Here is a 49,351-nt window from a genome sequence, read left to right on the forward strand (position 1 = left end):
CACGGTCAGCACCACGTGACCGCCCGGCGCCCGGGCGGCGACCACGCGGAGGACCGCGGCGAGGGCGTCGGGGACGGCGACGGCGTGCGGGCCGAGCAGGACGGTGCCGTCGTCGATGCGGCGCTTCGGGTTGGGTTCGAAGGCGGCGGGGTCGGCGCGGGCCAGGCGCTCCGCGTCGAGGCCCGCGACCAGGACACCGTCCGCACCGGCGTGGACCCCGGACGGCAGCTGCTCCCGGCCGTCGAACAGGACCGGCCGCACCCGGCCGTCGGCGCCGCACACCACCGCGACCGTGCTGGAGGTGCCGAGGTCGATGGCGAGCCGGTCCACGACCAGCAGCGTACGCCCGCCGCCCATCGACCGCCGCGCACGCAACGACCGCGGGACACCCACCGGCCATCGGCGCCGCCGCGCACCCGACCGACGCGGGCACCCGCCAGCCATCGGCCGCCGCCGGGAGTCCGGCGCGGGCGGCGCTACACGATGGCGGCCAGCTGGGCGGCGACCTCGTCGGGGTGCGGGCGGGCGGCGATGCTGGCCTTGAACCTGCCGGCGGTCACCCGCAGCCCGTAGTCGGACAGGAGGCGGTGCAGCTGGTCGGCGGTGATCGCGGACGCCGACATCGCCCAGCCGGCGCCGGAGCGCTCCACCACGCCCGCGTTGTGCCGGCGGTCGCCGGGGCCGGGGACGACCAGCTGCGGGACGCCGGCGGCGAGCGCGCCGAGGACGGTGCCGGCGCCGCCGTGGTGCACGACGGCGTCGAGGGTCGGCATGAGCGCGTCGAGCTGCACCCAGCCGGTGGTGTACACGTTGCCGGGCAGTGGATCGGGCAGCCCGCGCTCGGGCCGGACGAGGAGGATGTCGGCGTCGACGCCGGCCGCGACGGCGACGATCGCGCGCATGATGCCGCCGCTGCCCGGCCCGTCCACGGTGCTGCGGGTGACCGCGATCCGCGGGCGCGCCCCGGCGGGCGGCAGCGGCGTGACCGGCTCGCCGCCGGGGCCCGCCGAGCCGCCCGGACGCGCAGCGCCGCCCACGCCGGCGGGCGGGCCGCCCAGGTCAACGGCGGAACCGCGCAGGTCAGCGAACGGGCCGCGCGGATGGGCGAACGAGCCGGTCCGGTTCGGGGACGCCCCGACCGGCAGGCGCCGCATCGGCAGGCCGGGCCGCTCCCCCACGAGCTCGGCCGGCGCGATCTGCACCACGGCCGCCGGGTCGGGCAGGCCGTCGACGCGGTGCCGGCGCAGCGCCGGCCCGGCGGTCACGGCGGTGAGGACGGCGCCGTCGAAGAGGTTGTTCTCGTGCCGGACGGCGGGCACCCCGCGCCGCGCGGCCACGACCGCCCCGGCCACCGCGAGGGGCTCGTGCACCACCAGGTCGGGGCGGAACCGGTCGGCGGTCGCCGCGACACCGTCGACGAGCTGCTCGTTGACGGTGCCGAACAGCAGGCCGACGCCGCGGGTCCCGCCGGTGCCGGCCAGCTCGGCGCGCGCGATGAACGGGTGCCGCAGCATCGTCCGCCGGGCGATCCGGGCGAAGGAGAAGCCCGGCGCGACGTCGACGACCGGCAGCTTCGCGGTCCGTCCGGCGGTGAGCGCGTCGGCGGCGGTGGCGATCAGCACGTCGTGCCCGGCCCGGCGGAGCGCCTCCGCGAGCGGCACGAGCGGCAGTATGTGGCCAAGCAGCGGCGCGGACACGAACAGCACACGCATGAGGTGGACTCTAATCGATCTCCTCGGATCGCAGGTCCCGGATGGTGCGTTGGGCCGCTTCGAGCTGGTCCTCGAGGTCGATGATGCGGCACGCCGCCTCGAGCGGGGTGCCGCGGTCGCACAGCTCGCGGGCGCGGGCGGCGAGCCGCAGCTGGTGCCGGGAATACCTGCGGTGCCCGCCGTCGGAGCGCAGCGGGCTGATGAGCTTCAGCTCGCCGAGACGGCGGAGGAAGTCGTGCGAGACGCCGATGATCGCCGCTGCGCGGCCCATGGTGTAGGCGGGGAAGTCGTCGTCGTCTAAAGGATGGTCCGAGGGGGACACGTCACCTCCGCGTCGAGGGCCCCGGCGCTTTCGCGCCGGGGCCCAGGGTATTGGGTCGTTACACCATCTACCGACACGAATGCCGGATTGTCATGTCCACACCTGCCGCGATGCGCGGCGACGGTGCGGGGATCGCATCTGCCAGACCGGAGACCACCTCTCGTTCGATGGATACTGCGGTGCTCGCCGGACCGTGTGCACGGTCCACAGCGGGCGATCCAACGGTGTGAACCCTCCCCTTTCTCTCGTCGTTCCCTTCCAATCGTGCCGGACGAGTCGCAGCCAGTCGCGGCTCTGTCCCTTCACCCTCGGAGGGGTGGCATCGTCAGCGTCGTTTTCCGACTCTCTTGACCCCAGTAACGCTACCCCCGCCCACCACGAAAATCTAGCGTCGACGTACCAGGTTTTCTGACTTCACTCATGGGGGTTCACTGACGGCGAACCGCTGACACGAGCCGCCGGGCAGTGGTACAGCCCCACCGCGGCGAGGTGGCCGTCAGCCGGCCACGCGGTAGGCCTGCCCGGCAGGGGTCGCTGTGGTGCCGTCCTTGTACAGGCCGTAGGGCAGCGAGTCGCCGACCGCCGGCAGGGAGAACCAGGCGTAGCGCTCGATGTAGGACGTCGCCTGCATGCGGGTGGTCGTCGCGGTGATGAACGCGGTGATCTGCGCGGTGTTCGGGAACTTGGGCGTACCGGAGAAGTTCATCAGGCCGTACTCGGTGACCCAGATCGGCAGGCGGTACCGGTCGTACACGGCCTGCAGGTAGCCGGCGAACTGTCCGGCGGCGGCGTCGCTGAAGTCGGAGCCGTACCAGTGCAGGGTGATGAAGTCGACCCGCCGGTTCTGCTGCCGCGCACCGGTCATGAAGCGGTCCAGCCACCCGCCCGGGGTGTTGCCGCCGTACGCGACGGCGGGGCTGCCCAGCCGCATGCCGGTCGACTCGAGCCGCGGCCACAGCGAGAGGGCCTGCTCGACGGTCATGTTGGCCTGCCCGGCCAGGTCCGGCTCGTTGAAGCCGAGCAGCACCTTGCCCTCGCTCTTCGCCTTCGCCAGGGTCGCGTCGGTGACGTTGGCGGCGCCCCAGATCATCGGCACGAACTCCGCGGCGGCGGGCATGCTGTCGTTGCTCGGCGACCAGTTGTAGTACCAGCCGGCGCCGACGTTCGTGACGGCCTGCGACAGCCCCGGGAACTCCCAGGTGCTGACGCCCTTCTTCTTCGCCGTCACCGGCGGCTGGGACGAGCCGGGCGGGGTCGTCGGGGTCGTCGGGGTGGTCGGGGTGGTGGTGCCGCCGGGCAGCTTCCAGGCCTGGTTGGCGCCGCCGCTGCAGGCCCAGATCTGCAGGCGGGTGCCGTCGGCGGAGCTGTTGCCCGACGCGTCCAGGCACTTGCCGGAGTTCGGATTGACGAGGCGGCCGCTGCTCGCCGTCCACCGCTGCGCTCCGGTGCCGTTGCACGCCCACAACTGGACCTTGGTGCCGTCCGCGGTGCCGGACGCGGCCACGTCGAGGCACTTGCCGAGCGCGCGGACGCTGCCGTCGGACTCGACGGTCCACTGCTGCGCGCCGGTGCCGTTGCAGGTGTACAGCTGGACCGCGGTCCCGTTGGCGGAGTTGGCGCCGGCGACGTCGACGCACTTGCCGCCGATCCCGGTGATCGGGCCTGCGGTGGCGGCAGCGGCATTGGTGAGCCCGAAACCGAGCCCGACCACGCCGAGCGCGGCGACGGCGGCGGTCGAGACGATGAGCGCGAGGGTCCGTCGGCGGACGGTCCGATGGAGCTTCATGCGCTCAAGCTCGCCGATGCGTTCGGGCACGTCAAGCCGGAGAACCCGACTTCATCAAAGTCTAAGCCAAACTTGAGAGAGCGCTCTCCGACCGGTCTTTCCGGAGCGGGCCGCACTGTCCGGCGTCGCCGCCGCAACGCCGGACAGCGGTCCCGGGATCAGCGCCGCGGCAGCTGCCGCGGCGCCTGCGGGATGCGCGGCTGGACGAGCGGCGGCCCGGCCGCCACCAGGTCACCCTGCACCGTCCGCAGCGACTTCTTCGGGTTGTACGAGGCGTCCCACAGGCACCCGAGACCCTCCGGCGGGTTCTTGAACCAGCCCGGGATCCACGAGTACCTGTCGGTGAAGCCCCACACCGTGAACGACAGGCAGTGCCGGTTCATCAGGCACGCCTGCAGCAGCACGTGGTAGTTGTACGCGGCCGCCTGGTCCCGGGCGTTGACGTCGGCCCCGGGCGCCGGCAGCGTGGGGTCGGCGGCGTTCTGGGTGAGGCTGCGCGCGTCGACCTCGGTGAGCGCGACCGCGAGCCCCAGGTCGGTGAAGCGCCGCAGCGCGTCGGCCACCTGGAAGACGTCGTAGTTGCCGTACTGCGTGGCGAGGTGGCCCTGGCTGCCGACACCGTCGATCGGGACGCCGCCCGCCCGCAGGCGCTTGACCAGGTCGTAGACGAACTGGGTCTTGTCACCGGCCCCGCCGTCGCCGAACGCCTCGATGTTGTAGTCGTTGTAGAACAGCAGCGCCTTCGGGTCGGCGGCCCGCGCCGCCCGGAACGCCTCGGCCAGGTAGTCCGGGCCGAGCAGGTCGGCCCACTTCTGCTTGAACGACCCGGCGTTGCCGCCCAGGTGGATGGCGCTGGGCGTCTCCCACGGGTCGCTGACGGCCTCGTTGACGACGTCCCACTGCCAGATCCGGCCCTTGAAGTGGCTGACCACGGCGGTGATGTGCTGCTTCAGCAGCGCGCGAAGCTGCGGGCCGTCGATCGAGCCGTCGTTGATGCCGGCGCTCAACCAGCCCGGCACCTGGCTGTGCCAGACCAGCACGTGCCCGCGCACCAGCTGCCGGTTGCGCACGGCGTTGTCGATCAGCGCGTCGGCCGGCCCCCAGTTGTACGTGCCGCGGGTGGGCTCCAGGCTTTCCCACTTCATCGCGTTCTCGGCGGTGACGGTCGAGAACTGGGTGTCGACCATCGTCTTGTAGGTGGTGTCGGCCGCGTACGCGGCGGGGTCGACGGCGGTGCCGAAGTACAGCCCGTGCCGCGCGGCGAGCGAGCGCAGCGTCTGCTCCTGCGGCTTCGCCGGCGTGGCGTCGTGCGCCGACGCCGCGACGGTGCCCAGCGAGCCGACCGCCACGACGGCGAGGACGCCCGCGTGCACCAGTCTTCGCAATCGCATGCATGCTCCGTTTCAGGGTGAACCGTCGGGCGCGACCGCCCGGCCGGTGGCGGTGGAGATCATGCCGGCGCGCAGGCCGCGGGCGGTGAGGTCCGCGACGATCTGCGGCACGGCGTCGATCGTGGCCTGGTGGCCGTCATGCATGAGCAGCACGCCGCCCGGCTGGAGCGTCGAGGCGGCCCGCACGATCCGGTCCGTGCTCGCGCCGTTCCAGTCCTGCGTGTCGACGCTCCACAGGACCTCGGTCAGCCCGAGCCCGGATGCGACTGCCTGCAGGGCGGCGTTCGTCTCGCCGTACGGTGGCCGGAACAGCCTCGGCGTGGTGCCGGTCGCCCGGCGGACGGCCCGCTGGGTCCGCGCCAGCTCCGAGGTCATCCGCGCGGTGTCGAGCCGGGTCAGGTGTGCGTGCGTCCAGCTGTGGTTGGCGACCCACATGCCGGCCGCCCGCTGCGCCCGGGCGAGCGCCGGCTCGGCCTGCACGTGCCGGCCGACGTTGAAGCACGTGGCCCGCGCCCCGGCCGACCGCAGGGCGTCCAGCAGCGCGCCCGTCGTCGCCGGGTTCGGCCCGTCGTCGAACGTCAGGGCGACGTAGCCGTCGGCGGCGCGGCTGTCCACATGGGTCACGTGCCCTCCGGGTGGCGGGTTGGCGGCGGGGTGCTTCGTTGATATCCGCCGATTCCCGGCCCGGGAATGAATTTCGGAAGCTTTCGAAAGCCCTTGACAGCTACGGTGCGCTGACCGTGCTCTGCTCGATCAGTGCGATGAGGTCGGTCCAGTCCTCGAGCAGCTGCGCCTGGTCGATGCGGGCGAGGCGGCGCTGCGCGCCGCGGCCGGCGGTGGCGTCGGCGAGGTGCCGGCGCAGGATGTCGTCGACCTGGTCGACGGTGGAGTGCTCGCCGAGCAGGTCCTCCGCGTCGTCGAGGTCCAGGTACACGACGAGCTGGGCGCACAGGTCGCGGCAGCGGCAGACGAAGGACGGCAGCCAGCGCTGCGGCGGGCCGCCGAGGTGCTCGACGAGCAGCTCGAGGTCGAAGTGCAGCTCGTCGCCGCCGTCGGTGCGCACCTGCCACGGCGGCGTCGCGATGAGCCGGTCGGACGGGTCGGCGGCGGCGTGCCTGGCGAGCGCGGCCGTGTCGGGGAAGAGCAGCAGCCGGCCGTCGGGGTCGGCGGCGAACACGTGCTCGAACGCGTCACCGCAGTGCAGCTGCCCGCGCAGCGTGACGCCCTGCAGGCTCGGGGTGACGAGCTCGATCAGCTCGACGTTGACGAGCACGGTGCCGTCGGACCCCGGCGGCGCCGTCCAGACCGGCCCGTCCGGCCGCGGGACCTGCCATGACTGCTCCCCCTGCCACGCCGGAGGCTGCCCTTGTGGCGGCTGCGGCAGGTGTACGGGCGGCGCCGGCCACTGGTGCTGCGGCGGCACCCACTGCCGCTGCGACGGGACGGGCGCCTGCTGTGGCGGGACGGGCTGCTGGGACGGCCATCCCGCGGGCTGTGCGGGAGCGGGCGGATGCGGTGGCCACCCCGCGGGCTGCTGCGGGACGGGCGGCTGCTGCGGTGGGGCCTGGTGGTGCGGCCATCCCGTGTGCTGCTGCCATCCGGGCGGCTGCGGCTGTCCGGGCGGCACGGGCCCCGGATGGATCTGGCCCGGCATCGGCTGCGGCGGGCCGGACGTCGGCGCCGGGTGCTGCCACGCCGCCGGCGCCTGCGGGGACAGGGGCACCGCGCCCGAGGTGTCGCCGCCGGAGATCGGGACGGGACCCGTCCAGCCGATCGGGCGCTGACCCGCCGGTGGGCCGGCAGGCGGCAGGCCGGTCACCATCGGGTCGATGCTGCCGGCGGCGACCACCAGCTCGGGCTGGTCGATGATGGTCGGCGCGATGCCCAGCGCGCGGTGCAGCATCGTGGCGACGAGCGGCATCCGGCTCGCGCCGCCGACGAGGATGACCGCGCCGAGCGGGCGCAGCGGCACCGGGCACTCGGCGAGGGTGGCGATGACCGCGGCGACCGTCCGCTGGATCAGCGGCGCGGCGAGGCCGTCCAGCTCCTCGCGGGTGAGGATCTGGTCGGTGTCCAGCAGCGGCAGGTAGAGCAGCGCCGAGCTGGTCCGGGAAAGCATCTCCTTGGCGTTGCGGACGTCGTCCCACAGCTGCCGGCGGGCTGCGCGGTCGGCGACGGTCGCCGGGTTGTCCAGGCGGGCCCACAGCTCGGGCGCCCCGGACCGGCGGCGCAGCAGGTCGACGATCGCGGCGTCGACGTCCTGGCCGCCGGTCTCGTCGAGGCCCGCGCTGCACAGCACCTCCATCCCGCCGGTGCCCGGGCCGCCGCTCACCGGGCCGTGGCGGACGACGGCGACGTCGAAGGTGCCGGCGCCGAGGTCGTACACGAGGAGATCGGCGGGCGCGGGTCCGTGCCGCCGCAGGTGGAACGCGGCCGCGGCGACCGGCTCCGGGACGAGCCTGACGCGGGCGGGGTCGAGGCCGGCGGTGGCGGCGGCCCGCAGGAGCGTGGCGCGGCGGCCGGGGCCCCACGCGGCGGGGTGGCAGATGGTGGCGCCGGTGACGCCCGTGCCGCCGATGCGCCGCGCCTCGGTGACGACGCGGTGCAGCAGCGCGCCGAGCAACGCCTCGACCGTCACCTCGGCGCCGAGCAGCACGACGCCGTCGTCGATGCGGCGCTTCGGGTTGCCTTCGAAGCGTTCGGGCCGGGCGCGGGCCGCGTACACGGCGTCCCGGCCGACGAGGAAGTCCCCGGCGTCGCCGGCGAGGACCGCGGACGGCAGCAGCGGCGCGCCGTCGAAGAGGACCGGCTCGGGCGCCCCGCCGTCGCGGCGCAGGAAGGCCACGGTGCTGGACGTGCCGAGGTCGACGCCGAGCTCCACCGCTGACCCCGCTCCTCCCCTGTGCCGTCCGACCATCGAAGTCGCGGACCCCGGCGGGTGTCAAGCCACCGGGCAGGCGCAGGACCCCGCCGGAGCGGTCGGCCGGGACCGGGCGCGCCGGAGCGGTCAGGCGGGACCGGACACGCGCCGGAGCAGGTCGGCGGTGGTGATCGGGTCGACCCGGGTGCTGGGGACGGTGCACGCGTGCGCGCCGGCGACCGCGCCGTACCGCGCGCAGGTCGCGGCCGGGGCGCCGGCGAGGTGGCCGTACAGGAACCCGGACACGAACGCGTCGCCGGCGCCGTTGGAGTCCACCGCGGGCGCGGGCAGCTCGGCGACGGGCACGTGGACCACGTCCGGTGCGCCCCGCTCGAGCAGGTACGCCCCGTCCGCGCCGGCCGTCGCGACCGCGATCCGCGGGCGGCCCATCGCGAGGACCCGCCGCAGCGTGCCCGGCACGTCCGGCAGCGCCGCCGCCGACATGAAGACGATGTCCGCGCCGCGGGCGAACTGCTCGTGATACGCGTTGACCCCGTCCCAGTCGTGCAGGTCGGTGGAGACGGTCACGGGCAGCCCGGCGAGCACCTCGACGGCGTGCTGGCACGGGTGGGTGATCGACACGTGCACGTGCCGGGCGGATCCGGCGAGCGACAGCAGCAGCTCGGCGGGGAAGAGGGCGGCGGCGTCCTGGCGGCTGCCGTCGTAGAGCGACAGGCGCCGGCCGAGCGGGTCGACGAGGTTCACGGCGCGCTTCGTGCCGGCGGGCGTCGGCACCGCCACGAACCGCACGCCGCGCCGCTCGTGCAGGTCCCGCACCAGCCGGCCCTCGGGGTCGTCGCCGAGCACGTCGAGGTGGGTGGTGGGCAGCCCCAGCGCGTGCAGCCCGAGGGCGACGCCGTCGCCGGTCTGCCCGGCGCGGGTCTGGATCGCCGGCACCAGGTAGCTGTCGGCGAGCGGCAGCGGCAGGGCCGGCACCGACACCACCGTGTCGACCCCGGCCCCGCCCAGAACAAGGATCATGCACCGACCCTAATACCCGGCCTTCAGCGCGGGGCGGTCCAGTCGGTGGCGACGCGGCCCAGCCGGACCCGCTGCGGGTGGTCACCGACGGCGACCGAGGCGACCTTCTGGCCCGTGGCGAAGCTGATCGCGGTGACCTGGTCGGCGCCGGACTCGGAGATGACACAGTCGCGGCCGTCGGCGCTGACGGTCGCCCAGTACGGCTTGCTCGCCGACACGAGCGGGCCCGGCGTGAGCGTCGATCGGTCCACGACGGTGGCGTAGTCGTCCATCGTGCCGGCGACGCAGACCCTGCTGCCGTCGGGGCTCATCGAGAGGCCGTGGTGGCGGGAGTCGTTCACCCACGTGGTGCGGTCCTCGCTGGTGGCGGGGTTCTTCGGCAGCGTCGCGATCCGGGTGATGCGGTCGGCGGCGACGTCGTACTCGACGAACCCGTTGAAGAACGACACCTGGAAGTACAGGGTCGACTCGTCCGGCGTGAACACGGCCGGGCGCACCGCGTCGGACAGGTCCGTGCGGCCGTACGCGTCGAGCCGCTGCCGCATGTCGATCACCTTCGCGGTCTGGAAGGTCGCGGTGTCCACGACCGTGATGTGCCGGTCGCCCTTCGTCCAGTCCAGCCACGGGTCGTCCAGCGCGGTGTTGACCTCACCGATCGACATGTTCCACAGGAACCTGCCGCCGGCGGTGTAGACGTTCTCGTGGGGTTTGTCGCCGGTACCGAAGGACCCGACCTGCCGCCCGGTCACGATGTCCAGCACGTGCACGGTGTTGGAGGTGGAGGCCGACACGGCGACCCGGGTGCCGTCGGGCGAGACGGCCATGTGGTCGGAGCGGAACCCAGACACGGGGAAGCGCCACCGCAGCGCGCCGGTGCGCAGGTCGATCGAGACCACGTCGGCGAAGCTCGGCCGGGACACGACGAGCGCGGAGCCGTCGGGCGTGGTGTACATGTCGTCGACGAGCTGGTCGTGGCCCTCGCCCGGACCCTGCTGGACGCCGAGGTAGAAGGCGAGCTTGACGGGGTTGAGGTAGATCTCCCACAGGCGCTGGGTCTTGTCCGGCACGACGTTGATCCGGCCGAGTCTGGTGTACGCGCCACTGGGCCGGATCACGTCGACCGTGCCGTCCCAGTTGTTGCCGACGAACATCACCTGCTGCAGGGCGGCGGCAGCGGCGGTGGGTACTGCGGCGGTAACGGAGGCGGCGATCGGCACGAGGGTGGCGGCGGCGACGAGACCGGCGACGAGCGCGCGGCGGGCTCGCTGGAGTGTCACGGGGCTCTCCTGACGGCGGGGGGGCGTTGTTACCTTGCGGTAACAGAAAAGCCGCGGTACAAACGCATCGATAGTCGTCAGAGTGCAACGCCCGGCGGGTGGATTGTGCGCGGGCCACAACGGCGGGGGGCGGGACGATGTCGCTGGGGCCGCTGCTGCGGGACATGGCCGGGGACCCCGGCATCGTCGACGAGCTCGTCGCCGCGGCCCGGGCGTGCTCGGCGGAGGTGGCGCGGCTCCCCGAGGAGGAGAACCGGCGGCACATCGCGGTGCTGTTCATGGCCGGGCTCGCCGCGTTCGAGCGGCTCACCGATCCCAGCGCCGACGACTTCGCGGAGGCGACCCGGCTCGGCGCGGACCGGGCCGCGCAGGGCGTGCCGCTCAGCGCGCTGCTCAGCGCCGTGCAGGCCGGCCGCACCCGGGCGTTCGAGATCGCGGTGGTGCGCGGCCGGGCCGCCGGCATCCGCGACGAGGTCCTCCTCACCGCGGCGCTGGAGTTCGACCGGTACGCCGGCGCCCTCGAACGCCATGTCATCGCCGGCTACCGCACCGCCGAGCTCGAGCTGCGCCGCGACGGGCACGACGAGCGTGCCGCGCTGCTGCGCCGGCTCCTGGCCGGCGAGCCCGCCGACAGCGCGGACCTCGCCCGCTTCCGCCTGCACCCGGCCGGCCGCTACCACTGCCTCGTGGCGTCCTGCGCGATCGACCAGCGCGGCGGGCTCTTCGGGTCCGTCGACGGGCGGCCCTCCGGGCTGACGCCGCGGCGGCCCGCCGACGCCGAGGTCGGTCCGCGGACACTGGTCGTGGTGTCCCCCGCCGTGCCGCTCGCCGAGGCCGCCGCCGCGTACGCGCTGTGTCTCGACGCGCTGCCCACCGCCGTCCGGGACGGGCGGCGCGGGGTGCACGACGTCACCGGGCTCGCCGCCGGGACCGCGCTGGCCATGCAGCCCCGGCTGGCGGCGATGCTCAGCGACACCCTGCTCGGCGGGCTGCGGCAGGACGACGAGTTCCACCGGGAGCTGGCCTGCACCGCCCTGGCGTACCTCGATCACGGGCAGCGGCTGGACCAGGCGGCGTCGGCGCTGCACGTGCACCCCAACACCGTGCGGTACCGACTGCGCAGGCTCCAGGAGGTCACCGGACTGCCGCCCACGGAGGGGGTCCTCGACACCGTGCGCGTCTGGTGGGCACTGCGCACCTGGCTGGACGGCGCCTGACCGGGCTTGACCTTGCCGCAGCGTCAACGTTTCTACTTGAGGCATGCGGATCGGCGAGCTCGCCGCGCTGGTCGGGGTGTCCACCCGCACCGTGCGGCACTACCACCACCTGGGCCTGATGCCCGAGCCCGAGCGGCTCGTCAACGGCTACCGCGAGTACCGGCTGCGCGACGCCGTCGCCCTCGCCCGCGTGCGGCGCCTCGCCGAGCTCGGCCTGTCCCTCGACGAGATCCGCGACGTGCTCGCCGACGACCAGGGCCGCGAGCTGCGGGAGGTGCTGCGGGAGCTGGACGACGACCTGGCCCGGCAGCAGGCCGCCCTCGCCGCCCGCCGGGAGCGCCTCGCGGCCCTGCTGGCCTCCCCCGACCTCGGCCCCGACTCGACCGTGTCGCCGGAGATGGCCGCGGTGCTGCGGGACCTGCCGGCCGGCGCGTCGGCGTTCGGCGCCCTCGACCGCGAGCTGCTGGCGATGATCGACACGAACGCCGGCTCGGACCTCGCCGACCTCCTGCGCCCCCTGACCTCACCGGAGGCGCAGGCCCGGGGCGCGTCCCTCTACGCGAGGATGGACGAGCTCGCGGCCGCCGACGTCGCCGACCCGCGGGTCGGCGCGCTCGCCGAGGCGCTCGCGGACTACCTGCCGCCGCAGATGGCGGCCGCGATGACCGGCGCCGGGCCCGGCCACTGGATGGACACCATCACCGCGGAGATGTCCGCCGCGCAGGCCGAGGTGTTCCGCCGGCTGCTGGACCTGCTGCGGGAGCGTGGCTGATGCGCGCCGCGTACGAACGACTCGTGCCGCTGCGGCTGCGGCGGATCATCGGCTTCGACGCCAAGGGTGCGGTGAGCCTGGTGCTGTGGCTGACCGGCCGCCGGCACGGCGTGCCCGCCGGCGCCGTGCCCGTGCCGTACTTCGGCGCCCAGGCCCCCGCGCTGCTGGTCTTCCTCGGCGCGATGGTGGTCGAGCTCTTCGTCGTCGAGGTCGTCCTGCGCTCCCTCGGCGCGCCCTTCGCCGTCCGCGCGGCCCTGCTCGCGCTCGACGGGTACTCGATCATGCTGGCGCTGGCGGTCATCGCCGCCTACGTGACCCGGCCGCACGTCGTCTCCGCGACCGAGGTCCGCATCCGCTCCGGCGCGTTCTTCGACCTGAGCGTCCCCCGCGAGCAGATCGCTTCGGTGCGCCGGATCCGCGCGTACAACGAGAAAGGCAGCGTCCGCGTCGACGGCGCCATCCTCACCGTGGCGGTGTCGTCCCAGGCCAACCTCCAGCTGGAGCTGACCGGCCCGGTCACCGCCGTGCGCCCCCTGGGCGCGCGGTGCGAGGTCCGGACCGTCCGCCTGTTCGCCGACGACCCGGCGGTCTTTCTGGCCGCCTGCTCCCATGATCCGGAAGACCTTGTGCACCCCTGACTGCACAAGGTCTTCCGGATCATGAAGCATCAGGCGAAGGTCCACCGCTGGTTGGCACTGGCGGCGCAGTCCCAGATCTGCAGCGGGGTGCCGTTGGCCGAGGAGACGTCCTTGGCGTCGAGGCACTTGCCGAGGGCGCGGACCGTGCCGTCGGCGTTCGCGGTCCACTTCTGCGCGGCGGTGCCGTTGCAGTCCCACAGCTGGACCTTGGTGCCGTTGGCGGAGCTGGCCGCGTTGACGTCCAGGCACTTGCCGAGGGCACGGATCGTGCCGTCACCGGGGCGGGACCACTTCTGCGCGCCGGTGCCGTTGCAGTCCCAGAGCTGGACCTGCGTGCCGTTGGCGGTGTTGGCCGCGTTGACGTCGACGCACTTGCCGCCGATGCCCGTGATGCGGTTGCCGGTGGCGGGCGGCGGGGTCGTGGTGCCGCCGCCGGTGGTGTACGCGTAGACCCGCACGTAGTCGACCGTCATCGTCTGCGGGAAGGTGGTGCCGCCGTCGGGCGAGCCGGGCCAGTTGCCGCCGACGGCGACGTTGAGCAGCATGAAGAACGGGTGGTCGTAGACCCACTTGTTGCCGCGGGTGTCGGCCGGGGTCTGGCGGAAGTACTGGGCCCCGTCGAGGTACCAGGTGACCGAGTCGGGCGCCCAGTCGACGGAGAAGGTGTGGAAGTCGTCGGCGAGCGCGCGGCCGCCGGACAGCACGGTGGATCCGGTGAGCGGGTTGCCGCCGGAGTAGCCGGGGCCGTGCAGCGTGCCGTGGACGGTGCCGGGCTCCTTGCCGACGTTCTCCATGATGTCGATCTCGCCGCTGTTGGGCCACGGGTTGGTGCCGATGTCGTCGCCCAGCATCCAGAACGCCGGCCACAGGCCCTGGCCGCGCGGGATCTTGATGCGCGCCTCGAAGCGGCCGTACTTCTGCGTGAACTTGCCCGCGGTCAGCAGCCGGGAGGAGGTGTACGTGCAGCGCCCGTACCAGCAGTTGTAGTTGCCGGGGTTCTCCTTGCGGGCGGTGATGACGAGGTTGCCGGCGCCGTCGAGCGCCGAGTTGGCCGCGCCGTCGGTGTAGTACTGCAGCTCGCTGTTGCCGAAGCCGCCGCCACCGACGTCGTGCTTCCACTTCGACGCGTCCGGCGCGGCGCCCGACGGGCCGTTGAACTCGTCTGACCACGTGAGGTTGCCGATGCCGGCGGACGCCTCGGGTGTGTCGTGCAGGGTGGTGGCGACCAGACCGGCGACGGCGAGCGCGAGGGCGGTCGCGATCACCGTCAGCCGGCGCCGGGTGGAGGTGCGCACAGATGCTCCCGAAAGGTCTGGGGATTGATCACCTACCACGCTATGGAGAGAGCGCTCTCAGGGTCAATCTCCGCACCTCAAGGGCACCGTTCGGTTTCCTTATCATTCGCTTTGCTCACTGATCTGCACGGTGAACAGATCACCCGGCTGGCACGACAGGACCTCACAGAGTGCGGTCAGCGTGGTGAAGCGGATCGCCTTCGCGTGCCCGTTCTTCAGCACCGACAGGTTCGCGAGCGTGATGCCCACCTTCGTCGCGAGGTCGGTCAGCGTCATGCCCCGCTCGGCGAGCAGCCGGTCGATGTGCACCTCGACCCGGTGGTCGTCGGCCGGTGGCATCAGATGACCTCCGCCAGCTCGGCCTGCAGCGCCCGGCCCCGCTGGATGATCTCGGCGAGCGCGAGGAACCCGGCGCCGCACAGGCACCATACGAGCGGCACGTCGGCGCCGGTGCTGGGCGGCTCGGCCACCACCGTCGCCGACAGCTGGAACCCGGCGAGCAGCTCGATCTCGAACGCCGCAAGGCTGCCCAGCAGCACGACCCAGCCGACCGCCCTGAGCCGCCGGACGTTCGCGGCGGCGAACGGATCGCCGCGCCGGGCGGCGCGGACCACGAGCAGCAGCATCACGAGGGCGAACACGACGATCGCGAACCACGGCAGGGACTGCGCGGCGTGCCACCCCACCTGCGCCACGCTCGGGTGGTCGACCAGGACGTGGAGCTCGGTGTCCGGGTCGAGCCGTACCCCGGGCCGCAGGCCGGTCACCGCGTCCGGCGGGACCGCCACCCCGGCGCCGGCGACGACGCTGATCGGGTCGCGGGCCACCATCGCCCACACGTTGACCACCGCTACCACGGCGGCCGCCCCGAGCGCCACGAACAGCAGCGTCTGCAGCTCCCCGAGATAGTCCGGACGGCGGAGCCGCGCCAGCAACCGCTTCATCGGTACACCTCCTGCTTATCGTTTTTCGATATACCGATAATCGATAAGAGCGCGAACTGTGTCAAGCCCGCTACGATGCCGCCTTATTGACTGCCGTCTGGAGGCTCCCGCCGTGCACCCCGACCAGCCGCACCCCGACCCACGCCTCGACGTCGGCGCCGTGTCGCCCGCTCGCCGGTGGAACTACTGGCTCGGCGGCAAGGACCACTTCCAGGTCGACCGGGACTCCGGCGACCGGATCGCCGGCGCGTACCCCGCGATCCGCACCGCCGCGCAGGAGGGCCGCGCGTTCCACAACCGCACGATCCGCTTCCTCGCCCGCGAGGCCGGGATCCGGCAGTTCCTGGACATCGGCACCGGCCTGCCCGCGCCGCACAACACGCACGAGGTCGCGCAGGCGATCGCGCCGGAGACCCGGGTCGTCTACGTCGACAACGACCCGATGGTGCTCGCCCACGCCCGCGCCCTGCTGATCGGCTCCGAGGAGGGCGTCACCAACTACGTCGACGCAGATCTCAACGAACCGGCCGCGATCCTCGGCGCGCCCGAGGTGGCCGCGACGCTCGACCTCGGCGAGCCGGTGGGGATCCTGCTGTACGCGGTGCTGCACTTCATCCGCGACGACGAGCACGCGCGGAAGGTCGTGACGGAGCTGCTCGCGGCCGTCCCGGCGGGCAGCTACCTCGTCGCGACGAACTCCACAAAGGACTTCGTCGAGCCGCCCGTCGCCGCCATGTACGACCAGCTCCTCGCGCGGGGTCTGGTGGATGCCTGGCCGCGGGACCGGGACACGTTCGCGCGGTTCTTCGACGGGCTGCGGATGGTCGAGCCGGGCATCGTGCCGATCAGTGAGTGGCGCCCCGACGCCGCCGGGCACCCGACGCCCGCCGAGGTCTCCATGTACGGCGCGATGGCCGTCAAGTAGCCCCAGGCCAGTCCCCGGGCGGCTCGCCGTCGTCCGCTCGATCGGGCGGGCGCACCCGGGCATCGTGACCGCCACCGACCGGCGAGGTGGCGGTCCGCCCGTGGATGTCCGCCTCCCGGCCAATACTGACTGATGGGGTGAAACGGGCGCAGTTGGCATATCCGACACCCCGGCCCGGACGACGCTGGGGCCATGCACAGCGTCACCAAGATCCTGCCGTTCGTGTGCGTCGCCCTCGCGGGCGGGTGCACCAGCTCCGCCGGCGGCGCCGCGCCGGCCCCGTCGCCGCGGGTGTCGTCGGCGACCGGCACGTTCGCCCCCTACACACCGGGCGCGACCGCCATCACGTACGACCCGGCGCTCGTCCCGGACGGGGCGGTCGCCACCCTCAGCATCACCGAGACGTCGTCGGACAGCCGGGTCTGGTTCACCGTCGCCGGGCTGCTGCCGAACCGCACCTACGGCGTCCACCTGCACACGAACCCGTGCGGCGCGACACCCGACGCCGCCGGGCCGCACTTCCAGCACCGGCACCCGCCGGCCACGCAGCCCAACGCGCCGTCCCCGCCCGGGCCCGTGTCGCCGCCGCAGACGGCGTCGCCGGCGGTGACGCCGCCGGAGACCCCGGCCGCCCCGATGAAGGCCGACCCCTCGTACGCGAACCCGCAGAACGAGGTGTGGCTCGACGTGACGACCCGCGCCGACGGCCGGGGGTCGGCGGTCGCCACCCACCCGTGGACGTTCGACCCGGCGCCGAGGTCCCTGGTCATCCACGCGACGGCGACGAAGACCGCTGACGGGCAGGCCGGCGACGCCGGGCCCCGGGTCGCCTGCCTGACCCTGCCGGCGTGACCGCCGCCGAGCCCGACGCTGACGAGTCGCCTGATCAGGGGTCCGACGACGAGCCGGCCGGCGCGGAGTTGGTCGAGGCGGCCGAGGATGCGGTGCCGGACCTGATCACGGTGCCGCTGCCGCCGGGGGCGAAGGCACTCGTCTGCGGCGACCTGCACCTCGCGCCGCACCCGACCGACGCGTCCGCCCAGATCGAACGCGACCTCGCGGACCGTCTCGACGGATGGGGTGACGGCCCGGGCGCGGTCGTGCTCAACGGCGACGTGATCGAGCTGTGGGGCGAGCCCGGCGGCACCGTCGAGGCCGCCCTGGACGCGCACCCGCGGCTGACCGGGGCCCTGCGGGCGTTCGCGGCGGCGCCCGGCCGGCACGTGGTCGTGGTCGTCGGCAACCACGACGCGGCGATCGCCTGGGACGGCGTGTCCGCGAAGACGTTCGCCCGGCAGGCCGGCGCCCGCTGCGCCCTGGCCGTGGAGCTGGACGTCGAGACGCCCGCCGGGCGCAGGGTCGTGCGGGTAGAGCACGGCCACGCCTACGACCCCGCCAACGCGCTGCGCGACCCGCGCAACCCGCTCGACTCGCCCCTCGGGCAGCACATCGTGCAGGAGGTGCTGCCCGAGGTCCGGCACACCCCGCTGCTCGCGGACCTCACCGCGATCGCCGACCCCAACGCCATCGGGCAGTACGTCGCGTCGCGGCTCGTGTACCGCAGGCTCGGCCCGCGTGCCTGGTGGCTGCTGCTGCCGCTGCTCGCGGCGGTGCTGCTGCGCGTGCCGGAGCTGCTGACGCGCTCCAGCGTGCTGGGTCGGCTGCCCAGATGGACGGCGCTGGCCGGCGCGGGACTGATCGCGCAGGCGGCGCTGCTGGTGCTGCTCGCCGTCCTGACGTCCCGGGTCCTCTACACGGCCATGGCCGGCAGCCGGCTCGGTCCCCGCGGCATGCACCTCAACGGCACGCCGCGGGCGGTCGCGGCGTCGCTGTGCGCCGACGGGCTCGCCGGGCTCGTCACCGGCCACACCCACCAGCCGGAGCTGGCCGCGGTCCCCGGCGGGTTCTACGCCAACAGCGGCTGCGGCGTGCGGTGCGTCGAGGCCCGGCCGGCCCGGTGGTTCCTGCCGCCGGTCTTCGCCCCGGTCCTGCGCCGCTCCTGGGTCGAGGTGACCGCCGGGCGCGACATCCAGGTCGACCTGGTCGTCGGCGAGTCCGACGGCGGCGGGCAGGCCCGCCTCGAGCGGCTCGCCGCCCGCCGCCGGCCCGCCACCGGCGTGCCGCCGGGCACGCCGAGGGTGGTGGCGAGCCTGCCGGGCGCGGCGGGCTGGCCGCTGCACCACACCGGGCTCGACCGGCGGGTCAGGGACGAGCGGACCCGGCGCGTGGCCGCGTGGGCGGTCGCCGCCGTCGCGGCGCTGAGCCTGGTGTCGGCGCTGACGACACCCCTGCGGGGGCGGCTCGCGGCGCTCCTGGAGCGGCTGCCGGTGGAGGTACCGCAGGCGGCGGCGGCAACGGTCGTCTTCTCCGGCACCGCGCTGCTGCTGCTCGCCTGGGGCCTGCGGCGCGGGCGGCGGCTCGCCTGGACGGCCACCGTGCTGCTGCTCGCGGCGACCGCGGTCCTGCACGTGGTGAAGGGCATCGACGTCGAGGAGGCGGCCCTCGCCGCGGTGGTCGCCGGGTGGCTGGTGTGGCACCGGGGCGCGTTCCCGTCCCGGCCCGGGAGCCAGCAGGTCCGGCGGGCCACGGTGGCGCTGCTCGCCGGCGGGCTGCTCGTCGGGGCGGTGTCGGCCGCGCTGGTCCTCGCCGCCGGTGAGCGGGGCCGCGCCGGGCCCGGGCACGACGCCGGGCTGACCGCCCGCGCCGTCGCCGACCGGCTCGTCGGCGACCGGGTCGTGCCGCTGCCGGCGGCCGTGCCGTTGCTGGCGCCCGCCCTGTACGCGGCCGGGCTCAGCCTGCTGCTGATGGTGGGGTGGCTGCTCGTACAACCCCGGCTGCACCGGCCGCCGAGCGTCGCGGAGCACCGGGCGGACCTGGAGCGGGCCCGCCGGATCGTGGCCGAGGACGGCGGCGACACGCTCGCCTACTTCGCGCTGCGCGACGACAAGTCGTGGTTCTTCACCGGCGACTGCGTCGTCGCCTACGCGGTCCGCGACGGCGTGTGCCTCGTCTCCCCCGACCCGATCGGGCCGCCCGAGCAGTGGACGGCGGCGTGGGCGGAGTTCACGGCGTTCGCCGACGGGCACGGCTGGCCGGTGAGCGTCGTCGGCGCCGCGGAGGGCTGGCTGCCGGTCTACCGCTGCGCCGGCCTGCGCCCCGTCTACCTGGGCGACGAGGCGATCGTCGACTGCGGCGCGTTCACCCTCGACGGGCGGGCGATGAAGGGGCTGCGCAGCGCCTGCAACCGGGTCCGCCGGGCCGGCTTCACCGTCCGCTTCCACGACCCCGCCGCGCTCCCCGACGGCCTGCGCGAGCAGCTGCGGGCGCTGATGACGCAGAGCCGCCGCGGCGACGTCGAGCGCGGCTTCTCGATGACGCTGTCGCGGCTGTTCGACCCCCGGGACACCGGGCTGCTCCTCGCCGTCGCCTACGGCCCCGACGGCCGCGCGGCCGGCTTCTGCCACTGGATCCCGGCCGCCGACATCGCCGGCTGGTCCCTGGACGTGATGCGCCGCGGCACCGACCCCGACCTGCCCAACGGCCTCACCGACTTCATCATCGTCGAGACCATCGAGCGGCTCCGCTCGCTGGGCTCGTGGGGCCTCGGCCTCAACTTCGCCGTCATGCGCCAGGTGCTGGCCGGCGAGCGCGGCGAGGGGCACCTCAACGACCTGCAGCGCCGGCTGCTGCACCGTTTCTCCGGCAGCATGCAGATCGAGTCGCTGTGGCACTTCAACGACAAGTACCAGCCGCTGTGGCGCCCCCGGTACCTGCTGCTCAGCGGCACCGAGCTGGCCGCGCAGGGCGTCGCGGTCGCCGGCGCGGAAGGCGTCTCCGAGCTGCCCGTGATCGGCCGTCTGCTCAACCGCTCATGAGCCTGCTCCTGGCGCTCGCCGCGGCCTTCGGCTACGGCGTCGCGTCGGTGCTGCAGGCCTCCGGCGCCCGGCGCTCCCCGGGCATGCTGCAGACCCTGCGCGCCCCGGCCTACCTGACCGGCATCTGCCTGGACCTCGTCTCCTGGCTGCTGTCCCTCGCCGCGTTGCGGGTGCTGCCGGTGTACCAGGTGCAGGCGGTCCTCGCCGGTTCGCTCGCCGTCACGGTCGTCGCGGCCCGGGTCATGCTCAAGGCCCGCCTCCGTGGGCGGGACGTGGCGGCGGTCGCGGTCACCGTCGTGGCCCTCGCCGCCCTCGCGGCCGCGGCCGGCCCGCAGGCCCCGGCGGCGCCGCCCACCGCCATCCGGCTCGCCCTGGCCCTGGCCACGGTCCCCGTCGCCCTCGCCGGCTGGGCCGCCGCCCGGCACGGCGCCCCGAACCTCGCCGGCGCCGTCGCCGGGCTCGCCTTCGGCGGCGCCGCCCTCTGCGCCCGGGCCGTCGGCTTCTCCGGCGCGTTCCTGCTGGAGCCGCTCGTGTGGGCCCTGGCCGTCTTCGGGGTGACGGGCATGCTCCTGTACGCCCACGCCCTCGAGCACGGCCAGGTCGGGCCCGTCACCGCCCTGCTCTGGATCGTCGAGGTCATCGTCCCCTCCGCCGCCGGCGTCCTGCTCTTCGGCGACGACGTCCGCACCGGCTGGGCGCCGGTCGCCGTCACCGCCGTCACCGCCACCGTCGCGGCGGCCGCCGTCCTCGCGCACGCCCCGGCCACCGCCGCCGCCCAGTGACCGCCCTGGGACCGCCCTGGGACCGCTCAGCTCTCCAGGGCAGGCTTCAGGACCTCCTCGCACCATTGGCGGAAGGTGGTCGGGGTGGTGGTGGCCAGGGTGCGGGGTTCGGCGTTGTCGAGGCCGGCGTCCTTGGCGAGGAACATGTCGACCATCGCCTGGGCCATCGGCTCCGACACGCCGTGGCCGAGGAGGCCGGCCTTGAAGGCGTCCGGCGGGGTGCGCTCGAAGCGGACGGGGCGGCCGAGGACGTCGGACAGGATGCGGGCCATGTCGGTGTACGACAGGTCCTCGGGCCCCAGGACGGCGACGCTGCCGGTGCCGGTCCAGGCGCGGTCGAGCAGCAGGCGGGCGGCGACGGCGGCGATGTCGCGGGCCGCGCAGGTCGGGGCGCGGACGGCCCTCGACGCGGTCACGGCGGCGCAGCGGCGGGTCCGGCACGCGGGGCAGCCGGTGCCGGGGCTGCGGGTCGCGCTGAAGGCCGACTACGACGCCGGGCTGCTGCCGGGGATCCTCGCCGCGTTCCAGGCGTCGTTCCGGGACGGGGCGGTGGCGCCGCCCGTCGAGCTGCTGATGGGCGGCAAGGGCGAGCAGGCGCCGGCGCTCCGGGAGGGCAGCGCGGACGTGGCGCTGCTGCCGCTGCCGTTCGACGACCGGGGGCTGGACCGCGAGCCGCTGCTGACCGAGCCCCGGCTCGTCGCGCTGCCGGCCGACGACCCCCTGGCGGCCCGGTCGCGGCTGTGCCTGGCGGATCTGGCCGGCCGGGTCCTGCCCGACGGCGCGCCGGCCGACCCGCTGCGCACCCGGCGCGCCCGCCGGGCAGGGCGCGCCGGCCGGGCCCAGGCTGGATCTGGCGCAGATCTTCAACCTGGTCGCGCTGGGCGGCATGGTGTGGTTCCCGCCGGCGTCGGTGGCCCGCCGGCATCCCCGGCCCGAGATCGCGTACCGGACCGTCGACGACCTCAAGCCCAACACCCTGGTGGTGGCGTGGCCGCAGGACTCCCGTTCACCGGCCGTGGCGGCGTTCGTCCGGTCGGCGATGAGCGTGGCCGCCGCCCGCACCGACGCGGAGCCCGTGCCGCTTCCTTGATCACATGCTCTGGCGGAACAGGTACAGCTCCCGGAAACGGTGCCCGAGCCATGGCGCCGACGCGTCGACGACGGTCGTGCCGCCCTGGTCGAGGCGGGCCACCTCGTGCGCCCGCCAGGCGCCGCCGAGCGCGGTGATCTCCGCCAGGTCCGGCAGGTCGCGGTGTCCGTGCGCGGCGCCGAAGTCCTCGACCATCACGTCGTGGAACGCGGCCGCGGTGAGGCCGTCGAGCCCCCACACCGCCAGGAGCCGCAGGATGCCGCCCCAGCACGCCAGGTACGCGTCGTCGGGGGCGGCGAAGCACTCCGGCACCACCCGCAGCGCCTCGCGCACGGCCGGCGGGACCGCGTCGTCCGGCACCGCGTAGATCGTGCTCTCGTAGTTGTAGTCGCTGGTGTGCACGACGAGGAGGTACGGCGGGCCGTCTTGTGGCCGCGGCAGGTCGCCCTTGATCTCGGCGCCGAGCGCCTCCAGGAGCGCCCGGACGCGGGCGCGGGCCTTCGCCGCGTCGCCGTCGCCGAACACCGCAGGGACCAGGGCGGACGCCGCGTCGTGGCGGCTGAAGAGGTCGTCGTCGGTCACGGGCCGGATCGTTCCATGCCGGCGCAAGGGCCTTTGTGAGGGCCTTGTGAGGGCCTTGTGCAGGGACCGGCGCGGGTCGGCGGTGGTCGCGGCGGTACGGCATGATCGGCGGGATGAGCGCACGACGGCTGACGACGGTGGCGGTGACGGTGGCGGTGGCGGCGCTGGCCGGGTGCGGCACGACGCCGGCCCACCCGCCCGCGGCCCGGCCCGACGTGTCGATCCCGGCGATCGGGTCGGCGTCGCCCTCCCTGACGCCGACGCCGGTGCCGGCACCCGCGCCGACGTGCGACGCCGCCGGGGTGGCGCTGTCCGTCGGGGAGGTCGACGCGGCGATGGGGCTGCGCGCGGTCGGGGTGACGCTGCGCAACTGCGGCACGACCGTGTACACCCTGAACGGCTACCCCGACATCGCCGTCCTCGACGCCGAGCAGCGGCCGCTCGACGTCGCCGTGCTCGACGGCACCGCCAACGTCGCGACGATCGAGCGCTACGACGGCGTCCGCCCGAAGCGCCTCGACGTGCCGCCCGGCGGGACCGCCGTCGCGGTCCTGGTGTGGCGCAACCTCACCACCGACGCGGCGACCGTCGCCAAGGGCGAGTACATCTCCGTGGCGGCCGCCCCGGGGCAGGCGCGGCACACGCTGACGCTGTCGACCGACCCCGGCAACACGGGCAAGATGGGGGTCAGCCCTTGGGTCGCCGGCTGATCGTGCTGGCCGTCCTGTGTGCCGCCTGCGCGGTCCCCATCGGCACGCCCGGGGCCGGCTGCCGGACGGCGCCGCCGGAGCTGCTCGACCTGCTCGCCGGCGACCCGGTCCTGACCGCCGACGTGCCGGGCACCGAGATCACCGCCCGGCACCGGAGCAACCCGTGCGACCCCGGCGAGGAGACGCGCGGGTCGGTGACGGTCGAGCGCACCCTCGCCGCCGGCACCGGCTGGGCCGACGTCCGCGCCCGGCACGCCGACCTGCTGGCCGCGAACGGCTGGACCGTCGCCACCGCCGAGCCGCTCTGCGCCACGCGACCGGTGTCCGGCCGGGTGGTCGCGTTCGAGCTGCACCCCACCCGCGCCACCTTGATCGAGGCCGCGATCCGGTTCTGGCCGTTCCCGCGCGACACGGCCTGCTGACCGTCACCCGGCCGTGGTGCGGGCGTGACACGGCCGTCATCTTGACGTCGCACCGTCGCGGAATGGACGCCACCGCGCTGGCCAGGTCGCTGCTGGACCCCATCCCGGCGCACCGCACCGTGGGACTCGAGGTCGTGCGCGCCGTCAACGGCGTCGGCGTGGTCACGGTGACGGCGCCGCCGGCCCTCGCCAACGTCATCGGCTCGCTGCACTCCAGCGGCCTCGTCACCCTCGCCGACGCGGCCGGGCTCGCCGCGATCATCTCCGCGTGCCCGACCCCCGACGCGGTCCAGGGCGTCGTCCCGCTCGGCGCCGCCGCGACCATGCGCTTCCTCGCGCCGGCCCGCGGGCACCTGACCGCCACCTGCCGGCTCGACCCGGACGCCCGTGAGACCCTCGCCGAGGTGTTCATCGGCGTCGCCAACCGGGTCCGGATCGCCACCACCGCCGACATCACCGACGAGACCGGCGTCGTGGTGTGCCAGGGCACCTTCGACTGGAGCGTCCGCCGCGCGCCCGGCGCCGCCTGATGCGGGTCCGGCTCGCCGCCGAGTTCGGGCTCGTGTTCTTCGTGCTCATCGCGGTGTACGCCGTGGCGGCACCGCCCGGCGGCCCGATCCCCGTCCTGCTGCTGCTCGCCGTCGTCGCCGTGCTCTACCTGCGGCGGCAGCCCGGCTTCGACCGCCGCGACCTGTGGCGCCCAGGCGCGCTGCCGGCCCGCGACGTCTGGCGGCCGATGCTGGCGCTCTGGTGCGCCACCGCCGTGGCGATGACCGGCCTGGTCGCGTGGCTCGCCCCGGACCGGCTGTTCGACCTGCCCCGCGAGCGGCCGCTGCTGTGGGCCGCGATCGTCGTGTTCTACCCGCTCGCCTCCGTCTACCCGCAGGAGCTGCTCTACCGGGCGTTCCTGCTGCACCGGTACGCGCCGCTGTTCCCCTCACCGGCCGCCGCAGCGCTCGCCGGCGCGCTCGCGTTCGGCTTCGCGCACATCATCTTCGGCAACGTCCTCGCGGTCGTGCTGACCCTGGCGGGCGGCTGGCTGTTCGCCCGCCGCTACCAGCAGACCCGCTCCCTGTTCGTGGTCTCCGTCGAGCACGCCGCCTACGGCCTGCTCATCTTCACCGTCGGCCTGGGCGGCTTCTTCTACCACGGCGCGTGACCGGTCCTCCCGGTCACGCGCCATGCCCTGTGGTCCGTTTGCGTCAGGCCTCCATGACAGGCCTTCGGGTCAGGCCTCCATGACAGGCCTTCGGGTCAGGCTTTCTGCAGGGTCGAGGTGCCGGCCTCGATGACGTACGACGCGCTGGTGCTCACCGGTGCCGTCCGGCTCGCGATCGTGTCCACCGTGCGGGCGTCGGTGCGCCAGCCGTACCGGTTGAGCTCACACCGCAGGTAGCCACGCTTCGAACCGTCGAAGTAGCGCACGTGCGGGTTGAGCGTCGGGTTGACCGCCTTGAGCGGCCCGTCGAACGCGATCGGGAAGTCCGAGCTGATCGACGTCGCGGTCAGCTCGACCGCCACCGACGGCTGCTCGGGCCGATCGAAGTCCAGCTTGAGCTCGCTGAGCCAGGTCGAGTGGATGTCACCGGCGAGCACGACCGGGTTGGCGACCTTCGCGTCGACGAGGTGCCGCAGCAGCCGGTCGCGCTGCGGGACGTACCCGTCCCACTGGTCGAGGTTCGCCACGATCGGCGGCACCCCGCCGGTCGGGTTCGGGAACCTGACGCGGCTCATCATGACCTGCTGGGCGATCACGTTCCACCGCGCCGGCGAGTGGTCCAGCCCCCTGGCCAGCCACCGCTCCTGGTCCTCACCCGTCAGCGTCCCGCCCGTGTTCGCGGTCCCCGCCCCCGGCAGCCCGAAGTCGCCCGGGAACCCGCCCGGCTGGTCCGTGCGGTACTGCCGCGTGTCGAGCACGTTGATCCGCGCCAGCCGCCCGAAGTCGAACCGCCGGAAGATCCGCAGGTCGGCGCTGCCAGGCTTCAGGTTCGCCCGGATCGGCATGTGCTCGTAGTACGCCTGGTACGCCGCCACCCGCTGCCGCGCGAACACCTCCGGCGACTGGTGCTGCCCGCCCGTGTCGTCGATCTCGTCCGTCAGCGACGCGTAGTTGTTCTCCGTCTCGTGGTCGTCCCACGTCACGATCCACGGGAACGCGGCATGCGCCGCCTGCAGCAGCGGGTCGCTCTTGTACTGCGCGTGCCGGGCCCGGTAGTCGTCGAGCGTCCGCAGCTGGTCGAGCCCGGGCGTGGCCGGCGTCGTGTGCTGCCGGTCCGCGTACGCGCTGTGCGGGTCGTACTCGTAGATGTAGTCCCCGAGGTGCAGCACCACGTCGAGGTCCTCGGCGGCCAGCCCCGCGTAGGCCGGCCAGTAGCCGTTCTGGAAGTCCTGGCAGTTGACGATCCCGAACCGCAGCCCACCCCGGTCCGCCGACGGCGCCGGCGCGGTCTTCGTCCGCCCGACCGGGCTCAGCTCCCCCAGCGCCCGGAACCGGTAGAAGTACTCACGCCCCGGCCGCAACCCCCGGGCGTCCACGTGCACCGAATGCCCCAGCTGCGGCACGGCGACGGTGTGCCCCGACCGCACCACATCACGGAACCGCTCGTCCGACGCCACCTGCCAGTCGACCCTGACCGGCCGCGCCGCCGGCGGCCCCGCCGCCCGCAGCAGCCGGGTCCACAGGATCACCCCGTCGGGCAGCGGATCGCCGCTCGCCACCCCCAGCGCGAACACCCCCGCATGCCCCGGCAACGACCCGCCGTGCGCCACGGCCGGGTCCGCCGCCGTCAACGGCAACACCACCGCCCCAGCCGAGACCGCCGTCGTGGTGAGCATCTGACGCCGAGTGACCATGAACCCTCCCCAGAGTTGGATCCGCCCGTCGCCCCACTCTGCGCCACCCCGCCAACGCCTTCCGAAACACCGGACGAACGCCAGCCGCACGTTCCGAACCACCCCCGCCGCCGACAATCTCTTCCGGCGCGAACCTCTCACCCGGCGCGGCGCCAGGGGCAGCAGACGCGACACGAACCATGCGCCCGGCATCCCTGGCCACACCAAACAGGCCGGACCGCTCAAGCCACGCCGCTCAGGCCACACCACCCAGGCGACACCGGTCAGGCCACACCACCCAGACCGCGCCGCACCGCTCAAGCCGCGCTGCCCCGAGCAGCAACCCAAGCCGCACCGCGCCGCCCAGGCCGGGGGCCCAGGCGGCGCTGCCCAAGCCGCGTGGGCCGGGAGTGCCCCGGGGTCAGCTGACCTGGTGCTGGTCGGGGAGCTCGGTCAGGCGGATGGTGCACAGGCCGCCGCGGTCCGCGTGCACGTCGGTCACCTGGAGTTGCGTGCCCGGGGTCAGGATGAACTCCTCCTCGCCGGTGAAGGCGGAGAACCGGCGGATGCCGACGGCGCGGGTGGGGTGGACCTCGAAGAGGGTGCGCTTGCCGCGGCGGCCCAGGAACGCCTCGGCGATGCTGAGCTTCGAAGTACACGAGGAGACGCCCCACCAGGTGACGGTCTGACCGGCCGGGTACTGCGCGCGCAGGTCCATCGACACGCCGCGCCACAGGGGCTCGGTGCGGGCGGGCAGGCGGGAGACGGCGGAGAACAGCAGGCGCAGATACGGCAGGTAGGGCACGACACGGGAGCGGTCGGGGCTGCGCAGGCTCGCGTTGATCTGCCGGTAGAAGGCGGACTCGCAGGTGTAGAGGTACAGGGCGGCGACCTCGGCGGCGGACAGGCCGTCGGTGTCGGCGCGGGACGTGCCGAACTGGTGCGACTGCTCGACGTGCCAGTCGAGGCCGGCGAGGACCTTCGCGGCGGGGGCGATCGCCTCGCGGAAGTCCATGAGCGGCGTGTCGAAGACGCCGGTGATGGCGGGGAGGGCAAGGCCCTCGTCCTTGACGCTGGCGAGCCGCTCCAGGTAGAGCTGGTGCAGCTCCATTGTGGACGCGATGAAGGCGCCCATGCGGTCGGCGGCGGCGGCCGACGCATTCCACCCCTTGCTCGGCAGCCAGTCGACCTCGTCGGCGCCGAGGGCGTCGAGCGCCGCGTTGACGGTGCCGAAGTGCTCGCCGTCGCAGAAGATGTCGCCCTGGGCGGCCGGGTTGGCGTGGTCGATGTGGCGGACCCGCACGCCGGGATAGCGCTTCTCGAGGCGCTGCACGACGCTCTTCAGGCTGCGGGCGTGCGCGCCCCACCAGGCGAAGACGACGCTGCGGTCGGGCTCGTCGGCGTCCTGTTTGGCCTTGAGGATCTCCTCGACCAGCCGCTCGACGACGGGGCGCCAGAACGCGGTGTGCTGGTCGGTGGCCATCGCGCCGTCGCTGCTCGCGGTCAGCGACGCGTTGAGCAGCAGCACGCCCTGGGTGAGCATCGCCTGGAACCACTCGGGCGGCTGCACGGTGTCGTGCTCGCGCAGCAGCTTGCGGATGTCGGCGATCGGCGTCTTCTTCGGGATGCCGTGCTTCCACATCGCCGCGGCCTTGATGATGCAGCGGATGGAGATGACCTTGCCGAACTGGCTGTCGTCCCAGTCGTGGAACGTGTTGTCGAACATGGCGATGCCGGTGGCGCTCTCCGGCCGTGGGTAAGGATTCTGCCCGAAGACGACGACCTTCCACTTGTGCGGAGGGTTGGGCTTCAGCGCCTGGAACGTCAGCTCCCGCACGGGCACGACCTTCGGGCTGCGGCCCGGGCCGATGAACGAGGCCGCGGCCGGCTGCGCCTCGATGACGGGCTTCAGCAGCGGCAGCCACGGCTCGCCGCCACCGCTGAACAGCTCGGCAAGGCCCAACTCGTCGTCGCTCATGATGCCCCCAGGTCGCCGTCGATGGGGCCAGGCCCCGAAAACGCCCGGAGACTAACACCGACCTCTGACATTTTTTCCGCCGAAGCGCACCCGGTACGGTCCGGCGGAAACCGAAGCCACAGCCGAACCCCGATCGGAGCGAGCCATGCCCGAAAGCGCCACCAACACGCAGCTCAAGGTGGTCCTCAGCGACGTCAACGCCAAGGTCGTGCAGGCCTGGCGGTCGGCGTTCCAGGACAATCCCGAGGTCGAGATCGTCAAGGGCTCGATCCTCAACCAGCGGGTCGACGCCTGGGTCAGCCCGACCAACTCGCAGGGCCTGATGGACGGCGGCGTCGACGCCGTCGTCAAGCGGCACCTCGGCGCCGGCATCCAGCTGCGGGTGCAGCGGGCCATCCGCGACGGGTTCGCCGGCACGTTGCCGATCGGCAGCGCGGTGTGTGTCCCGTCCGGCGCCGCCACCCCCAGGTTCCTCATCTCCACCCCGACGATGACGCAGTCGGTGCAGAACGTCCGCGAGACGCTCAACGTGGCCCTCGCGTGCGCGGCGGCGTTCCAGGCGATCCACATGCAGAACGCGGCCGAGCCCGGCAGCATCACGTCGGTCGCGCTCGTCGGCATGGGCGCGGCCACGGGCAAGGTGCCGCCGCAGGTGTGCGCCAACCTGATGTGGGCCGGCTACACGCTGTTCGGCGACTACTCGTTCGACGACTACGACGAGCTGCGCGCCACGGTCAGCGCCCAGCTGGACGACATCGAGCGCCGCCCGGAGCAGGAGCGGGTCCGGATCACCCCGCCGCAGCGCCGATAGGCGCTTGCACGAGAACTGCACGCGCCCCGGGTCACGCTGCCATCGTCGAGCGTGGCCCGGGTCGAGGATGGTCGCACATGTTGATGGTGGGGTTCGTGGTGATGCTGCTCATCGGGGTGGTCCACCTCGTCAAGGGGGTCCGCTCCTCGGGCAGCGACCGGCGGTTCCTGGCCCGCGCGGTCCGCGTGCCCGGCGTCGTCGTCGACGTCAGCTGGGATTTCGTCCCCACCGCCTCCGGGGTCCAGCTGGGGATGCCCATCTTCCAGTACCACACCCGCGAAGGCCGCCCGATGCGCGCGACGGACCCGGTCGGGGCGAACCCGCCCCGCTTCCGGCCCGGCACACCGGTCGCCGTCCTCTACGACCCCAAAGCCCCGCACGTCGCCAAGCTCGAGGCGAACCTGGGCACCGGCAAGGGCCTGAACATGCTCAGCGCCATCGGCGGTACCGCCGCCGCCATCGCCGGCCTGATCGGCCTGGTCGTCATGCTCAGCGAGTAGCGGCCGGCATCGACGGGTACCAGCACCGGCATGCGCCTCGCGTCACTCGTCGCCGTCCGTCTCCTGTTGCCGGTGCTGCTCCTGTACGGGCTGCTCGTCGGACTCGGACTCCTCGTGACGCGAGCACTACCCGGCGTGTGGCCGCTGACCGTCGAGGACGGCGTCAACCGTGCCCTGGCGGCGGAGCGCACCGGCCCGCGCACGGACGTCTCGCTCGTGTTCAGCACCATCGCCAGTACGCCGGCAATCATCGCCGTCACAGCGGTCGCCGCGACCGTCCTCGTCCTTCTCCTGCGCCGCTGGCGCGAGCCGCTGTTCCTGTGCGCGGCCGTGAGCGCCCAGGCGGCGGTGTTCCTGTTCACGACCCTCGCGATCCACCGGCAGCGGCCGGCGGTGGATCGCATGGACGGCTCGCTGCCCACGTCGAGCTTCCCGTCGGGGCACACGTCCGCCGCCGTCGCGCTCTACTGTGGACTGGCGTTCCTGCTGGCCCGCGCCGCCACCCGCCCCTTCACCCGGGCCGCCGCGTGGGCGCTGGTCGCCATCCCGCTCGGTGTGGCGTTGACGCGGATGTACCGCGGGATGCACCACCCGAGTGACGTCGTCGCGTCGTTCGTCAACGGGGCGGCCTGCCTGTACATCATGGCCCGCGGCATCCTCGACAAGACCGTGCCCTGGAACCCGGGCGGCCGCTCCGCCGTGCCCCGCCGGCGCGAGTCCACCACCGGCCCGCTCACGACGGCGGCACCCCCGCGACCCCTCCGACCGGGACCGGCGGGCCCCGCCGCGACCTGACGCCCACCGGCGCCGCCGCAGACCGCACCCTATTCAACCGACCCAGCCCTTCGTGGCCGCCCACGGACCGCACCCCTGCAACCCACCCTGCACTCCGTGGCGTCCGCGGACCGCAGGCCGGGTGCCGGCCTGCGTCCGGGTCGCCACGGCGAAGCGGTGCGGGGGCGGGTCAGGCCAGCTTCACCACCTGGCGGTCGTCGGCCGAGCGGCGGGCGGCCTCCAGCACGGCGAGCGTCGCGATCGAACCGGCGGGGTCGACCGGCGGCGGCGCGCCGTCGCGGAGGGCGAGGACGAGGCCCTCGTAGAAGCGCTGGTACGCGCCCGGTTCGGTCACCACCGGCTGGTCCTTCCCGTCGACGGTGAGCACGCCGTGGCGGGCGGGGTCGTCCTCGCCCCAGCCGGGCTCCGTCGGCAGGCGGCCCGCCCGCAGCGCGTCCTCCTGCACGTCCATGCCGTGTTTCGTGTACGCCGCGCGGTCACCCAGCACCCGCAGCCGCGGCCCCGGCGAAGCGGCGAGCGCGCTCATCCACAGGTGCGACCGGGCGTCGCCCTCGTGCCGCAGCGCCACGAACACGTCGTCGTCGACCTCGATGCCGGCGCGGCGGGTGTGGACCTCCGCGTACACCTCGGTCGCCGGACCCAGCAGCTGCAGGGCCTGGTCGACGAGGTGGCTGCCGAGGTCGTACAGCAGCCCACCGGCCTCGGCGGGGTCGGCGCTCTCCCGCCAGCCGCCCTTCGGCACCGGCCGCCACCGCTCGAACCTCGACTCGAACCGCAGCACCCTGCCGAGCGCCCCGGACTCCACCAGCCGCCGGGCCGTGAGGAAGTCCCCGTCCCAGCGCCGGTTCTGGTACACGCTGAGCAGCAGCCCCCGCTCGGCCGCCAGCCGCACCAGCGCCTCACCCTCCGCGGCGGTCGCGGTCAGCGGCTTGTCGACCACCACGGGCAGCCCCGCCTCCAGCGCCGCCCGGGCCAGCGGCGCGTGGGTCCGGTTCGGCGAGGCGACCACCACCACGTCGAGCTCGCCGGCCGCCGCCCACAGCTCCTCGGCCGCCGCCAGCAGCGTCGCTCCGGGGTACGCCTCGGCCGCGGCGCGGCGGCGCTCCGGGTTGGCGGTGACGATCGCGCTCAGGGCCAGCCCGGGCGTCGTGCTGATCAGTGGTGCGTGGAACGCCGCGCCGGCCGTGCCGTACCCGACCAGCCCGACGCGCAAGGTGGTGTCGCTCATGCCCTGAAGTCTCCCCTACCCCGCCGCGGCCCATGCGGAGATCCCTGCCCGAGCCCGTAAGCGGAGTGCGGCCCACCGGCACGACACCCGACCGCGGCGGTCGCGGGCTTGCGGTCATGTCACGAGGTCCTGCAGGTCGCGGGCGATCTCCGAGTACGTGACGGCGTCGAGCCCGACCGGCGCCACACACGCGGCGCAGGCCACGCCGGCAGCGGTCCTGGCGGGCGCGACGCCCCCGTCCTGCGGCCGCCGCCCTCCGGGATGGTCATGCAAGACACGGACCGTCACGGTCTGCTCGCCACTGCCGTCGGACCGGCCGACGAACACGCCAGGTTCCAGGTCGACCACCACCAGCCAGCCGCCTGGCACCCGCCGCGTCACCGACCGGATGCGCCCGCCGTCGCCTGCCTGTGCGCGGACCCAGCCGCGCCGGTCGAGGACGTACAGCCGCCGCGCATCGGTCGTCCGCCCGTCCACACCGAGCCGCGCGGCAAGGTCCTCCCCGGGACGGACCGCGCTGCCGGCGCTTGTTGCGGCGGCTGGCTGGTGTACTGCACGGCCCAGCTGAACGAACGGCTGAACGATCTCGTAGTCGGCGAACAACCGCACCCAGGCACCGAGACCTTCCCTCAGGGTGACCGGATGCACGATCCCCACCACGGCGTCAGCGGCAAGGACGAAGGGCTCGTCGTCGACGTCGCTGAACGTGAGGTCCTCCGCGACACGGAACGCGGCAAGGAACGCCCCGCCCGGGCCGTCACCAGCGGCGGAGAACGTCGCCCAGACAAGGCGGCGGGCGAGCTCACGCAGCACAGGGTGGGCGACGATGCCGTCGCGGAAGCCGGCGGCAGACCAGCGCCGCTGATCGACCATCGCGGCTTCGAGGCGGCGGGTCTGCTCGGCGGCGATCGTGCGGGCTTCCCTGCGCAACTCGGCGAACCGGGCGTACGCCGCCGGCGCCAGCACCGGGTCGTCCTTCGCCCCGGGCTTCGGCAGCTCCCGGCGACGCGGCTCCCCACGGCTCGGGTCGCCGCGGTGGTGCGCGGGGTCTTCGAGGAGGTACGGGCGGAGTTGTTCGTCGAGACGGACGGTGAAGCGCCGGGGGCCGTAGTCGAGTGTCAGGGCCCCCTCGGCGGGGAGGTCGAGGTCCGGCACGAGGCGGTCCGCAAGCTCTTCCGCACCGAGCCCGACGGTGGCCGCGGCCTCGGCGGCCCGGCGGCCGGCGTGCTCCTTCAGCTTGCCGCGAGCGCTCCCCGCGATGCGAACCAGCTGCCGCAGCGCGCCGAGCGACCCGACACCCGACGGCGGACCGGCAAGGCTCGGCGGGTCAGCCGCCGGCAGGCCAGGCGTCGGAGCGTTGAGGTCGGGGGTTGAGGGAGCGACGGGAGCGGTGCTCAGGGTGGCGAGGATGTCGACGGCGACCCGGGCGTTGGTCAGCTCACCCGCGGCGGGCCAGGCGAGCGCGAGCGGGGCCAGCCGCACCGCCGTCGAGTCGTCGCCGATGAGTCCGAGCGCCGTGAACGCCCACCGCTGCGATGCGGGGCCGCCCGCGGCGCGCCAGCCCTGGTAGAGCGACCAGCCGAACTCCGCCAGGCTCCCCGGGTCGCAGACCTGCCGGACGACGGCAACCCCCGCGTACGGGTCGTCGAGGGTCGACATGGCCAACATCGTCACGAAATGCCGGGTCGCGTCAGCAGGCAGAACCGCGTCGACGGGCGGAACCGCGTCAGCGGGGCGGGCCGGGTCGGCGGGCTGGGTGGAGCGGACCCGGAGGGCGGGCAGGAGCAGTGCGTCGGCCCAGGTGGGCGTGGTGGGGATGCGGGCGGGGAGCAGGTGCAGCGGGTCGGTGGCGAGCAGGGCCTGGACGCCGGCGAGGGCGGCCGGGCCGTAGCGGTCGGCTGCGGCGAGGACGGTGGCGGTGTGTCCACTTCGGACGAGGAACCGCAGGGCGGCGGAGGCGTCGCGGCGGGCCGTGACGGGGCGGGCCAGCGCCGGTGGGATCAGCGCGGACGCGGCCTCGGCCGGGTGGCGGCGCAGCCACTGCTCGGCGACAGGCCGGGTCTGCGTCGAGCGGGCGAACCAGCCGGCCATCCATGCCGCGACGTCGGGGCCGACCCGGTCCAGCAGCGCGTCGGCGCTCGCCGCGGCCCAGGGGCCGCCGCCGGGGACGGCCGGCGGGTCGGGGCAGACCAGGCCGGGGACGACGGGGGCGGCAGGCGCGGTGGTGGTCCAGGGCGGGGTGGTCAGGATCGGCGGGACGGCGGCCGGCGGTGCGGACTCCACGCGCAGCATCGCCCCGACGCGGGCGGCGGCGGGTGGGCTGAGGGCCGGCAGCAGGCGGGCGGCGCGGGCGGGGTCGGCGCGGACGTGCGCGGCGAGCAGCACGTCGATCGTCGGTGTGGCGGAGGCCTCGGCGAGGCGGCGCAGGGCCAGGTCGGGGAAGCGCTGGATCGCCTTGGCGAGGGCCGGACGCACCCGGCGCTCGCCGGAGCGCGAGACCAGAGTGTCGAACGCGGAGTCCGTCGGGAACGTGGCGAGAATCGCCGCCGTCCACGCGACGGCGTCGGCGGTCAGCGGCTCGGTGCGCAGCCAGTGCGTGAGGTGCGGCTCGATGGCGGGGCCGATCGCCGCGGCCAGGCCGGAGATCGTCGGCTCGTCCCAGAACAGCCACTGCGGCGCGACGACCCGCAGGAGCACGTCGAGCTGGTCGAGGCTGCGGACCGACGGCAGCAGCAGCCGGCACATCGTCTCGTCGCCGGCCGCGGCGAAGGTCGCGCAGTCCTCGTCGACCCAGACCGTCACGGCCGGCGCGAGCAGTGAGGCCGTCAACCGCCGCAGCGGCCGCGGGTCGGACCGCAGCGCGGCGAGATCCTCCGCCATCGCCGCAGCCTCGGCCGTGCCCGACACCGCCGCCTCGGCCACGCCCGCGCCCGGCCCGACCGCCGAAGCCCCAGCCACACCCGACCCGGTCGCGCCCGACACCGCAGACGCTGCCACGCCCGACCCGGCCGCCCGCGGCGCCGCCTCGGACAAGGCCGCGCCCGGTGCCATCCCCGCAGCCCCGGCCGCGCCCGACCCGGCCGCGCCCGGAGCGACCGCCGCAGCCTCATCCATGCCCGGCACCACCGCTGCGGAGACGGCCGTGGGCGGCACCACCGTCGCGGGGGCGGTCGTGAGTGGCGCGGGAAGGTGTGGCCGCAGCCGCAGGGCGAACCGTGACCAGGCGTCGCGGAGGAACGCCTGGCGCGGGCCCCCGGGCGTGGACCAGGCGACGAACGCCGTCGCGCCCGTGCGGCCGGCGCCGGCGTAGAGGCCGGCGAGCTCGGCCACCGCCCGTGCCACGTGCCGGGCCCCGTGGGTCGCCACCCAGGTGTCGACGAGCGCGTCGAACTCGGACTCGGGAAACCGGTCGAGCCGCCGCGCGAGCACGGCGACGGCGACCGCGAGCCCGAGCGGCGAGGACGCGGGAGCGGCGGCGATCTCCGGAGACGTCTCGACATGCCCGAGCACCGCGGGCAACGCATCATCGAGCGACTGGCGAACAAACATCAAGCACCCCCTGATGCCGTCACCATAACGCCACCCCCCGACAAAAAATCCGGGGACGATAGCGTAGGGATCATGTTCAACGTCGCCCTCACCGAAGCAGCGCAGCTACGGCCGCTGGAGCCGTGGCAGGCCGGGGAGTTCCTCGCCCACATGGACCGCGCCAGGCAGACCGTCGACCCGTGGATCCCGTGGGCCGGGGTCAGCACGGACCTGGAGACGGCGCGGGCGACGCTGCAGCGGTACGCGGACCTCGCCGCACGCGATGCCGGCCGACTGTTCGGCATCTGGCTCGACGGGACGCTCGTCGGCGGGACGATGTTCGTCGCGTTCGACGCGCAGGCCGGCACCTGCGAGATCGGCTGCTGGCTGGAGCCGGCCGGGCAGAAGCGGGGGCTCATCACGATGGCGGTGCGGGTGCTCATCGACTGGGCGGTGCACACCCGCGGCATCCACCGCGTCGAGTGGCGCTGCCGGACGGACAACACGGCCAGCAGCGCCGTAGCACGCCGCCTCGGTATGCGCCGGGACGGCGTGCTGCGGGAGGTTCACCCGTACAAGGGGATCCGTCACGACCTCGAGATCTGGTCGCTCCTGGCGTCCGACGGCTTCTCCAGCGACGGCCCCTCCGGACCGCCCTCCAACGAAGGCTCCCCAGACGGCTCCGAAGACGGCTCCGGCGCGTGACGCAGGCTCAGCAGCACCGACCCCGCCAGCACGGTCACGACCACCGCCAGGCTCACCAGTGACGGGATCTCCGGCACGGAGGTGCTGATCGTCTTGTGCGCGGCCTGCAGGACCAGCTTCACGCCGATGAAGGCGAGGATGATCGCCAGCCCCTTCGACAGGTACCGGAAGCGGTCCAGCATCCCGGCGAGCAGGAAGTACAGCGCCCGCAGGCCGAGGATCGCGAAGGCGTTGGAGGAGTAGACGATGAACGTGTCGTCGCTGACCGCGAGCACCGCCGGCACGCTGTCGACGGCGAAGACCAGGTCGGCGGCCTCGATCGCGACCACGACGACGAGCATCGGGGTGGCGACCCACTTCACGCCCTGCTTGACGAAGAACTTCGCACCGGAGTACTCGTCCTGGACCGGCAGCACCTTGCGCACCAGGCGCACGGCGATGTTGGTGCTCGGGTCGTAGTCGTCCTCGTCGTCCTTCAGCAGCTTGTACGCGCTCCACAGCAGGATCGCCGCGAAGACGAACAGCACGACCGTGAACTTGCTGATGATCGCGACGCCGGCCGCGATGAAGATCGCCCGGAAGATGAGGGCGCCGATGACGCCGTAGAAGAGGATGCGGTGCTGGTACTGCTTGGGCACCGCGAAGTAGCCGAAGATCAGCGCGAACACGAAGAGGTTGTCGACCGACAGGCTCTTCTCCAGCAGCCACGCGGTCGTGAACTCCACGCCCGCCTCCGCGCCGAGGGTGGCCCAGACGAGGCCGGCGAAGGCCAGCGACAGCGCCACCCACACCGCGCTCCACTTGGCGGCCTCGCGGAAGCCGATCACGTGTTCCTTGCGGTGGGCGAGCAGGTCGACCGCGAGCATGACGACGACACCGATGCCGAACGTCGCCCACAGCCAGATCGGTACGTCGAGCATGAACCATCCCTCCAGATAGCAAGCTGTCTGGGTTCAAGCGTCACCCGCGACCCGGGCCTCCCGCTGCGTCGGCCGCAGGACATTCGGCCGGGTGAACGTTGCCGACGACCGGCAAGGAAGAGCGGCTTGAGGACCGCTAGTCGAGGGGTGTCGACGGCCAGTCGAGCAGTCTCGCGGCCGTGACCGCCGCGTGGAGGGTGAGCCGCTCGGCAGGATCGGCCGGGTCCCTCCCGATCAACTCCGCCACGCGCGCCAGCCGGTACGTGACGGCCCGCACCGACAGGTTCAGCCGGGCCGCCGTCTCGGTCGCGACGCAGCCGGTCGAGTAGTACGCGTCGAGGGTCTCGACCAGGTGGCCGGCACCGCCGCGGGCCCGGGTGAGCGGGGTGAGGGTGCTGCGGACCAGGTCGTGGACGGCCGGCAGGTCCTGCAGCAGCACCCGGTAGATGGTGAGGTCCCGCGCGTCGACGAGGGGCTGCTCCAGGCGGAGCCGGTCGGCGAGGTCCAGGGCATACCGCGCCTCGTCGTGGCTGGTCCGCACCGCCGAGGCCCCGATCCGGGGGCTGCTGACCGCGCCCCGCCAGGCACGCCCCGGGCCCCGGACCGCCCGGTCCAGCTCGCGGGTGACGACGTCACGGACCGTGGCGACCGCCGCGGCGTCGGGTGCGGCGAACACGCACACCACCTCGCCGGAGCGGATCAGCACGAGCGGCTGCGCGTCGCCGTGGCGGCCCTGCAGCGCCCGCTCGAGGCGGCCGGGGATGGCGGCGGTGTCCGGCCCGCCGAAGCCCGAGGGCCGGCGGACCACCAGCACCGCGACCGGCCCGGACAGCGTGAGCCCGATGTCGGCGGCGGGGCCGGTCGCCTCGATCGCCTGCTGGCCGCCGGCGAGGAGCGCCTCCATGACGTCGTGCTTGACGGCCTCCTGGAGCCGGATGACGTCGGCCCGGGCGAGCTGGAACCCCTCGACCAGCGCGGCCACGCCGTCGTCGGCGGCCCGCAGCACGGCGAGGGCGGAGCCCCGGACCCGTGCGGCGTCCCCGCCGGCCACGTCGGGCGCGTCGCGCCACAGCCGCCACGCCGCCGACAGGTACAGGTCCACCAGCGCGCGCAGCGCCACGCCCTGCACGGCCGCGCGGCGCCCGGACGCCGCGCACGCCTCCAGCTCACGGCGCCGCAGCCGCCGGCCGTCGGCGGTCGCCGCGACGACCGCGGTCAGGAACCCGCCGAGCAGCGACGGGTCCAGCCCACCCGCGTCGCCCGCCGCGGCGGCGGCGATCCGCTCGAGGTCGGACACCCTGCCACCACCCAAACGTACGAAAGCCCGGACAACCAGGCTACAACCGCCGCGGCGTCATACCAGGCAGATACAAGGCAGATACAAGGCAGGCCGCCGCGCGCCGGTCTCAGCCGCGGGCGGTGCCGAAGCCGAAGAGGACGGCGATGCCGAGGGCGCTGCGCGGCGCGTACGGCTGCCGCCACAGCCCGCCGTGCGCCGCCGCGAACGCCTCGTCCTGCCACGGATGCGTCCCCGGCGACGGCGGGACGTGCAGGTCGTGGACGAGCAGCGCGGCCATGAGGGTGTTGCTCGTCGCCGGTTCGAAGATCTCGATGCCGAAGCGGTGCGCGCCCGCGTAAGCGGCGGCGAGCAGGCGGTTCTTCAGGACGCTGCGGGTCCGGGTCGCCGGCGCGACGGTCAGCGACACGGTGGCGCCGTCCGCCCGGGCGTGCGCGGCCCGCCACCGCTGGAGCCGCTTCGCCAGGGCGTAGTTGGGGCCCTGCTGCGGCACCAGGCTGTCGTTGATGCCCGGGAGGGTGCCCGGGTAGTTGGGCGCGAGCAGCCGCCCGCCGCTGAGGACCCGCAGCGGCCCGCGGAGCCGCCCGATGCCCTTCGCGGTCGCATACCGCCGGCCGGACTCGTCGACCGCGTCGTCCGGCACGGCGAACACGTCCGTCGGCGTGGCGAGGAACGCGAGCGCGAGGTCGGGCCGCGTCTGCCGCAGGCGCACGGTCAGCGCGTCCACGGCGACCGCGACCCGGACATTCAGCGGGCCGTCGGCGTAGACGTAGTTGCCGAGCACGGGCGCGCCGTCGACCTCGCCGAGCCAGTCCGCGACCCGCCGCAGGTCGTGCAGGAGGTCCGCGCCCGCGTGCTGGGCGAGGTCGGCGCCTTCCTGGGCGACGGGCACGTGCAGGCGCCCGCCGGAGCGGTGCGCGGTCTCCAGGAGCCGCTGCCAGATGGCGGGGCGGGGCAGGTCGACGGCGACGACGTCGGCGCCCCAGCGCAGCAGCGCCGTCAGCGGCCCCATCTCCGCCCCGGCGCCCAGCACCACGACGGGTCGCCCTTCGAGGGTGAGCCACGCCGGGTTGGCGGCGACGGTCCGCACCGCCTCCGCGCACGACGGCTCGATGACGCCGCCGGCGACCCACGCGTCGAGCTGCCGGAGCAGGCGGTCGCCTTCGAGCCGCTCGCCGCGGTACGGCACGACGAGCGAGCGCCGTGCCTCGCCCGACCCGGCGACGGTGGCGGTCCGCAGGGGCGCGCCGGCCGGCGAGTCGAACACGCTGTCCAGGGGCTGCTCGTCGGCGTCCGGCGCAGGCCGGAACCGCATCCGCGACCGCAACGACGAGAGCCCGTCGCCGGCGATGGCCAGCGCGGCCTCGCGGGACGGCAGCCCGGCCTCGACGAGCCGGTGGAAGTGGCGCAGATACTCACCGCGCCAGTTCTTCGTCGTCTCCGCCTCGCGGGCCCAGTCGGGCGCCACCGACCGCAGCGCGTCGGCGACGACGCCCCGCCCGAGTGCGGACGTGCTGGGCGCACCGTCGACGGTGGGGATGACGATCCCGCTGGGCATGTCGCTCATGGGGGCAGTCTGCCAAAACGCCGGCCGCCCCGGACCGAAGGCCCGGGGCGGCTGTGGAAAACGTGGCGGTTGTGGAAAAACCTAGAGCTTGACGTCGAAGCGCGGGTCGGCGGCGACGCGCTTGAACGCGGTCAGCGCCTGCGGGGTGTCGTCGACGCGGATGTCGTGGCCGGACTGGTCACGGGCGGTCTCGAAGTACACGAGGCCCTTGATCGCCGGCATCGCCGCGAGGTTCTTCAGCACGGTGTCGAACGTCTTGGCCTTGTTGGCGCCGTTGACCTTCGCGGACGAGTCGTACACGCCCCACTCGGCGACCATGACGGGCTTGCCGGGGTGCTTCGTGGTGGCCCAGGTGTAGAAGCCGGGGTACTTCGACTTCTGGTTGCCGGTGGTGCGGTTCATCAGCGAGGTGAAGTCGCCGCTGTGGAAGCCGTTCGGCTGCGCGTTGAGGTAGGAGTCGACGCCGATCCAGTCGATCACGTCGTCGCCCGGGTACAGGTCGCCCCACCACGGGGAGTTGTTCCACTTCTCGTAGTTCATGTAGGCGATCGTCGAGACGGCGTTGGTGACGCCGGCGGCGCGCAGCCGCAGGATCGTGTGCCGGTACATGGCGGCGAAGTCCTTCGCGGTCATGCCCGAGCCTGCCTTCGGGTTGACGTCGTTCTCCGGCTCGTGGTGCAGCACCAGGAAGAACGGCTTGGTGAAGTTGGCCTGCAGGTAGGCGGCCTCGCGGTCGATCCGGGCGTCCTGCGCGCCGGCGGCTACCTTCGCCCACGTCGAGCCGTACGCGACCTTCCAGTTGAGCATGAGGGTGCGCGGCCGCGCCGGGTCGGCGGTCATCGCGACCTCGTCCTTGGTCGGGAAGAGCTCGTTGCCCTTGTGGTAGGTGTGGTAGATCGCGGCGGTCCGGCCGGTCTTCTGCTCGAAGGTCTTCAGCGCCTGGTCGCGGGGCACGTCGGAGAAGCCGCCGGCGGCCGCGCCCCACAGCACGCCGCAGGTCGGGACGAGCTTGGCGTCCACCGTGCACTGCGGGCCCGCGGCCGTGGCGTCCGCGGCGAACGCGGCCGTGCCGGTGCCGGCGCCGGCGAGGACACCCGCGGCGAGCACTCCGATCGGCAGCAGGCGGCGAACGACGCGACGGACACGGTCGGAGTTCAGCGTGGCGAACGTCAAAAGATCTCCCCAGGTACTCGCGCCGGGCCCCTGCGGCCTGACCAGAACAAGATTCCGGGGCGGGCGGAGCGCCCCCGGTTCGCCACCGGTTGCCGTTGAGGTGTCCGCCCCACGCTCGATGTCCGCGCCACCGGTGGACACCGGTGGACACCCGTGAACACCGAAGCCGGCACGCACGTTGCAGCGCGGTATCGTTCCGCGGGTGCACATCCGATTCGACGTCCCGGCAGACCCCGCGTACGCGGCCCGGGTCGCCACCGTGCTCAGCGACGTCTACCTGCGCAAGTACCGCTACATCGGCTTCGGGCTGATCGCCTTCGGGCTGGTCGGCCTGTGGGTGCCGATCGGCGGCCGGGACTTCGACGCGAGCCCGTTCTTCACCGTCATCCTGATCGTCGGCGTGCTGTCGATGCTGTTCCCGTTCTGGGCGCGCCGCTCCGCCCGCCGGCGCCTCGACGGCCTCGCGGTCGACGGCGGCTACGACATCAACGACGACACGGTGACGATGCGCAGCGGCACCGAGCGCGGCAGCCTCGACTGGGACGACGTCACCAAGGTCACCGAGGACCGCGGCTTCTGGGTGCTGTTCACCGGCCGGCTCCCCTACACGGTGATCCCCCAGCAGTTCATGACCGCCGAACAGCAGCAGTCGCTGCGCGAATTCCTGGTGGCGCGCGGCAGCCTGCCACCGGCCGGGCCCTGATATTCAGCGTCCGCTGACCGAACAGCCAACGGCACCTACTTCGCGGTCGCACACGGCGGTATCAGCGCGCTCGGCGTGTACGTCTATTCCACCTCCATCTGAACATTGGAATGACGTAGCAATTCCGTGAAATGCAAGGAATGGTCCGCCACGCATCGCGGCGGGCCATTCCGGCGTGCCTTCAGAAACGATTAATCAGGTGCGGTGCCGCACGGGCACCGATAGGTTCGGCCACAGGCACAGACACACGAAGAGGAGAACGGTCATGCAGGCATCCGGCGCTCACCCCGGCCTCCCGTCCGTCTCCCCCGCCCGAAAGGCGCTTCGTGTTCCGTCTGTTCGAGAACCCCACGGACCCGTTCCCGCTTGACGACCGCGCCCCCGCCGCCGGGGTACGGCGGTTTCTCCTCGAGGAGTTCCGCCCGCTGCGGCCGGTGGTGGCCGCGGCCGCCGCCACCACGCTGCTGTCCGCGGCGATCGAGGTGTGGCTCATCGGCTACGCCGGGCACCTGGTCGACCTGCTCGCCACCGGCAGCCCGGACACGCTCTGGGCCACGCACGGCAGGGAGCTGCTCACCGTCGCCGCGTTCGTGCTCGTCGTCTGGCCGCTGTTCACCACCGCCAGCGAGGCCCTGGACGACATCGCGTTCCGGGCCAACGCACGGCCGCTCGCCCGCTGGCGCGCACACCGGCACGTGTCGCGGCAGTCGGTCGGCTGGTTCCGCGACGACCTCGCCGGGCGGATCGCCACCTGGGTCCGCGACGGCGGCGACGCGGCGAGCACCGCCGCGTACTCGGTGATCCACACCCTCCTGCACGTCGTCGCGTACGTCGTGGGCTCGGTGTGGCTGATGGCCGGCACCGACGCCCGGCTGCTGCTGCCGCTGGCCGGCTGGATCGTCGCGTACGCGCTGCTCATGCGCTGGGCGGTGCCGCGGTTCCGGCGCGCGTCGGAGCGCCTCCAGGACGCCGAGTCGGAGCTGACCGGGCTGCTCGTCGACTCCTACGCCAACGTCGACACGCTCGCGCTGCTCGGCGGCCGGGGCGCCCGCACCGAGCACGACCGCCTGGTGTTCGCGCGGACCCGCCGGGCGCACCTGGACCTGCAGCGGGTCGAGGTCACCATGAACTGCGCCATGCTGGCGCTCGGCGGCGCGCTGCTGGTCGGCCTCACCGGCTACGGCATCGCGCTGTGGCGGACCGGCGCCGCGCCCATCGGCCTGGTCGCGGCGGCGCTGGCGCTCAGCTTCCGGATCACCGCGATGGGCGAGTGGCTGCTGGACGCCGTGTCGGCGCTCTTCGGCGCGGTCGGCGTGCTGCGCCGGGCGCTGCGGACGGTGGCGCAGCCCCTGGCCGTCGCCGACCGGCCCGGCGCGGGCCGGCTCGAGGTGCGCGGCGGCGCGATCGCCTTCACCGACGTCAGCCACCACTACGGCCGGGGAGCGGGCGGGCTCGACCGGATCAGCCTCGACATCGCGGCCGGCGAGCGGGTCGGCGTCGTCGGCCGGTCCGGCGCCGGCAAGTCCACGCTCGTCGGGCTGCTGCTGCGCTTCCACGACGCGGAGTCCGGCACGATCACGATCGACGGCACCGACATCACCGCCGTCACCCAGGAGAGCCTGCGGGACCAGATCGCGATGGTGGCCCAGGAGGCGACGCTGCTGCACCGCTCCGTCCGGGAGAACATCGCCGGACCCGGCCCGTGCGACGAGGAGCGGATCGCGGCAGCGGTACAGCGCGCGGCCGCCACCGCGTTCGTCGCCGCGCTCCGCGACGCGGACGGCCGGACCGGCCTCGACGCGCACGTCGGCGAGCGGGGCGTGCGGCTGTCCGGCGGCCAGCGGCAGCGGATCGCACTGGCCCGCGCGTTCTACCGGGACGCCCCGGTCCTGGTCCTGGACGAGGCGACGTCCGCCCTGGACTCCGAGGCCGAGGCCGCCATCCACGACACCCTCGCCGCCGTCATGGCCGGCCGCACCGTGATCGCGATCGCCCACCGCTTGTCGACGATCGCCCACCTGGACCGGATCGTGGTCCTCGACGAGGGCCGCGTCGCCGAGCAGGGCACCCACGCGGACCTCCTGGCCAGCGGCGGCCTCTACGCCGACCTGTGGACCCGCCAGTCCGGCGGCTTCCTCGCGACCACACCCGACACCACCACACCCGACCGCACCGCACCGGACGGCACCGCACCGAACGGCGGCGCACCGAACGGCGGCGCACCCAGCGCCGCCACACTCGGCGGCGGCGCACCCGGCGGCGGCGCACCCGGCGGCGGCACCGGATCGCCGTCACGGGCCTGACAAAGGCACCGCCGCCCAGGAGTCGGCGCTGGTCTGCCGCCAGGTCAGGGTGTCCGGGGACGGCCAGCCGTGCGCGAGATGGGCCCGCACGTCGCGCTGGGCGGCCTCGGCCGGGGCGTCCAGCGGGGTGTCCGGCAGGATGCCGCTGGCCACGTTCTCAGGGAACTCGCCCACCGAGAACCGCCACTCGGCGGCCGTCCGGTACAGCAGCACCCATCGGATGTCGGGGTCGGTCACCGCACCTCTCCTCGCCGGTCCTGGACGGGATCGCCGTGCTCCGGCGCCGGGCCGGCAGTGGCACCTCTGCCGGCCCGGCGTTTCCGGGGGGTGAGCAACGTCAGGCACCGTCGGCGGGCGCGACGGCGCACCGGAAGGGCGTGGAAACGAGCACGGGAGATCCTTCCGGAGCGAACGATCAATGCTTCGGAAGATGCGGATGAGGCCCGCGCCGCGTTACACGACGACTCCCAGCGACGGCGCGGTCACCGTCCGACGTGCCGGGCGGGGAGAGTCAGGACAGGCCGAGCTCGCCGCGGGCCGGGAACGGGCGGCCCGCCTCGGCCTCCCAGCGGGACACGGCGTCCTGCTTCTGCGCGGGCGAGGGGGCGAGGAAGTCCAGGTACTGCAGGATCACGGCGCGGGTCTCGTCGAACGTGTAGAGGGCCGAGTCGCCGTCCTCCTCGAGGTCGGAGACCTGCACGCCGTCGGGGGTGGCGAGGAAGAGCGAGGAGTTGCCCTCGTACTCCTCGGCGGGCGACTCGCCGGCGCGGACCCGGTCGATCTTGTCCAGGAGCATCAGCAGGTCGGGCGCGTACCGGATGATGTCGCTGATCAGCTGGCCGGCGAGGAGGTTGAAGTGGCCGGTCTCGGTCTTCGCCGACGGGACCCCATACTCGCCGATGCTGAAAGTGACCCGGTCACGCATTGCAGAAGACACCCCGTCCTAATTGAGCGGCCAGGCAGAGTTCCATGAGCTGGTCGTCGGGAAGTTATCGTAGCTGCCCTCGATCGTCAGGCCGTCGGACTGCCCCCGCCACCGGCGCGGGTTGGTGGGGTGCGGCGTGCGGTTGGCGAAGGCGTCCTTGATCGCGTCCTCGACGCGCTGGGGGTGCCAGTTGTCGGGGAAGAACGTGCTGGAGCCGTCCTTCGGGTGCCAGGTCCCGTCGGCCGCCTGGACGTCGACACGGGCGCGGTAGGTGCCGGACGGGTTGCGCTCCAGGACGATCTCCATGCCGTCGGCGTCGCGGCGGACCCGGGCGCCGGGCGGGTTCCAGCCGTTGTGCCGGTGGTGGTAGCCGGAGCCGCGCAGCCCGTGCGGCTTGCGCACCACGTGCCCGCGGAAGACGTGCTGGTAGCGGGGGTGCCGCAGCCGCGCCCGCAGCCACTTCTCGACCGGCTGGAAGACGCCGCTGCTGCGGCCGCCGTGGCTGCGTCTAACCACCCAGCACCGCGTTCAGCGCGAGGTCGATCAGCTGGTCGATGACGAACTGCGTGATCATCTTGAAGATCGGGATCTCCAGCAGCGACGCGCCGAACGTGGCGATCGCGGTGGCGATGGCCTGCGCGATCTCGATCGCGAGCAGGATCAGCTGCACGATCACGTTGATCTTCAGGGCGAGCACGATGCCCGCGCAGATCATCAGGCCGGCGCCGATGAGGTGGGCGGCGGTCGCGCCGTCCTCCAGGTTGGTGCGGGCGGAGTCGCCCTGCTGCCACGTCGCCTGGAACGCCTCGACGGCCGAGTCCTTGTTGTCGGTCCAGATCCGAGAAGCCGAGGCGTCGGCGTCGGCGAGCCCGCTGGTGATCCGGTCCGGGAACGCCATCCACGCCCCGCCCATCTCGAACAGCTTCGTCTCGTCGGCCTCGGGCCACGAGTACCCGAGCATGCCGAGCAGCGAGATCAGCTCACCGGGGAGTTGCAGGCCCATGCTCAGCCGCCCAGCATCTGCTTGTAGGCGTTGAGGTCGGCCTTGTTGCCGGCCTCGTTGTCGACGTAGTTCTGCCCCATCTGGCGGGCGGTCGCGCCGATCTGCTGGATCTCCTCCGTGTTGCCCGCGTAGGTCTCGAACGCGAGGTCGGAGATCACGCCGTACACCATCCCGATGAGCGAACCGATGTCGTCGGCGCCCCACGGCTCGCCGTACGCCGCGAGCTCACCCTGGAACGCGGTGATCTCCCGGTTGATCACGTCGGCGGCGGACATGATCCCGTCGCCGGAGCGCATGATGCCCTCGGGGTCGATCTCGACGTGGTCGGACGGCATCGGCTCACGGCTCCCTGATCCTCGACATGATCCCGGTCAGCGACGCGGTCAGCTGGGTCATCTGGGTCACGCTCGCCTCGCGCAGCTCCCCCACCCGGCGGCGCAGGTCGGCCAGGTCGGCGGCGGACCGCTCGGCCGCGGCGGTGCCGGCGGTGGCGAGCGCGGCGTTGACGGCGGTCACGGCGTGCGCGGCGAGGTCGATCGAGGGCAGCCGCATCGCCCGCGGCCCGAACGCGAACCCGGTGACCGTGCCACCGGCGTCGACCCGCGCGGACACGTGGCCCTCGTCGTCCGCGCCGGTGTGGTCCGGCTCCTGGTCCTGGTCGGGCGTCTTGTGCTGTGCGGCGCGCAATGTACTGGTGAGCGAGGCGAGCAGCTGCTCCAGCCCCTGCCCGCCGGTGTCACCGCCGAGTCCCGTCCGGTCGCCGACCCTGCCGATCGCCCGGTTGAGCGCGGCCTGGATCTCGTACATCGCGCGCTCACCCTGGTCGCGCACCTGCTCGACGCTCGTCTCCAGGGTGGCCAGCGGCGGCGGGGCGTCGTCACCGGCAGCGCCGAGCAGCCGCGCCCTCGACCGGCGCAGCGCCTGGTTGACCGCGTCGGTGAGCAGCTCGCCGAGCTCCTCGTCGGTGAGCCGCATGACCTGCGGGGCGAGGGTGACCGACAGCAGCCGGCCGCGGTCGGCGACCGCCTCGACGGCCCCGTCACCGGCACGCCCGGCGCCTTCCGCCTCCCCGGGCTGGGGACCGGGCCCCTTGCCGGCGGTGGCCCGCAGCTCGGCGAGCTGCCGCTGCGCCTCGTCGATGCGCCGCGCATAGTCGTCCGTCATGGTCCACCTCCCCGTCGTACCCCCGCCGGACCCCCTAACAAGCTACCTGAGGTGGTCGACGGCGTTGTACGTGAGCAATCCGTCACCGTCGAACCGGGTGACGGACGCGTTGAGGACCGGGCCCGCGGCCATGACGGCGGTGACCTCCTCGACGGTGAGCGGCTCCAGCAGGTGGCGCAGGGTGAGGACGACCGCGTCGTGCGCGACGATCCAGACCCGCCGGCCGGGATGGTCGCGCTCCAGGTCGTCGAGGGCCGCCCGCACGCGCGCCGCGATGTCGTGGAACGACTCCCCGCCGGGCGGCCGGTAGCCGAACTCGCCGGCCGCCGCGCGGCGGGCCGCCTCCGCCGGGAACCGGGCGCGGACCGCGGCGGTGGTGAGCAGCTCGAGCTCGCCCATCCGCCGGTCGACGAGCCGGTCGTCGAGGGTGGCGTCCGGCAGCGCGACGCCGTGCGCGGCGGCCTCGGTCCGCGCCAGCCGCCACGTCTGTACGGCGCGCAGGAACGGCGAGCACGCGACCGCCTCCGGCCGCCGGTCGGGCGGCTGTGCGGCCAGCCACCGCCCGAGCGCCGCCGCCTGCGCCCGCCCGGGCCCCGTCAGCACGACGGCGGCGTCCGGCCCGGTGACGCCGCTGTCCAGGCGCCCCTCGGCCTCCGCCACCGCGAACGCCGCGTTCGCCGCGCTCTGCCCGTGCCGCACGACCGCCAGTTCGCCGAGCGTGGTCCCCATCGATCGATGGTCGCACCTCAGCGCTCGCAGTCGTCCAGGAGCTCGACGAGGCGGGCGGCGTTGCGCTGCGCGTTGTCGGCGCAGCAGTTGTTGAACAGGGCGTGGGTCTCGCCGGTACGGCCGGCGAGGGCGCGCAGGTGCGTGGCCCACGCCGACAGCTCGGCGCCGGTGTAGAAGTGGGCGAACTTCTCGTCGACGTCGCCGCTGGTCCAGTTGGGGCTGTGGCCGTGGAAGCGGACGACGGCGAGGTCCGAGGTGGCCTCGACGACCGGGGGGACGGACGAGCGGTGCCCCTGCGGCATGTCGACGACGACGTAGGGCAGGTCGTGCTCGCGCAGGAACCGCAGCGTCGCCTCCCGCTCGTCGCCGGCGAACCAGGACGCGTGCCGGAACTCCACGGCGACGCGCAGCGGGCGACACCGGGCGGCGACGTCGAGGATCGTGCGGCGGCTCGCGGCGCGGGCGGTGAACCACGGCGGGAACTGGAAGAGCACGGCGCCGAGCTTGCCGGCGCGGGAGAGAGGGTCGAGCGCGGCGAGGAACCGGGTCCAGACCTCCTCGTACGTGCCGGGCGGCAGGTCGTCCGGGTACACGCGCGGCCGGCCGGCGGCGGGGCGCAGGTCCTTCGGCAGCGCGGCGACCCGGGTCGGGTGGCCGGTCAGGAGGCCGAACGCCTTGACGTTGAAGGTGAACCCGGCGGGCGTGCGCCCGGCCCAGAGGGCGGCGGTGCGCTCGGCGGGCAGCGCGTAGTAGGTCGCGTCGACCTCCACGATCGGGAACCGGGTGGCGTAGTGGGCGAGGCGGCGCTCCGGGGTGCTGGCGCCGGGCGGGTACCAGCCCGACTCGAGCAGCGACCGGTGCGTCCACGAGGCGGTGCCGACCTTGATCTCACCCATACCGGCACAGCGTCCCCGCCGGCGCCGGCGGTAAACCCGGCGTTGCAGACATCGATTAACATCGCGGGCCGTGACCCCAGGTGGGACGGCGCTCGGGATCGACTTCGGCACCACGCACACGGTGGCGGTGGCGGCCGGGGCGCCGCTGCTGTTCGACGCGTCGCCGCTACTGGTGTCGGCGGTGGCTGCCGCCGCGGACGGCACGCTGCTGACCGGGCGGGACGCGCTGCGCGCCGCGCTGCAGGACCCGAGCCGGTTCGAGCCCAACCCGAAGCTGCGGGTCGACGACGGGCGGGTGCTGCTCGGCGGCGCCGAGCACGACGTCGAGGACATCGTGGCCGCGCCGCTGTGCCGGGTCGCGCGGGAGGCCGCGCGGGTGCTCGGCGGCCCCGCGGAGCGCACGGTGCTGACGTGCCCGGCGTCGTGGGCGGCGCGGCGGCGCGAGGTGCTGCTACGGGCGGCGGGGCGGGCCGGGCTCACCGGTGTGACACTCGTGCCGGAGCCGGTCGCGGCCGGGGCGGTCCACCCGGGCGACCCGCCGCACCAGCCTGCCGACCCGTCCCAGCCGCCCGCCGGCGATCCGTCTCAGCGGACCGCCGGCGCGACGGCCGGCTGGTCGTCCCAGCCCGGGGACGCGACGCCGGGCGGGCCGC

The 49,351-nt window shown here is 74.0% G+C and carries 47 protein-coding genes and 3 pseudogenes; 20 read left to right on the forward strand and 30 right to left on the reverse strand.

Translation table 11 applies throughout. The annotated features are described in order from the left end of the window. From ABZ321_RS54155 to ABZ321_RS54195, 9 genes and pseudogenes are all read right to left on the reverse strand, one after another. A pseudogene (locus ABZ321_RS54155) lies at positions 1-330 on the reverse strand (type VII secretion-associated protein); the annotation flags it as partial. Between the two features lie 146 nt (positions 331-476). Continuing rightward, the gene (locus ABZ321_RS54160; RefSeq protein ID WP_354904249.1) at positions 477-1,712 is read right to left on the reverse strand and encodes a glycosyltransferase; all 1,236 of its coding nucleotides are present in this window, start codon (positions 1,710-1,712) and stop codon (positions 477-479) included. A gap of 10 nt (positions 1,713-1,722) precedes the next feature. Next, entirely contained in the window at positions 1,723-1,983 is a 261-nt protein-coding gene (locus tag ABZ321_RS54165; protein WP_344504805.1) for a MerR family transcriptional regulator, read from the reverse strand. Between the two features lie 547 nt (positions 1,984-2,530). Then, positions 2,531-3,820: a glycosyl hydrolase gene (locus ABZ321_RS54170; protein WP_354904252.1), complete on the reverse strand. Its 1,290-nt coding sequence runs from the start codon at positions 3,818-3,820 to the stop codon at positions 2,531-2,533. Between the two features lie 158 nt (positions 3,821-3,978). Then, positions 3,979-5,211: an endo-1,4-beta-xylanase gene (locus ABZ321_RS54175; protein ID WP_354904254.1), complete on the reverse strand. Its 1,233-nt coding sequence runs from the start codon at positions 5,209-5,211 to the stop codon at positions 3,979-3,981. 12 nt (positions 5,212-5,223) lie between these two features. Then, positions 5,224-5,835 carry a polysaccharide deacetylase family protein gene (locus ABZ321_RS54180; RefSeq protein WP_354904257.1) on the reverse strand — a complete coding sequence of 204 codons (612 nt, stop codon included), beginning with the start codon at positions 5,833-5,835 and terminating at the stop codon, positions 5,224-5,226. Positions 5,836-5,935: 100 nt separating this feature from the next. Further along, the gene (locus tag ABZ321_RS54185; RefSeq protein ID WP_354904259.1) at positions 5,936-8,092 is read right to left on the reverse strand and encodes an Hsp70 family protein; all 2,157 of its coding nucleotides are present in this window, start codon (positions 8,090-8,092) and stop codon (positions 5,936-5,938) included. Positions 8,093-8,218: 126 nt separating this feature from the next. After that, positions 8,219-9,112, reverse strand: a complete 894-nt coding sequence (locus ABZ321_RS54190) for an adenosine kinase (RefSeq protein WP_354904262.1) — start codon at positions 9,110-9,112, stop codon at positions 8,219-8,221. A 23-nt stretch (positions 9,113-9,135) separates the two neighbouring features. Continuing rightward, positions 9,136-10,389 (reverse strand): YncE family protein, encoded by a 1,254-nt coding sequence (locus ABZ321_RS54195; RefSeq protein ID WP_354904265.1) that lies wholly within the window; start codon positions 10,387-10,389, stop codon positions 9,136-9,138. A 137-nt stretch (positions 10,390-10,526) separates the two neighbouring features. Here ABZ321_RS54195 and ABZ321_RS54200 point away from each other — a divergent pair, with 137 nt between their 5' ends. Genes ABZ321_RS54200 through ABZ321_RS54210 form a run of 3 tightly spaced genes read left to right on the forward strand, consistent with a single transcriptional unit; the run spans position 10,527 to position 13,016 of the window. Next, the gene (locus tag ABZ321_RS54200) at positions 10,527-11,606 is read left to right on the forward strand and encodes a helix-turn-helix domain-containing protein (protein WP_354904268.1); all 1,080 of its coding nucleotides are present in this window, start codon (positions 10,527-10,529) and stop codon (positions 11,604-11,606) included. Between the two features lie 43 nt (positions 11,607-11,649). Further along, a complete protein-coding gene (locus ABZ321_RS54205) occupies positions 11,650-12,378 on the forward strand; it encodes a MerR family transcriptional regulator (RefSeq protein WP_354904271.1) in 729 nt (242 codons plus the stop codon). Then, entirely contained in the window at positions 12,378-13,016 is a 639-nt protein-coding gene (locus tag ABZ321_RS54210; protein ID WP_344504508.1) for a hypothetical protein, read from the forward strand. Before ABZ321_RS54205 ends, ABZ321_RS54210 begins: the two co-directional genes overlap by 1 nt. A 29-nt stretch (positions 13,017-13,045) precedes the next feature. Here ABZ321_RS54210 and ABZ321_RS54215 read toward each other — a convergent pair whose 3' ends face one another. The 3 genes from ABZ321_RS54215 to ABZ321_RS54225 form a co-directional block, all read right to left on the reverse strand. Continuing rightward, a complete protein-coding gene (locus tag ABZ321_RS54215) occupies positions 13,046-14,311 on the reverse strand; it encodes a family 16 glycosylhydrolase (RefSeq protein WP_354904274.1) in 1,266 nt (421 codons plus the stop codon). Positions 14,312-14,413: 102 nt separating this feature from the next. Further along, positions 14,414-14,650, reverse strand: a complete 237-nt coding sequence (locus ABZ321_RS54220; protein WP_344504506.1) for a helix-turn-helix transcriptional regulator — start codon at positions 14,648-14,650, stop codon at positions 14,414-14,416. Next, entirely contained in the window at positions 14,650-15,255 is a 606-nt protein-coding gene (locus ABZ321_RS54225; RefSeq protein ID WP_344504505.1) for a DUF2975 domain-containing protein, read from the reverse strand. The genes ABZ321_RS54220 and ABZ321_RS54225 overlap by 1 nt, the downstream gene beginning before the upstream one ends. Positions 15,256-15,367: 112 nt before the next feature. Between ABZ321_RS54225 and ABZ321_RS54230 the strand changes: the two genes are divergently transcribed. The 4 genes from ABZ321_RS54230 to ABZ321_RS54245 all read left to right on the forward strand — a co-directional run bounded on the left by ABZ321_RS54230 (position 15,368) and on the right by ABZ321_RS54245 (position 20,837). Then, complete coding sequence (locus tag ABZ321_RS54230) at positions 15,368-16,180, forward strand: SAM-dependent methyltransferase (protein WP_354904277.1); 813 nt, start codon at positions 15,368-15,370, stop codon at positions 16,178-16,180. A gap of 192 nt (positions 16,181-16,372) precedes the next feature. After that, complete coding sequence (locus tag ABZ321_RS54235) at positions 16,373-17,032, forward strand: superoxide dismutase (protein ID WP_344504503.1); 660 nt, start codon at positions 16,373-16,375, stop codon at positions 17,030-17,032. After that, positions 17,029-20,055: a phosphatidylglycerol lysyltransferase domain-containing protein gene (locus ABZ321_RS54240; RefSeq protein ID WP_354904280.1), complete on the forward strand. Its 3,027-nt coding sequence runs from the start codon at positions 17,029-17,031 to the stop codon at positions 20,053-20,055. Before ABZ321_RS54235 ends, ABZ321_RS54240 begins: the two co-directional genes overlap by 4 nt. Further along, complete coding sequence (locus ABZ321_RS54245) at positions 20,052-20,837, forward strand: hypothetical protein (protein ID WP_354904283.1); 786 nt, start codon at positions 20,052-20,054, stop codon at positions 20,835-20,837. Before ABZ321_RS54240 ends, ABZ321_RS54245 begins: the two co-directional genes overlap by 4 nt. 26 nt (positions 20,838-20,863) lie before the next feature. Here ABZ321_RS54245 and ABZ321_RS54250 read toward each other — a convergent pair whose 3' ends face one another. Continuing rightward, a complete protein-coding gene (locus tag ABZ321_RS54250) occupies positions 20,864-21,253 on the reverse strand; it encodes a hypothetical protein (RefSeq protein ID WP_344504500.1) in 390 nt (129 codons plus the stop codon). On the opposite strand from ABZ321_RS54250, the pseudogene ABZ321_RS54255 reads away from it, so the two are divergent. Both ABZ321_RS54255 and ABZ321_RS54260 read left to right on the forward strand, forming a co-directional pair. Continuing rightward, positions 21,204-21,548 (forward strand): annotated as a pseudogene (locus ABZ321_RS54255) (LysR substrate-binding domain-containing protein); the annotation flags it as partial. The gene ABZ321_RS54250 and the pseudogene ABZ321_RS54255 sit on opposite strands and share 50 nt — an antisense overlap. Positions 21,549-21,723: 175 nt before the next feature. Next, on the forward strand, positions 21,724-21,927 hold the full coding sequence (locus tag ABZ321_RS54260; RefSeq protein ID WP_354904326.1) for a hypothetical protein: 204 nt from the start codon (positions 21,724-21,726) through the stop codon (positions 21,925-21,927). On the opposite strand, the gene ABZ321_RS54265 is transcribed toward ABZ321_RS54260, so the two are convergent. Next, the gene (locus tag ABZ321_RS54265) at positions 21,928-22,509 is read right to left on the reverse strand and encodes a hypothetical protein (RefSeq protein WP_354904285.1); all 582 of its coding nucleotides are present in this window, start codon (positions 22,507-22,509) and stop codon (positions 21,928-21,930) included. 113 nt (positions 22,510-22,622) lie between these two features. On the opposite strand from ABZ321_RS54265, the gene ABZ321_RS54270 reads away from it, so the two are divergent. From ABZ321_RS54270 to ABZ321_RS54285, 4 genes are all read left to right on the forward strand, one after another. After that, on the forward strand, positions 22,623-23,219 hold the full coding sequence (locus ABZ321_RS54270) for a DUF4232 domain-containing protein (protein ID WP_354904287.1): 597 nt from the start codon (positions 22,623-22,625) through the stop codon (positions 23,217-23,219). Continuing rightward, complete coding sequence (locus ABZ321_RS54275) at positions 23,204-23,641, forward strand: hypothetical protein (RefSeq protein WP_354904289.1); 438 nt, start codon at positions 23,204-23,206, stop codon at positions 23,639-23,641. Before ABZ321_RS54270 ends, ABZ321_RS54275 begins: the two co-directional genes overlap by 16 nt. Positions 23,642-23,703: 62 nt before the next feature. Beyond that, on the forward strand, positions 23,704-24,171 hold the full coding sequence (locus ABZ321_RS54280) for a DUF4442 domain-containing protein (RefSeq protein ID WP_344504494.1): 468 nt from the start codon (positions 23,704-23,706) through the stop codon (positions 24,169-24,171). Next, positions 24,171-24,800: a CPBP family glutamic-type intramembrane protease gene (locus ABZ321_RS54285; protein WP_344504493.1), complete on the forward strand. Its 630-nt coding sequence runs from the start codon at positions 24,171-24,173 to the stop codon at positions 24,798-24,800. Before ABZ321_RS54280 ends, ABZ321_RS54285 begins: the two co-directional genes overlap by 1 nt. A gap of 95 nt (positions 24,801-24,895) precedes the next feature. On the opposite strand, the gene ABZ321_RS54290 is transcribed toward ABZ321_RS54285, so the two are convergent. Together ABZ321_RS54290 and ABZ321_RS54295 are read right to left on the reverse strand one after the other, a co-directional pair. After that, positions 24,896-26,494 (reverse strand): alkaline phosphatase D family protein, encoded by a 1,599-nt coding sequence (locus ABZ321_RS54290; RefSeq protein WP_354904291.1) that lies wholly within the window; start codon positions 26,492-26,494, stop codon positions 24,896-24,898. 400 nt (positions 26,495-26,894) lie between these two features. Next, entirely contained in the window at positions 26,895-28,451 is a 1,557-nt protein-coding gene (locus ABZ321_RS54295) for an ADP-ribosyltransferase domain-containing protein (RefSeq protein WP_344504490.1), read from the reverse strand. Between the two features lie 145 nt (positions 28,452-28,596). On the opposite strand from ABZ321_RS54295, the gene ABZ321_RS54300 reads away from it, so the two are divergent. The 3 genes from ABZ321_RS54300 to ABZ321_RS54310 all read left to right on the forward strand — a co-directional run bounded on the left by ABZ321_RS54300 (position 28,597) and on the right by ABZ321_RS54310 (position 30,557). Further along, positions 28,597-29,262 carry a macro domain-containing protein gene (locus ABZ321_RS54300; protein WP_354904293.1) on the forward strand — a complete coding sequence of 222 codons (666 nt, stop codon included), beginning with the start codon at positions 28,597-28,599 and terminating at the stop codon, positions 29,260-29,262. A 77-nt stretch (positions 29,263-29,339) separates the two neighbouring features. After that, positions 29,340-29,762, forward strand: a complete 423-nt coding sequence (locus ABZ321_RS54305; RefSeq protein WP_344504488.1) for a DUF3592 domain-containing protein — start codon at positions 29,340-29,342, stop codon at positions 29,760-29,762. 30 nt (positions 29,763-29,792) lie between these two features. Further along, positions 29,793-30,557 (forward strand): phosphatase PAP2 family protein, encoded by a 765-nt coding sequence (locus ABZ321_RS54310; protein WP_354904295.1) that lies wholly within the window; start codon positions 29,793-29,795, stop codon positions 30,555-30,557. A gap of 169 nt (positions 30,558-30,726) precedes the next feature. On the opposite strand, the gene ABZ321_RS54315 is transcribed toward ABZ321_RS54310, so the two are convergent. Beyond that, positions 30,727-31,785, reverse strand: a complete 1,059-nt coding sequence (locus tag ABZ321_RS54315) for a Gfo/Idh/MocA family oxidoreductase (RefSeq protein ID WP_354904298.1) — start codon at positions 31,783-31,785, stop codon at positions 30,727-30,729. 114 nt (positions 31,786-31,899) lie between these two features. Continuing rightward, the gene (locus ABZ321_RS54320) at positions 31,900-35,295 is read right to left on the reverse strand and encodes a DUF4132 domain-containing protein (RefSeq protein WP_354904300.1); all 3,396 of its coding nucleotides are present in this window, start codon (positions 35,293-35,295) and stop codon (positions 31,900-31,902) included. Positions 35,296-35,406: 111 nt separating this feature from the next. Here ABZ321_RS54320 and ABZ321_RS54325 point away from each other — a divergent pair, with 111 nt between their 5' ends. Continuing rightward, a complete protein-coding gene (locus tag ABZ321_RS54325) occupies positions 35,407-36,018 on the forward strand; it encodes a GNAT family protein (protein ID WP_354904302.1) in 612 nt (203 codons plus the stop codon). Here ABZ321_RS54325 and ABZ321_RS54330 read toward each other — a convergent pair. The 4 genes from ABZ321_RS54330 to ABZ321_RS54345 all read right to left on the reverse strand — a co-directional run bounded on the left by ABZ321_RS54330 (position 35,901) and on the right by ABZ321_RS54345 (position 40,975). Then, on the reverse strand, positions 35,901-36,938 hold the full coding sequence (locus ABZ321_RS54330) for a TerC family protein (RefSeq protein ID WP_354904304.1): 1,038 nt from the start codon (positions 36,936-36,938) through the stop codon (positions 35,901-35,903). The two genes, ABZ321_RS54325 and ABZ321_RS54330, sit on opposite strands and share 118 nt — an antisense overlap. Before the next feature lie 136 nt (positions 36,939-37,074). After that, positions 37,075-38,235, reverse strand: a complete 1,161-nt coding sequence (locus tag ABZ321_RS54335; RefSeq protein ID WP_344504482.1) for a helix-turn-helix domain-containing protein — start codon at positions 38,233-38,235, stop codon at positions 37,075-37,077. Positions 38,236-38,344: 109 nt separating this feature from the next. Beyond that, positions 38,345-39,802 carry a hypothetical protein gene (locus tag ABZ321_RS54340; protein WP_354904306.1) on the reverse strand — a complete coding sequence of 486 codons (1,458 nt, stop codon included), beginning with the start codon at positions 39,800-39,802 and terminating at the stop codon, positions 38,345-38,347. Positions 39,803-39,883: 81 nt separating this feature from the next. Continuing rightward, the gene (locus tag ABZ321_RS54345) at positions 39,884-40,975 is read right to left on the reverse strand and encodes an endoglucanase (RefSeq protein ID WP_354904308.1); all 1,092 of its coding nucleotides are present in this window, start codon (positions 40,973-40,975) and stop codon (positions 39,884-39,886) included. Between the two features lie 202 nt (positions 40,976-41,177). Between ABZ321_RS54345 and ABZ321_RS54350 the strand changes: the two genes are divergently transcribed. Beyond that, entirely contained in the window at positions 41,178-41,678 is a 501-nt protein-coding gene (locus tag ABZ321_RS54350) for a YcxB family protein (protein ID WP_354904311.1), read from the forward strand. Between the two features lie 326 nt (positions 41,679-42,004). After that, a complete protein-coding gene (locus ABZ321_RS54355) occupies positions 42,005-43,981 on the forward strand; it encodes an ABC transporter ATP-binding protein (RefSeq protein ID WP_354904314.1) in 1,977 nt (658 codons plus the stop codon). Here ABZ321_RS54355 and ABZ321_RS54360 read toward each other — a convergent pair. From ABZ321_RS54360 to ABZ321_RS54395, 8 genes are all read right to left on the reverse strand, one after another. Continuing rightward, positions 43,970-44,218, reverse strand: a complete 249-nt coding sequence (locus ABZ321_RS54360; RefSeq protein ID WP_344504477.1) for a hypothetical protein — start codon at positions 44,216-44,218, stop codon at positions 43,970-43,972. The genes ABZ321_RS54355 and ABZ321_RS54360 overlap by 12 nt on opposite strands. 274 nt (positions 44,219-44,492) lie before the next feature. Continuing rightward, positions 44,493-44,906 carry a hypothetical protein gene (locus ABZ321_RS54365; RefSeq protein WP_354904317.1) on the reverse strand — a complete coding sequence of 138 codons (414 nt, stop codon included), beginning with the start codon at positions 44,904-44,906 and terminating at the stop codon, positions 44,493-44,495. Positions 44,907-44,924: 18 nt separating this feature from the next. Further along, complete coding sequence (locus tag ABZ321_RS54370; RefSeq protein ID WP_344504475.1) at positions 44,925-45,422, reverse strand: EndoU domain-containing protein; 498 nt, start codon at positions 45,420-45,422, stop codon at positions 44,925-44,927. Beyond that, positions 45,415-45,909: a hypothetical protein gene (locus tag ABZ321_RS54375; RefSeq protein ID WP_344504474.1), complete on the reverse strand. Its 495-nt coding sequence runs from the start codon at positions 45,907-45,909 to the stop codon at positions 45,415-45,417. Before ABZ321_RS54375 ends, ABZ321_RS54370 begins: the two co-directional genes overlap by 8 nt. A gap of 2 nt (positions 45,910-45,911) precedes the next feature. Then, positions 45,912-46,244, reverse strand: a complete 333-nt coding sequence (locus tag ABZ321_RS54380; RefSeq protein WP_344504473.1) for a hypothetical protein — start codon at positions 46,242-46,244, stop codon at positions 45,912-45,914. A gap of 4 nt (positions 46,245-46,248) precedes the next feature. After that, the gene (locus tag ABZ321_RS54385; protein WP_344504472.1) at positions 46,249-47,073 is read right to left on the reverse strand and encodes a YbaB/EbfC family nucleoid-associated protein; all 825 of its coding nucleotides are present in this window, start codon (positions 47,071-47,073) and stop codon (positions 46,249-46,251) included. A 42-nt stretch (positions 47,074-47,115) separates the two neighbouring features. Then, the gene (locus tag ABZ321_RS54390; RefSeq protein ID WP_354904320.1) at positions 47,116-47,802 is read right to left on the reverse strand and encodes a histidine phosphatase family protein; all 687 of its coding nucleotides are present in this window, start codon (positions 47,800-47,802) and stop codon (positions 47,116-47,118) included. Positions 47,803-47,819: 17 nt separating this feature from the next. Beyond that, positions 47,820-48,698 carry a DUF72 domain-containing protein gene (locus ABZ321_RS54395; RefSeq protein WP_354904322.1) on the reverse strand — a complete coding sequence of 293 codons (879 nt, stop codon included), beginning with the start codon at positions 48,696-48,698 and terminating at the stop codon, positions 47,820-47,822. Between the two features lie 70 nt (positions 48,699-48,768). On the opposite strand from ABZ321_RS54395, the pseudogene ABZ321_RS54400 reads away from it, so the two are divergent. Next, positions 48,769-49,351: pseudogene (locus ABZ321_RS54400) on the forward strand (hypothetical protein); the annotation flags it as partial.

Origin of the sequence: Dactylosporangium sp. NPDC006015, assembly GCF_040614215.1 — a bacterium.
GTDB classification, from domain to species: domain Bacteria; phylum Actinomycetota; class Actinomycetes; order Mycobacteriales; family Micromonosporaceae; genus Dactylosporangium; species Dactylosporangium maewongense.

Coding starts and splice junctions, on each gene's coding strand:
- ABZ321_RS54160 (WP_354904249.1), bottom strand. CDS start 1,712: ATGCGTGTGCTGTTCGTGTCCGCGCCGCTGCTTGGCCACATACTGCCG.
- ABZ321_RS54165 (WP_344504805.1), bottom strand. CDS start 1,983: ATGGGCCGCGCAGCGGCGATCATCGGCGTCTCGCACGACTTCCTCCGC.
- ABZ321_RS54170 (WP_354904252.1), bottom strand. CDS start 3,820: ATGAAGCTCCATCGGACCGTCCGCCGACGGACCCTCGCGCTCATCGTC.
- ABZ321_RS54175 (WP_354904254.1), bottom strand. CDS start 5,211: ATGCGATTGCGAAGACTGGTGCACGCGGGCGTCCTCGCCGTCGTGGCG.
- ABZ321_RS54190 (WP_354904262.1), bottom strand. CDS start 9,112: ATGATCCTTGTTCTGGGCGGGGCCGGGGTCGACACGGTGGTGTCGGTG.
- ABZ321_RS54200 (WP_354904268.1), top strand. CDS start 10,527: ATGTCGCTGGGGCCGCTGCTGCGGGACATGGCCGGGGACCCCGGCATC.
- ABZ321_RS54205 (WP_354904271.1), top strand. CDS start 11,650: ATGCGGATCGGCGAGCTCGCCGCGCTGGTCGGGGTGTCCACCCGCACC.
- ABZ321_RS54210 (WP_344504508.1), top strand. CDS start 12,378: ATGCGCGCCGCGTACGAACGACTCGTGCCGCTGCGGCTGCGGCGGATC.
- ABZ321_RS54220 (WP_344504506.1), bottom strand. CDS start 14,650: ATGCCACCGGCCGACGACCACCGGGTCGAGGTGCACATCGACCGGCTG.
- ABZ321_RS54225 (WP_344504505.1), bottom strand. CDS start 15,255: ATGAAGCGGTTGCTGGCGCGGCTCCGCCGTCCGGACTATCTCGGGGAG.
- ABZ321_RS54235 (WP_344504503.1), top strand. CDS start 16,373: ATGCACAGCGTCACCAAGATCCTGCCGTTCGTGTGCGTCGCCCTCGCG.
- ABZ321_RS54245 (WP_354904283.1), top strand. CDS start 20,052: ATGAGCCTGCTCCTGGCGCTCGCCGCGGCCTTCGGCTACGGCGTCGCG.
- ABZ321_RS54260 (WP_354904326.1), top strand. CDS start 21,724: ATGGTGTGGTTCCCGCCGGCGTCGGTGGCCCGCCGGCATCCCCGGCCC.
- ABZ321_RS54270 (WP_354904287.1), top strand. CDS start 22,623: ATGAGCGCACGACGGCTGACGACGGTGGCGGTGACGGTGGCGGTGGCG.
- ABZ321_RS54280 (WP_344504494.1), top strand. CDS start 23,704: ATGGACGCCACCGCGCTGGCCAGGTCGCTGCTGGACCCCATCCCGGCG.
- ABZ321_RS54285 (WP_344504493.1), top strand. CDS start 24,171: ATGCGGGTCCGGCTCGCCGCCGAGTTCGGGCTCGTGTTCTTCGTGCTC.
- ABZ321_RS54290 (WP_354904291.1), bottom strand. CDS start 26,494: ATGGTCACTCGGCGTCAGATGCTCACCACGACGGCGGTCTCGGCTGGG.
- ABZ321_RS54295 (WP_344504490.1), bottom strand. CDS start 28,451: ATGAGCGACGACGAGTTGGGCCTTGCCGAGCTGTTCAGCGGTGGCGGC.
- ABZ321_RS54300 (WP_354904293.1), top strand. CDS start 28,597: ATGCCCGAAAGCGCCACCAACACGCAGCTCAAGGTGGTCCTCAGCGAC.
- ABZ321_RS54305 (WP_344504488.1), top strand. CDS start 29,340: ATGTTGATGGTGGGGTTCGTGGTGATGCTGCTCATCGGGGTGGTCCAC.
- ABZ321_RS54310 (WP_354904295.1), top strand. CDS start 29,793: ATGCGCCTCGCGTCACTCGTCGCCGTCCGTCTCCTGTTGCCGGTGCTG.
- ABZ321_RS54315 (WP_354904298.1), bottom strand. CDS start 31,785: ATGAGCGACACCACCTTGCGCGTCGGGCTGGTCGGGTACGGCACGGCC.
- ABZ321_RS54325 (WP_354904302.1), top strand. CDS start 35,407: ATGTTCAACGTCGCCCTCACCGAAGCAGCGCAGCTACGGCCGCTGGAG.
- ABZ321_RS54330 (WP_354904304.1), bottom strand. CDS start 36,938: ATGCTCGACGTACCGATCTGGCTGTGGGCGACGTTCGGCATCGGTGTC.
- ABZ321_RS54340 (WP_354904306.1), bottom strand. CDS start 39,802: ATGAGCGACATGCCCAGCGGGATCGTCATCCCCACCGTCGACGGTGCG.
- ABZ321_RS54365 (WP_354904317.1), bottom strand. CDS start 44,906: ATGCGTGACCGGGTCACTTTCAGCATCGGCGAGTATGGGGTCCCGTCG.
- ABZ321_RS54375 (WP_344504474.1), bottom strand. CDS start 45,909: ATGGGCCTGCAACTCCCCGGTGAGCTGATCTCGCTGCTCGGCATGCTC.
- ABZ321_RS54380 (WP_344504473.1), bottom strand. CDS start 46,244: ATGCCGTCCGACCACGTCGAGATCGACCCCGAGGGCATCATGCGCTCC.
- ABZ321_RS54385 (WP_344504472.1), bottom strand. CDS start 47,073: ATGACGGACGACTATGCGCGGCGCATCGACGAGGCGCAGCGGCAGCTC.
- ABZ321_RS54390 (WP_354904320.1), bottom strand. CDS start 47,802: ATGGGGACCACGCTCGGCGAACTGGCGGTCGTGCGGCACGGGCAGAGC.
- ABZ321_RS54395 (WP_354904322.1), bottom strand. CDS start 48,698: ATGGGTGAGATCAAGGTCGGCACCGCCTCGTGGACGCACCGGTCGCTG.